Below are 57671 nucleotides of genomic sequence, written 5' to 3'. Positions count from 1 at the left end.
ACTCCCCTCCTATTCGATTGAAAAAATAGGAGCCATCTCCTTCACGAACCCCATCCATGGAGTTCTTGCTGAGAAACAATTAATCTTGAGTAAAACGGGAGATTTACGCGAAGCAGCCAAGAACTTATTCAGGCATTTGCGCGCATTAGACAACATGGAGATTGAAGCAGCAGTAGTGGAAATGGTTCCTAATGAAGGGTTGGGCAAGGCTATCAACGACCGTCTTAAGCGAGCACTTTACAAATCGAATTAATCCTCCATTTCGCGTTCCTTCTCAACGCGAGGTGTCTTGCGAAGCTCAAAGTTTTGTCCGAGGTAAACTCTTCTCACTTGTTCATCTGAAGCCAACTCTTCTGCTGAGCCAGATTTCAGAATTTTCCCCTCAAACATCAAATACGTTCTATCCGTGATTGCTAGGGTTTCCTGTACGTTGTGGTCGGTAATCAAAATCCCGATATTCTTCTTCTTCAACTGAGCAACAATGCTCTGAATATCTTCCACCGCAATGGGGTCAACCCCCGCGAAGGGCTCATCCAGGAGGATAAAATTCGGATCGGTTGCCAATGCTCTAGCAATCTCCGTTCTTCGGCGCTCTCCACCAGATAGAAGATCACCACGGTTCTTGCGAATGTGTTGCAATCCAAACTCATCGAGAAGGGATTCTAATCGCTCCAATCGTTCCGCCTTCTTATACTTCGTCATTTGAAGAACCGCCATGATGTTGTCTTCCACACTCATCTTGCGAAAGACGGAGGCCTCTTGAGCTAAGTATCCAATTCCCTTTTGAGCACGGCGGTACATCGGGTCTCGAGTGATGATTTCATCATCAATTTTAACGAGGCCTTCATCGGGCTTAACCAAGCCCACAACCATGTAAAAGGAAGTAGTTTTACCCGCCCCGTTAGGACCGAGCAATCCAACAATCTCCCCTTGATTCACTTCAAAAGAAACACCCTTAACAACGGTGCGTGAGCGGTATCGCTTAACAATGTTTTCTGCTACGAGCTTCATGCGCTTGCTTTCTTACGCTTGTTAACGCGTGAAGATAGTGATATTGATACCTCATAGAGAATCATAATCGGAACTGTAACTAAAATTTGGCTCAGAATATCAGGTGGGGTGATAATCGCAGACAAAACCAAGACCACAATAACAGCGTGCCTGCGGTACTTTCTCATCCATTCTGGCGTGAGCAATCCTATTACACTGAAAAAATAAGCCAATACGGGAAGTTCAAAGAGTAGTCCAGAAGCAAGCGTTGTACTTGTTACCATAGAGATATACGAGCTGAGTCGGATTTGATTGGCTACCGATGGATCTACCGTATACGTTCCGAAGAATTGAACGCTTAGTGGAGCAATCAAATAATAGCCAAAAAGCACGCCCATAATAAAGAGAAGCGCAGTAAAAAAGATCACCTTACTTCCATTCTTTCGCTCGTTTTCATGCAGCCCAGGTTTGACGAAACGCCACATTTCAAAGACCACATATGGGAAAGCAACTATGATTCCGGCCACAATACTCACCCACATATGGGTAGAAAACTGCCCAGACATCTCGGTATTAATCAGGATAAAAGGCATTTCATCAAAGCAAAATGTATCGCCGCCCATCATAGAGGAGAGGTTGCAAATCTGCTCATAAGTCCAGAATCCCGGAGTTTTCGGACCGAAGATTACTTCGTTGAAGATGAAGCTCTTAAAAGCGAATGCCGCAATAGCAAACACCAATATTGCGATGGCTGCGCGGACTAAGTGCCAGCGCAATTCCTCGAGGTGATCGAGGAAACTCATCTCGTTTTTATCCTGATTTGAAGTACTTGCCATAAGATTTGCAAAGCTACCTGCACAAATCATTTCCTCAAAACGTTGAAGCTGATTAAATTTGCAAGTGAGAGACACCTACCTGAACAACTTTTTTGGAATGTGAATGGATGTACGATATTCTCCGCAGAATTTTCGTACATTTTGAATGCAGTATGAATCAGCACGATTGCTAACAACTAGCCATGGCAGAAGCCCATTTGAATCCTACATCTGAACTCAAAAAGTACTTTGGTTTCAGCAAGTTCAAGGGAGAACAAGAAGACATTGTAAAGAATGTTCTGAACGGTCAAGATACCTTTGTAATTATGCCAACCGGCGGCGGTAAGTCGCTGTGCTATCAACTTCCGGCTATGATGACCGAAGGAACAGCGATTGTTGTTTCCCCGCTCATCGCGCTTATGAAGAACCAGGTAGATGCCATGCGTGGCTTCTCACAGCACGATGGCGTTGCACACGTCTTGAACTCCTCACTTACCAAGAAGGAAATTACGCAAGTCAAGGAGGATTTGTACAACGGAGTGACCCGACTTCTCTATGTAGCGCCAGAATCCTTAAACAAGGAAGAGAATATTGAAATGCTTCGCGAATTGAAGATTTCATTCTTTGCCATTGATGAGGCTCACTGTATCTCGGAATGGGGTCACGACTTCAGACCTGAATACCGAAACCTGAAACACGCCATTGAAACCATTGGAAGAAAGCCGATTATTGCGCTCACCGCAACAGCCACCCCAAAGGTTCAGAGTGATATCATGAAGACGCTCGGCGTAGAACACGCCCGAGTTTTCAAGTCGTCCTTTAACCGTGACAATCTCTACTACGAGGTGCGTCCTAAAGAGGATATTGAACGCCAAATAATTCGACTTCTCCGCGAGAACGCAGGCAAGAGCGCTATCGTTTACTGCCTGTCACGTCAAAAGGTTGAAGATTTAGCCCAACAGCTCCAAGTCAACGGAATCAAGGCCTTGCCGTATCACGCTGGTTTAGACGCTTCAACAAGAGTTCGTCACCAAGACGCATTCTTATCGGAAGACACCGATGTGATTGTCGCTACGATCGCTTTTGGAATGGGAATCGACAAGCCAGATGTACGCTATGTGATTCACCACGACATGCCCAAGAGTCTGGAATCGTACTACCAAGAAACAGGACGTGCTGGAAGAGACGGTGGCGAAGGTAATCTCATCACCTTCTATTCCTACAAAGACATCGAAAAGCTGGAGAAATTCTTGGCGAAGAAGCCCGTTGCTGAACAAGAAATTGGAAAGCAACTTTTGCAAGAGGCGATGAGCTATGCAGAAACCAGCATGTGTCGACGTCGCTATCTCCTGTACTACTTTGGCGAAGTGTACGAGCAAGAGAATTGTGGAAATTGCGACAACTGTAACAATCCACAGAAGTTGCACGATGCAAAAGATCAGCTCCTTTTAGCCCTTCAAACCGTGAAGGCCGCCAATCAAAAATTCAAAGCTCAACAGATTGTCAACATCTTGATTGGAAACCTAACGGCTCTTCTCAAGAATCACAATTCCGATACCTTACCTCAATGGGGCAAGGGAACCGACCATCCAGACCGATTCTGGCACAACTTGATTCGCCAGGCTGTTGTTCAGGGATATATCGATCGAGAAATTGAACTCTACGGCGTTCTTCGTCTGAGTGAATCTGGATTGAAGTTCATTGAAGAACCTGTGGCATTCATGCTCCCTGAAGAGCGAGAGTACGTCGACAAATCGAGTCCAAATAGTGGTCAGGTTATCGCGTTAGATGACCAACTCTTCAAAATGTTGAAAGACCTGACGCGAAAAGTAGCCAAAGAAAAAGGCGTTCCTCCTTATGCCGTGTTCATGGAACCATCCCTCAACGAAATGGCTACGCACTACCCTACCTCCATTGATGAACTCAAAAACATGAGTGGAGTCGGTGAGGGTAAAGCCATGAAGTTTGGCCAGCCTTTCGTGGATACCATCAAGAAGTATGTTGAAGAAAATGACATCAACCGACCGATGGATTTAGTGGTCAAGTCCATTGCCAACAAGAGTCAGTTGAAGGTCTACCTCATCCAAAGTACCGACCGCAAGCTTCCATTAGACGACATCGCCAGTGCAAAAGGTCTAACCATGGACGAGCTCTTGAAGGAAATGGAGATGATTGTGTTCTCTGGAACCAAGTTGAACATCGACTACTATTTGGAAGATATTCTTGACGAGGACTCCATTGAAGAAATCTACGAATACTTCATGGATGAGTCAGATGATGGAAAAATCACCGAGGCTTACGAAGAATTTGATGGAGACTACAGCGAAGAAGAATTGAGATTGATTCGCTTGAAGTTTTTAAGTGAGGTGGCTAATTAGACTTCAGACTCCAGTCTCGAACCTGAAAGCAACCACCCGCTATCTAAAACAAAAAGCCCCCAACAGAGATGTCGGGGGCTTTTTTCGTTTTGAAACCAATTAATTCAAATGGATGAACACGTCTCGCTCATCTAATTTGTCGGCGTGCAAACTCTTGCTGTACTGAAGAACGAAGTCGATGCACTTTTTAGGGGCGTTTCTCTTCTGTTCATTCGCTTTACGTTCGCTAGGAGTAATGTTATACATAGGCAATTTGTCATCGTTTAATATTCCAAGAACGCCGGAATATTCTGCCTATTGCATACGCCGAAAAATTTTAGTCAACGGTAAGACTCACTCCATTTTGTTCGATGATCTTTCTCAAGTTCATCAAAGCGTAGCGCATACGCCCTAACGCAGTATTTATGCTTACATCCGTTTGCTCGGCAATTTCTTTGAAGCTCAATCGAGAGTAAATTCTCAACTTCAAGACCTCCTTCTGTTCGTCTGGTAATTGTTCAACCAAACGAGTCAAATCACTTTCAATCTGCTCGCGAATCATCACATTCTCTATCGTAGGAGTTCCATCTTTAATGATATCAAAGATGTCGAAGTCATCTGAAGGAGATACTGTTGGTATTCTCTTCGCTCTACGGAAATGATCAATAACCAAGTTGTGTGCGATACGCATCACCCATGGTAAAAACTTTCCTTCTTCATTGTAACGTCCAGCGCGAAGTGTATTAATCACTTTGACGAAAGTGTCTTGAAACACATCGTTTGCCAAGTCTTCATCGCGAAGCTTGCTAATGATGTATGAGTAAACTCTTGACTGGTGGCGGTTGATGAGAACTTCTAAACACGCCTCACGACCATTCATGTACTCCTTCACTAGGACGGAGTCATCCAATTGCAACATATCCATAACCGTTCGATTTGGTTCCTAATTCCTGATTAAACGGGTAGAAATGTTGCTATAGAGTCGTCTTTATAAGGTTAAATGGGGCGCTTTTGAGAGAGCCTTGAACTCCAAATATAAACGATTTCAAATGAAACATGCAAATCGGAGGTAGAAATTGGTTCCTAGTGTCTGGCACGTGACTCCTGAACTCTAGCCTGTAAAGCACTAATCTCCCGTATCATTCCACATTGTGAGCCTCCCCACCTATCCCCCAACCTTCCCCCTAATAGCCAGAGGTCAATAGCTCATAGCTAGCCACTATTGATTACCTTTGCAAACCATGGAAAAAACGGCGCCACACATCACTTCCACACCCGCTGAAATGGACGAGTCTATCGTTATTTCTGGTGCGCGTGTGCACAACTTGAAGAACATTGATTTAACCATTCCCAGAAACAAACTCGTTGTGATTACGGGAGTTTCAGGAAGTGGTAAATCTTCTTTGGCCTTCGACACATTGTATGCTGAGGGTCAGCGTAGATATGTGGAAAGCCTTTCGTCTTATGCTCGGCAGTTTTTGGGCAGATTGAACAAGCCGGAAGTCGATGACATAAAAGGGTTGGCGCCTGCCATTGCCATCGAACAAAAGGTGATTTCAAGAAATCCTAGATCTACGGTCGGTACTACAACCGAGATTTACGATTATCTCAAGGTTCTATTTGCGCGTATCGGAAAGACCTACTCTCCTACTTCTGGAAAGCAAGTCATGCGTCATTCCGTATCCGACGTACTGGAGCACATTCACAGCGTAGAAGAAGGTGCTCGCCTCATGGTTACTGCTCCTGTTAAACCCAACGGTAGAACCACAGTAGAGGCCTTGAACGTCTTTCATCAACAGGGTTTTTCTCGTATCTGGTGGAATGGAACAGCCGAAGATATCAATGACCTCATCGAACAAAAGCCAAAAGATTGGCCACAAGATGCCGAATTGATCATTGATCGCGCGGTGGCGAAGAAAGACGATGAAGATAACGACAGCCGACTCGCCGATTCGATTCAAACGGCGTTCTTTGAAGGACACGGAGAATGTAGAATTCATTGGGTTCAGCAAGATGAGATTGTCACGTTCAGCAACAAATTTGAGGCAGACGGGATCACATTTGAAGAACCCTCACTTCACCTTTTCAGCTTTAACAACCCTTACGGCGCTTGTCCGAAATGCGAGGGTTTTGGCAATGTGATGGGTATTGATGAAGATTTGGTGATTCCGAATAGCGCTCTCAGTGTATATGAAGATTGTGTGGCGGCTTGGAAGGGAGATACCATGCAAGAATGGAAAAATGAGTTGGTGCGAAATGCAGATAAATTCGATTTTCCCATCCATCGCGCTTATGGTGATTTGTCGACCGAACAGCAAGAGCTGCTGTGGACAGGCAACAAGTACTTCAGAGGTATCAATGCCTTCTTCAAGCATCTTGAGTCAAAGTCGTACAAGATTCAATACCGCGTTATGCTTTCGCGTTACCGCGGCAAGACCAAATGTCCAGATTGTAAAGGAAGACGTCTGCGCATTGATGCATCGTATGTAAAAGTGGGCGACAAGAACATCATGGAGTTGGTGGATCTCAGCATGGACAAGCTCCACCAATGGTTCGCCGATCTTTCATTGTCTGAGTTCGATCACAAAGTAGCCAAACGTCTACTCATCGAAATCACCAATCGCTTGCATTACCTCCGAGAGGTGGGTTTAGGATATCTAACACTAAATCGCCTTTCAGCTACACTTTCAGGTGGAGAATCTCAACGAATCAACCTCGCTACAAGCATGGGCTCTAGCCTTGTTGGTTCTATGTATATCTTAGACGAACCTAGCATAGGCTTGCATCCGCGCGACACCGACCGCTTAGTGAAAGTGGTTCAAGACCTTCGAGACATTGGGAACACCGTTATCGTAGTAGAACACGACGAGGCCTTTATGAAGGCGGCAGATTTTATTGTGGATATTGGTCCGGGGGCGGGCTCTAATGGAGGTGAAGTTCTGTTTGATGGAACGCTTGAAAACCTTCTGAAAAAAGACACCCTCACCGCTCAATACCTGAACGGAACCAAGGAAATTGCCACCCCGAAAGAACGTCGTGAACTCAAGTACACCATTGAAGTAGCTGGAGCTCGTGAAAACAACTTGAAGAACATCGATGTGAGCTTTCCTCTCCACATGTTCACGGTAGTTACAGGAGTAAGCGGCTCAGGTAAATCCACACTCGTTCGCAGAATCCTCTACCCTATGCTTCAGAAAGCACTGGGAGGCTATGGCGAAAAAGCGGGAAAGCACAAATCGGTTGAAGGCGACATCCACCGCATCTCAGGAGTGGAATTCGTGGATCAAAATCCAATTGGTAAATCAAGCCGGAGCAACCCTGTAACTTATCTCAAAGCCTACGACGAAATTCGCGCCCTCTTTGCTTCGCAGAAGCTTTCAGAGATGAATAACCTAAAACCCAAGCACTTCTCGTTCAACACCGATGGCGGTAGATGTGACGTTTGCAAGGGTGAGGGTTCGGTTACGATCGAAATGCAGTTTATGGCGGATGTTCACCTCAAGTGTGAACAATGCGATGGCAAGCGATTCAAAGACGAAGTGCTGGCTGTACAGTTCAAAGGGAAAAACATCTACGATGTACTAGAAATGACAGTGGATGATGCCATTGATTTCTTTAAGGAACACGAGCAACCTAAAATTGTTACTCGCCTTAACCCGCTTAGGGAAGTAGGCTTGGGTTATGTACACCTCGGACAATCATCTTCTACACTTTCAGGTGGCGAAGCGCAGCGCGTAAAGCTCGCCAGCTTCCTCATCATGGGGCAATCTGAAGGAAAGAAACTCTTCATCTTTGACGAGCCAACGACGGGTCTTCACTTTGAAGACATCCACAAACTACTTCAGTCCTTTAATGCCTTGATCGAGAAGGGACACAGCATCGTAGTTATCGAGCACAACCCGGATGTAATCAAGTGTGCCGACTGGCTCATTGACCTAGGACCGGAAGGTGGCGAAAAAGGCGGTGAGCTTCTTTATCAAGGCACGCCCGAGGGTATTTTAGAACTGAAAGGAAACGCCACCGGAGAAGCGATTCGAGAGAAAATAGACTAGCGAAGCGACTTGAAGAGTTCGACCAAGCGTGCTCTTTCCTCTGCTGAAATTCGAGCCTCACTATGTGCGAGAATGTAACTTGACATTGGCATTTCGCCACTTTCAACTTCCTCCACGCACTCCTCTAGCTTGTGGTCTTTGCGATCTGCGGCATAGCTGCCCCATTTGGAAAAATTCAGATGCTTTCTAGCATCGTTCACATGATTGACAACCACATATGACGCCGGTGCTACATTGGAGTACCACGGCCATACCGTCTCATTCGAATGACAATCGTAGCACGCTTTGTGAATGATCTCCATATCCACGGCATCAATGTCGTAAACATTCGCAAAATCTTGTTCTGCTGGATCTGTTGGATTGGTCTTAGCCGGCTGAATAAATTGCATAGCGGCAAGGACGAAAATCAATCCAAGTAAAATTCTGCGGGTGTTCTTCTTTTTCATCAGAATGAGGATTTGTCACATCAAATGTAAGATACGAATTGTACGTTCGTCAACGGAAAGGTAAATAATACTACCTTGAGATTGAATATAATCCTAACACTACTCCATTGAATCCTCAAAAACGTGCCAGTGAATGGGTTGACACCTATGGAGACTTGCTTTTTCGCTTTGCTTATCAACGAACGGGAAGTAAGGAAATAGCAGAAGATCTCGTTCAGGACACCTTGCTCAGTGCCTTTAAATCTCTCGATAGTTTTGAAGAGCGCGCTTCGGATAAAACTTGGTTGATGCGCATTCTCAGAAACAAAATCATCGATCACTACCGAAAGACGCGTACTCGTCAAAGTGAGGATGATGTCTCCGTTAAAAAAGAAGTCAGTATCAGCTCCTATTTCGATGAAAGCGGCGGTTGGAACGGCGAACACATGCCCCATGAAAGTTGGGATGACCAACCCGATGGTGAATTGGAAAATTCTCAATTGAAAAGCGCACTCGAAAGGTGCATAGACAACCTGAAAGGTAAAGGGGCTTCAGCTTTCCGAATGAAGTATATAGAAGATGAAGAATCTGAGGAGATTTGTAAGGTACTTGATATCACCTCGTCCAATTATTGGGTTTTAATCCACCGCGCCAAATTGCAACTAAGAGACTGCCTTGACCAATCGTATTTCAATGAATTGAAAAAATTCGAAGCCCAATAATGGAAAACCTATTTCACAAGTTATTCTTCACCTGCGAAGAAGCGACCATGAAGGCTGAAATGAACGAACAGAAGGCCTTATCTGGATTGGATCAAATGAGACTTTGGATGCACATGCAATGGTGCGCACTTTGCACCTTATTCAGCAAACAAAATAAAAAGCTCAACTCCATTTTAAGTCACAACCACCAACATCTAAAAGAGGTTAAAGTGGACGATAAAACAAAGCTCAAGTGGAAATCCGCACTGGAAACTGCCAGTACTGATGTGCCCTCAAAAAACAATTAACTTACCTCCAAATGGAGGTTTATTGAAGAATGTAACCCCCTTCATTTGACCCTGAAATTTCGCCTAGAAGTTCAAATTGAGGCACTACCCATAGGATTTCGTGAAAATTCCATTTCGCTTCAAAAAAATTGATGTTAGGGGAATGTTATGAAAGATAAAGTTCTATATTTGACTCATCTAATGCCCAGGGATCTACCTGGGTAGCTTAGGTTTATTGGTTTGGTGTGAGGCCCGGGGGAAACCCGGGTCTTTCATTTTCTGACCATTCCTACCTCAAAAGGCATGCTTTTAGCTTCTTTGGCGAACCACTTCAAAAAGCATGATTCCCGCAGCAACACTTACGTTCAAGCTATCCACTACTCCACTCATCGGAATCTTTACCAAAGCATCTGCCACGTCGATCCAATGTTGGGAAACACCTGTATCTTCAGCTCCCATCACAATGGCAGAAGCTTCTCTAAAGTCGCATTCAAAATGTGGCACCGCACCTTCCAAATAGGTAACGAAACACGGAATGTTATGGGAAGAAAGAAAGTCACTAATTTCATCATTGCTCGCACTGACTACGGGAACATCAAAGAAGCCTCCTAGACTATTTCTAACCACATGGGGATGAAAGACATCCACCACCCCATTAGCCACTATCACAGCATCCACTTTGGCCGCGTTTGCCGTGCGAAGAATCGCCCCTAAATTTCCTGGCTTTTCTACCGATTCAACAATCAAATAGAAGGCTTTCTCCTTTGGTTCCAACTCGGCCAAACTCTTGTCAATTCGAGGATAAACCCCCACTACATTGGGCACTCCAGAGCGAAATGAAATCTTTTCAAATACGGCTTCTGAGCACTCGTGAACCAATGCGTCAGGCTCCCTGTACTCAATTAGGTCTCTCATCTTGTTTTCATTGAGAAACTCACTGGAATAAAAGAGCCACTTCGGACTCAATCCCGTTTGAATGGCACGAGCGTTTTCTCTCAATCCTTCAACAACAAAAACCGCATCCTTCTTGCGGTCGCGAGACTTTTCAATATAAGAAACAACCTTCTTAACCGTAGGATTCTGAATACTATTTAGCTCTTTCATACGGCTTGCAAGTTCGGTATTCTAGGTAACAGATGTACCTTCGCAGTATGAGTAAAAGATCAAAACGTCATACAAACGACGAAGACGGAATTGTTTATTCGACAAATCCAGGCGCAACCTTTGGCGACCTCTTTGCAGATTTGCGAGGAGAGGACAATGATAGTCAGGATTTTACCTTAGAAGTCCACATTTCCAAAAAGGGAAGAGCAGGAAAAATAGCCACGCTCGTGATGGGGCATCCCGGAACAGAAGATGAAGTAAAGTCGCTCGCTAAAGACCTTCGTTCACATTGTGGCGTGGGAGGTAGCGTAAAAGATGGAGAAATCCTCCTTCAAGGAGCTGTACGCGATAAAGTAATGGCCTATTTAGAAGACCATGGATACAAAACGAAACGCGTTGGCGGTTAAACCAACGGCGTTACGTTCTTTAATGCTCTTTCGTACAACTCTTCGTACTTCGGCGTAATGCGATCAATGCTGAAGGTCTCTGCTTGACGATACGCAGCCATGCTCATTTCCGCATGCTTGGCGTCATCCGTTAGTATTTCTGTGGCGTATTTAGCCATCGTCTTTACATCTCCTACATTGGCGGTATACCCAGTCACACCGTGCATATTCACCTCTGTGAGACCTCCGGCGTTTGACGAGATAACTGGAACTTTTGCGGCCATGGCTTCCAATGCTGCCAAACCAAAACTCTCTGTTTCTGAAGGGAGTAAGAAGAGGTCACTCATGCAAAGTATTCGCTCCACTTCATTGGTCTTACCCAAGAAGAGAACATCTTCAGAAACACCTAAATCCTTGGCCTTATCTTCGGCGCGTTCGCGCTCTGGACCGTCACCTATCATCACCAGTCGAGATGGAACCGTCTCATGCACTTTGGCAAAGATTTCCACCACATCCATGATGCGTTTCACCTTTCTAAAGTTGGATATATGGGTGATGATCTTCTGACCTTCATGTGCTAGCCCTGCTCTATTGCATCGCTTGGCGTTGTTGTACAAACTGAGATCAATGAAGTTTGGAATGACTTCAATATCCTTGCGAACCACGAAGAATTTCAAAGTTTCGCGCTTCAAGTCTTCAGACACTGAAGTCACATAATCGGAGTGATTAATGGAAAAGGTAACAGCTGGCTTGTACGATGGATTTCTTCCCACCAATGTAATATCCGTTCCGTGCAAGGTGGTAACCACTGGAATGTGGATTCCCTTATCTGCCAAAATCTTCTTTGCCATGTAGGCTGCATATGCATGTGGGATAGCATAGTGAACGTGGAGAATTTCAATCCCTTCATTCAATACGGTATCTACCATCTTGCTGGAGAGCGCAAGCTCATAAGGCTGGTATTGGAACAATGGATAATCGTGAACATTCACCTCATGATAGTAAATATTCTCCTCCAGAATGTCCAATCGAACAGGCTGATTATATGTGATGAAGTGAACCTTGTGTCCTTTCTTGGCAAGTACAGCACCTAGTTCTGTAGCCACAACACCCGATCCTCCAAAGGTTGGGTAACAAACAATCCCGATTATCATTAGTCTTTTGCTTTGTGCTCTTCTGTTCGAATGAGCTCTCCTTCTTCGCTGTAAAAGTACCAAGTTCCTACTTGCTGGTTCTCATAATACTCTCCAACTTCCTTTTTATTTCCATTAGGATAACGCGTTTCATGGAATCCGGTTCGCTTGCCAGCCACATAATCTGAAACTTGCTTCACAGTACCATCCTCGTAGTAATAAATTACCTCTCCTTCAATCTCGCCATCCACGTACATGTATCGCGCGCTCGGTCCACCTCCTGGATAGTACCAAACCGACTCTCCATTCTTTACGCCATCCTTCCAAGAAAACGACTGCTTAAGCGTGAAGTGTCCAGGATAATACTCCCACTCCACTCCATTCTTTACACCCTCCTCAAAGGTGAGTTCGCGTACGAGATTTCCCCTCTGATCGTAATAGCGTTGAAGGCCATTCAACTTGCCTTCTGAAAATAGTTCTTGCGACAACATTTGTCCTCGATCGGTGAACATAATGCGGAATCCATCAATCTTACCATCTACATATTCGGTGATGGTACTTACGCACATGTTGGAATGTAAATCTACCCATGTCCCTACGCGTTCTCCCTTCCTGTTCTCCTGATTGATGTGGTCGGGAAGCAGAAGCGTATCAGGTTGAGCGGAAAGTCCAATGGAGAGGATAAATCCGAATGCTAGTGCGAACTTCTTCATGGTAAAAGGCTATCGTAGATTATCTCTTGAATATTGGTGCGAATGTTCATGGAAATAAGTGCTCTGTTCTCAGCGTCAGGATAGACGCGATTGCTCAGGAAAATATACACTAAATCCTCGGAGGGATCCACCCATGCAATAGTTCCGGTGAATCCGGTATGACCAAACGATTTGGGACTTGCACAATCACAAGCGGGACCAGCCCCTTCCAATTGTGGTTTATCGAATCCAATACCTCTGCGATTCTTATTCTCACAAAAAGCACACTTGGTAAAGAGTTCAATAGTGCCAGGGCGAAAATATCGGTGACCGCCGTACTCTCCGTCGTTGAGGTACATCTGCATCAGCTTTGCCAAGTCGTTTGCATTGGAAAACACTCCAGCGTGTCCACCTACACCTCCCATCATGGCCGCACCTTGATCGTGCACAAAGCCTTGAATGAGCTGATACCTGAAGTAGCGATCCTCCTCTGTTGGGATGATTTTGTCCAGTGAAAAACGCTCTCGCGGATGAAAACCCATACTCCATGCACCCAATGGACGATAGAGGAACTCTTGAACCAATACGTCCAAGGGAGCGCGATAGGTCTGCTCTACGATCTTCTTCATTAAATAATACCCCAAATCAGAATACTTGTATTTACCCGGATTCTCCAAGGGCGATTTTAGTATCAAATCATAAATAGTATCGCGGTAATCATCGCGGATGTACAAATCCTTGGCCACCTGAATGGTATAGCCTTCTTTGAGAGATTTACTGTAATAGGTGTTGCTGGGTTTCTGTGCTTCAAGGGTTTCGATGTAAAATGGAATCCACGCTTGCAAACCCGCTTGATGTGTCAGAACGTCAATCACTTTCAAATGCTCCTTGTTCGTGCCGATGGTTTCGGGGAGAAATTTGCCCAACTCGTCGTTGAGTTCCAGTTTCCCTTCGTCGTACATGCGCATCACCATGGGAAGTGTCGCCGCTATTTTGGTAATCGAAGCAATGTCGTAAATATCGTCCCACTTTACCGTTTCCAAGCTCGAATACATTGGTTTCCCAAATGATCGTTCATAGACAATCACTCCTCTTCGGGCTACCACCACTTGTGCACCTGGCGTGGCTTTGGCACGAATAGCACGCTGAACTTCGGCATCTATTCTTGCGAGGGTTGTCGCATCCATCCCCACTTCTTCTGGGAACCCATAGCGAAGACGATTTAAATCCAGCGTAGGAATTCCGTGATTGGAAGGCATGAGCACACCAATACTCACCGGAAGTGTCCCAGATGCTTCGCGTGCGCCAAAGATGATCTGGGCCGCACTAAGAGCGGCATCAAACGTATTTTGATAGGTTTGAATAACGGCCTCACTTTCCAATATTTCAGGAGTAGATTTGAGTCCGTATGGATTGGCAAAGTGAACGAAGACCACTCGGTTCTGAAGCAAAAGTCGTTGAATAAACCGCTTCTCCTCTTCGTTCATCACATACCTTCTCCATGGATTGGTATTATCCGTAAAATATCCCACGATCACCAAATCACTCAGGGCCACTTTTTTAAGGACCTCAGAGGCATTAGCTCCCGTAAAATCGAAAGATTCCACCAAAGAGTAATGAGCAGCAGCATCGGCTAAGTTGTTGTTGATTCGGGAACCGATATTCACAACGGTTACCTTTTCATTCTCCAAGTTTTGAAGGGGCAAGATTCTGTCCTTATTGACCACCACTGTTGCTGCTTGGTCATAAATCTGCTTGATGAGCACTCGTGAATCGTGATCATTTAAATCCGCAATAATATTCTCTACCGCAATGGGTGAATAATTCGCCAAACCTGCACCATACTTGGCCATTAAAATTCGACGTACATGAAGGTCCAACTCCTTTTCACTCAATTTTCCAGAAGCAATGGCCGCCGTAATCTTTTGAACCGCGGCAGGAACATCTTCCGCAAATAGCAACACGTCATTTCCTGCCAAAAGGGCTCTGAGATCAACTTCACCTGGTGGATATAAATCGCTTACACCGCGCATATTTAGCGCATCTGTAAAGGCCAAACCGTCAAAGCCAAGTTCATTCCTGAGAAGAGAATCTACCACAATAGGTGAAAGTGAGGTAGGCGTTCCTGATCTGTCCAACGAAGGAACATTGAGGTGAGCGACCATTACACTTGCCAAACCATGTTTAAAATTCTCGCGGTACGGAGCCCACTCTACTTCGCTCAATCGGGGATAGGATTGGTGAACAGATGGAAGAGTTTTGTGTGAATCTTGATCGGTGTCGCCGTGTCCGGGAAAGTGCTTTCCACAAGCGAGCACGCCATGGTCTTGCATTCCCAAAGTGTAGGCAACCGACAAGCGACTGACGCGTTCCACATCTTCTCCAAATGACCGAACTCCGATGATGGGATTATCAGGATTGGTGTTGATATCAAGCACAGGCCCAAAGTTGAAGTGAACTCCCAAACGCTTGCAATGACGCGCGATTGTCTTTCCGTACTCATAAGCCAAGCTGCTATCATTGGTTGCCCCCAGTGTCATGGGCCAAGGCAATTGAGTCACGCTATCCAAACGCATGGCCAAATCCCATTCAGCATCCATTCCTATCATTAGAGGAACGTCAGACTTGGCTTGCAATCGGTTCGTCATTCTAGCCTGACGAACAGGTCCCCCTTGAAAAAAGATCAACCCTCCAATATGGTGATTCTCGATAAGGGAAGTAAGTTCGCGTTCGTGCGCCGCGTTTCTATTGGAGTAGGCAGCTACCATGAACAACTGACCAATTTTCTGTTGAATCGTCATAGATTTCATGGTACTGTCAGCCCACACTGACGCATCGTCACCTTGATAAAAGGGTTGTGAACAGAGGCCAAAAGAGGCCGTCATCATCAGAAAAAGTAGAGAAAGCTTGAAGTTCAACCGGATTGTGTGCATGTATAGCTAAATTGATCCGTCAATAATACGATATCGAGTAGGGTTCAGCAATATTCATTCCGCTTGCTGGCTCAGTTTTTGAGTAGTGAATTCGTAAATTAAAGACCGTTATGCCCCGAATACCATTTCTGAATCAACGCAAACCAAAGCCTTTTAGCTTGGGCCATCGCATTTACGATGAGCGCAAGGATCGCTTGCAGCGGATGATGGCAGCTAAAGGCCAGGAAGGGGTTACCGATGAAAACAAGGATGATTATTTGAGAAATGTTCGAGATAAAATGGAAAGATCTCGTCATAACTCTAAGCAAAATAAGGGGAGTACCATGCGTATCCTCGTTATCTTCGCACTTCTCATGCTTATCGCTTATATTTTCCTTTCGCAGTAACCCATTCGATGTCCGATATAATCTCCCTACTTCCCGATCATGTTGCTAATCAGATTGCTGCTGGTGAAGTAGTTCAAAGACCGTCATCCGTAGTAAAAGAGCTTCTTGAAAACTCAGTAGATTCTGGAGCTACGGAGATACACCTCATCATTCAAGATGCAGGCAAAACCCTTATTCAAGTTGTCGACAATGGCAAGGGAATGTCCTATGCTGATGCCCGAATGGCCTTTGAACGACACGCCACCAGTAAGATCAAACTGGCTGACGATCTATTTGATCTCCACACCATGGGCTTCCGCGGTGAAGCCTTGGCTTCCATTGCTGCCGTTGCTCAAGTGGAACTCAAAACGCGTCCTCACGATGAAGATCTCGGCACCGAGTTGCGCATTGAAGGAAGTAAAGTCATCCATCAAAAAGTTTGTCAATGCGGCGGTGGAACGAGCTTAGCCGTGAGCAACTTGTTCTTCAATATTCCAGCACGCCGGCAATTCTTGAAATCAGACAACGTAGAGAACCGTCACATCATTGACGCCTTTGAGCACGTTGCCCTGGCCAATCCAGAAATCGCATTCAAATTCACCCAAAACAATGTGGAGATTTTCCACTTGCCAGAGGGAAATTATAGGCAGAGAATCACTTCTGTTTTTGGAAAGAAATTCAACGAACGATTGGTTCCTGTTGAAGAAATCACCGATGTTGTGGCCCTGAGTGGTTTTGTACTCAAGCCGCAATATGCACGCAAAACTCGGGGGGAACAGTTCTTTTTTGTGAATGATAGATTCATCAAGAACTCCTACCTCCACCACGCTGTTAATCACGCTTTTGAACATCTGATCAAAGGCGATGAACACCCATCGTACTTCCTCTATCTTCGTATAGATCCCAAGCGAATTGACGTCAATATTCACCCGACAAAAACGGAGATCAAGTTTGATGACGAGAAGGCGATTTATGCGATTATTCGTTCGGCTGTAAAACATGCATTGGGACAATTCAACATTGCCCCAACTCTTGATTTCAATCAAAATGTAGGAGATATTCCCATCCCCGATCCAACGCGAGCGGTGATCCCTCCTACCATTCAGGTAGATCCTAACTTCAACCCATTCAACACCGAGACTCCTAAAACTCCAGCTCAGTCAAGTGGGGCTTCCTCTTCCTTCAAATCATCTTCTTTTGGCAAAACTCCTACGGACAATTGGCAAGAGTTGTACAAGGGAAGTGAAAGCACAGAGTCAGGCAACATTCAAATAAGTTCAGGTTGGGAAGATGATACGATTGAAAAAAACGCAACTCATTTCCAGCTCGACAATCGATATGTGATTACGAAGGTGAAAAGTGCTTTGATCGCCATTCATCAGCAAAGAGCGCACAGACGAATCAATTACGAGCGATTTTTACAAGTGTTGAATGGTCATCACGCCCCATCTCAACAACTCCTATTCCCCATTTCTATTCACATGAATGGCGGAGAAATGGAAGCACTCAAGAGCGTGAATGACACCCTTCATAGAATGGGTTTTGAATTGGAATTCCCCAGTGCTCAACAAGTGTTGGTACAGGGAATCCCCATGCACATCAGTGATGGTGAAACTCAAATTGTGCTCGACCAATTGGTGGAAGACGTGAAATCGGATGCCGATGTGTTCCGAAACGATCCATCACATGCCATGGCAAAAAGCTTGAGTAGCCATATTGGAATTAAAAATGGGCAAGTGCTTAACCGCGAAGAGATGCAACATCTCATTGATGAACTTTTTGCGTGTGAGATGCCTTATACCGACATATTCGGTCGTCCGATCATTGTACAAATTGGTTTGGACGAACTTGATAAAAAATTTAGATAATGCAAATAGGACCCGCTAGATATCAGGTACTTCCACCTGTCATCAAGAACTTGATCATCATTAACATCTTGTTCTTCTTTGCCACCTTTACGGTGAATAACACCTTTGGGGTAGACTTGAGTGAATACCTCGCTCTTTTCTTTCCCATGTCGGATAATTTCTATCCTTACCAGTTCGTAACGTCGATGTTCATGCATGCGAACATCTCTCACATCTTCTTCAACCTGTTCACGCTGTGGATGTTTGGATCGCCGATGGAGAACCGATGGGGTAGTAAAAAGTTCCTCATCTACTACATGATTACCGGAATTGGCGCTGGCATTCTGTATGAATTGGTCAATGTGATTGAATACTATCAATACATGGGAGAGGCCGTTAATCAGGCTGACGTCAACTACTTGAACAGTGTTTTCAACGAGTTGAGAGTGGTAGGTGCATCTGGAGCTGTTTACGGTGTCTTACTCGCTATGGGAATGACTTATCCGAACAACACGGTGTACCTCTACTTTGCCATTCCTGTTAAAATCAAGTATTTCGTACTTGTATTGGGTATTCTTGAATTCTACAACGGCTTTAACAATCCAGGTAGTTCTGTTGCACACTTTGCTCACCTAGGAGGGATGCTCTTCGGATTTTTATTGATTCGATATTGGAATAAACGGAGATACTAAATCATGTCCAATTTATACAATAACATCAAGCAAAGCTTCCTAGTAGCCAATTGGCTAAACCGATTGATTTATATCAATTTAGGGGTGTTTGTGTTGCTCATCATTTTGAGTGCAATCAGTTTCATTACTGGATTTGACATTGATGCTTTTATCAGTCTACAACTCTCCCTTCCTTCGAGCTTATACGAGTTAATGTGGCGTCCGTGGACGATTCTTACGTACATGTTCACCCATTTTGGATTCCTTCACATCTTGTTCAACATGATTGTGCTGTTCTTCTCTGGAAGGATTTTTATGGATTTCTTGGGCGACAAGCGCGTACTCCCCGTGTACATTCTAGGGGGGATTGCAGGAGCCGCCGTCTACATTTTGATGTACAATATCTCTCCTAATCTCGAACCAGGAGGTATGATGATTGGAGCATCCGCAGGTGTAATGGCTATCATGATTGCAGCGGCAACTAAGGTTCCCAACCTCCCTGTACGATTGATGCTATTGCCTTTTGAGTTCAAATTTTGGTGGATTGCTGTTGCCTACGTACTGTTAGATATATCCGGCATTTCAAGCTCAAATACGGGTGGTCACCTTGCTCACTTAGGAGGAGCCATGGTGGGATATCTTTATGTTCAAGCCTTAGACAGAAACGTCGATTGGTCGAATTCTTTCTGGGATTTCATCAGGAGAATCAGCGAACTTTTCAAGCGTAAACCAAAATTGAAAACGGTTCACAAGAGTAGATCGAGATATTCGAAGACGACACAGACAAAAGCGTCAACGACCTATCAAACTTCAGATCAAGCTAGAATGGACGAGATCTTGGATAAGATTAAAAAGAACGGCTACGACAAGCTTTCCAAAGAGGAAAAAGACTTCCTCTTTCAATTCTCCAAGAAGTGAAATCGCTAAAAATTGGCCGTCGTCTCCTACTCGTTCTTCAATCGCCCATCGCGATTGGACTTCTCATTTCTGCCTATGCCTATAGGATTAATCCAGAATCGGCACACTGGGCAGGTGTAGCTGGCTTGTCCTATCCCGTTTTTCTCATTGCCCAGTTGATCTTTACGGTCTATTGGTTGATGAAGTCGGGCAAGGTTGCTCTAGGAAGTGCTATCATTCTTATTATTGGACTTTGGCCTCATTGGAACACCGTCTTTAAATTTTCATCTTCCAGTTTACCAGAAGATGCAAAGTCTATCACAGTTCTCTCGGCGAATGTCAGAGCGTGGTCTCCATACAATAGCTTACCAGCTAGAGATGGAATAGAAACACTCGTTTCAGCCCTCAATGCGCAAGAAGCCGACATAGTTTGTCTTCAAGAATTCCGTGAGTTACGCGGCAAAGACCAACTTGAATTTCCTCATCAAGTTCAGTTCTCCAATGGCCTCAATCGCGGTTTGGGATATGTCATTTTTTCAAAATTCCCAATTGTAAACTCAGGTCAGGTTGAGTTCAGCAAACAGCGAGGCACGTATCGAACTTTCATGTGGAGCGACTTACAAATCGACTCACAGGTGGTTCGAGTGATTAATGTTCACTTGGTAAACACGGGACTAACACCAGAAGATTATCAATCCCTAGGGGGAGAATCGAAAACGGAGTTGGATTCCAAGAAACTTGAAACAGAAGGAAAGGCCATCTATAGAACCTTGGCTGAATCGTACTCCATCCGTGGAAATCAAGCGGATGAATTAAAGGCCTTTATTGAAAATTCTCCATATCCCGTGATTCTCTGCGGCGACTTTAACGACACTCCTTCCTCCTATGCTTATCATCAAGTTGCGGAGAATTTGAATGATGCATTCGCAGAATCTGGAGCGGGAACGGGTGACACCTACAACAAGATGAAGCTATTTTCACTCCGCATTGATTACATCTTTGCTCATCCATCCTTCAAAGTGGGAAATTTCAAAACACTCCCTGTAGATGTGAGTGATCACAAACCGGTCGTGTGTAAAATTCAATTATCGAACTGACTTGAACACCCGCTTAAGGTCTAGCAAATTCAAGGCATTGGGTGTCAACCCCTCCACACTGCGAGGGACAAACCTCACCACTTCATCGTAGAACAGTGGAACCACTGGAGATTCTGCCACCAAAATGCTATCCATTTTTTGGTAATACTCTATTCGCTCGCCATCCTCTGTAGAGGCTCTTACCAAGGCATAGAGACGATCGTATTCAGCATTAGAAAAGAACGTATAATTGGGTCCGTTTGGCGTGAAATTCTCTGAATAAAAGAGGGAGAGATAGTTCTCAGCATCTGGATAATCGGCAATCCAAGATGCCCGGAAAAACGCCAAAGTCCCTTCTGCTTTTCCCTCACGTAGTGTTGGTGCGGGAAGTACTTCTACCTCAACAGGAATTCCCATTTTGTTCCAGCTCGATTGAAGATACTCGCATAAATCTAAATAATTGGACGTGGTGTTTAAGGTAACCGACGGAATTGCTCCATTGTGGCGACTGCGAACCATCTCCAGAAGTACTTTTGCCGAGTCGGGTTGAAAGGAATAGCCTCCTGTTCTTGCAGGATGATATCCCTTTAGTCCCGATGGAATCATCCCGCCATCGGCAGGATGGCCAATTCCATTGCGCAGATAGCGCATCATTTTTACGCGGTCTACACTAAGGTTGAGGGCTCTTCGAAATTCCACATCAGAAATGACTTGTTCTTCTCCCCAGCTCTGATTGATTGCCAAGTACTCGGTATTGAGATAAGGCAACTTTTGAAGTTGAAAGCGTCCCTCGTATTCCTCTTTAAGTACTCCATCACTGGTCAGCAATTCATCTTTGTAACTGGCATCCAAACCTGAAAGCAAATCGATATCCCCTTTGAGAAACTCCAAGAAGGCCGCCTGCCGATCGGTGATAAAATCAATAGCAACCGCTTCTAAGTATGGTAAACGAACACCCTCTTCAAACTCAAAATAAAGCGGGTTCTTGCGGAAGACCAACTTTTCATCGGTGGACCACCATTGAAAAGAAAATGGCCCTGTACCAATGGGTTCCCTTCCAAACTGATCGCCCAAGTCTTCCACTATTTCACGAGGCACTACCGAGCAATACTTCATCGTCAGCATCCCTAAAAAAGGACTAAATGGCTCTTTCAGGTGAATCACCAAGGTGTCTTGATGAGTGGCAGATATGGATGAAACGCCTTGAAGCACCCATGCACCGGGCGAAGCCGTTTTCGGATCAGTAAGTCGATAAAAACTGTATTCAAAATCACTCGCCACCACCCTACGTGTGCTGTCCTCTCCAAAAAGGAAATGAGAATGGAAAAACACATCATCGCGCAATGCGAAAGTGTACGTTCTGCCGCTATCTGAGATCGTCCAACTCTGCGCGATACAGGGTATAACTTCAAGATCATCATTCATCTGTACCAATCCGTTAAACAATTGGTTACAGGCCCAAATGCTAGACTGTTCCCGCGCAAAAGCAGGGTCTAAAGTGGAGATACCGGTGGATTCGTTGTAGCGAAAAACCGTTTCCTCTGGCACTTCTGGAACCGTAGAGCACGAAAAAATCAACATAAATAGACATACAGCAGACCGCTGAATCCATGCAGTTTTGATCATAGGCCAAATGTAAGATTCTATCAAATGATATTTGTCTGATAGAGTGAGACAATAGCCCTTTGGTTCAGGATAGGGCTTTGTTGTACCTTTGCCGCCACTATGGACATGAACGGTAAATCAGTTGCATTTCACACACTTGGCTGCAAGTTGAACTTTGCAGAAACAAGCACCATCGCGCGTGATTTTGTGGATAAAGGCTTCGCTAAAGTTGAATTTGAGCAAGCGGCAGATGTATATGTGATCAACACGTGCTCTGTTACGCAAAATGCCGACAAAGAATGCAAGAGCATTGTGAACCGTGCCATGCGCCAGAATCCAGATGCTTTTGTGGTGATTGTTGGATGCTATGCCCAACTTCAACCCGAGGAAATTGCAGCGATTGATGGAGTTGATCTCGTACTAGGTGCCACTGAGAAATTCAAGGTTACTGATTATTTGAATGACCTGACCAAGTCGGATCACGGCGAAGTTCACTCCTGTGAAATCGACGAAGCGAATTCCTTCATCGGATCGTATTCCATTGGTGAAAGAACACGAGCCTTTTTGAAAGTTCAAGATGGTTGTGATTACAAGTGTACCTATTGTACCATTCCTCGCGCTCGTGGGATTAGTAGAAGCGACACCTTGGAGAATGTGGTTTCAAATGCGGCTGAAATTGCCGCGCAAGACATCAAGGAGATTGTTCTTACTGGAGTTAATATTGGCGACTATGGAAAAGGTGAGTTTGGCAACAAACGCCATGAGCACACTTTTCTTGAATTGGTGAGAGAACTCGACAAAGTTGAGGGAATTGATCGATTGCGAATATCTTCTATCGAGCCCAACTTACTCAAGGACGAAACAATTGATTTTGTTTCCAAGAGCTCTCGTTTTGTGCCTCATTTCCACATCCCTCTTCAAAGTGGAAGCGACGATATGCTAAAGCGCATGAAGAGAAGATACTTGAGCAATCTATACGTAGATCGAGTAACCAAAATCAAAGAGGTCATGCCTCATGCCTGTATTGGTGTGGATGTGATCGTAGGTTTCCCGGGAGAGACGGACGACCACTTCATGGAAACGTATCGTTTCTTACAAGAACTTCCCATCTCTTATTTACACGTATTCACCTACAGTGAGCGTCCAAACACCGAAGCTTGGGACATGGACGGAGTGGTTCCAAAAGACATCCGCAAGAAGCGCAATAAGATGCTTCGCGTGCTTTCCGCTAAGAAGCGAAGAGCCTTTTATGAGGACCAAATGAACACTGTTCGCCGCGTTTTATTTGAAGGTGAAAACAAGGAGGGCTGGATTCACGGTTTTACCGAGAACTACGTCAAAGTGAAAACCCATTGGGATCCCGCTCTGGTCAACTCTGTTGCTGAAGTAAAACTGACCAGCATCGATGATGACGGCCTTGTGCGTTTTGAACCCGTGGGAATTGAAGCGTAATTCGGGGAAACCTCATTCCCTATCCATCCATACCAACCACCTAAACTCTGTTCATGAAACTCGAAGCGATCTGTAAAGAAACGGTGCACCTTGCACGAGAAGTAGGTGCATATATGCGCAGAGAGCAAAGTGTGGTTACCGCTGCGGATGTAGAAACAAAGAGCTTGAATAGCTTAGTTTCCCATGTGGACAAAGAAGCGGAAAGACGCCTGGTTCTCGGTTTGAAAAACATCTACCCTGATGCTGGATTCATTGCTGAAGAAGGAACAGGTGAACCCAATAAAAATGGAGCCAACTGGATTGTTGACCCTTTGGATGGCACGACGAACTTTCTTCACGGACTTCCTGAATACGCCGTAAGCATCGCGCTGCACGACGGCGAGAAGGTTATTATGGGCGTGGTTTATGAAGTAGGACAGAATGAGTGTTACTACGCATGGAAAGGCGGAGGGGCTTTCTGTAACGACCGTCCAATTCGCGTCAGTACCAACCCTCACCTATCGGATTCCCTGCTTGCTACGGGCTTTCCGTATTACGACTTCCACAAGATGGAAGCCTACCTCAACCTACTTCGTGAGTGTTTCCAGAAAACAAGAGGCGTTCGACGTTGGGGTTCTGCGGCCGTTGACCTTGCCTATGTAGCTTGTGGAAGATTCGATGGGTTCTTCGAATACAGTCTCAATCCTTGGGATGTAGCTGCTGGAGCGCATATCGTGGAAGAAGCGGGTGGAAAGGTTCGCGCATTTACACCAACCAACGACCCCATTTTTGGCAGAGAGATCATTGCCTATTCTAGCGCAATTGAAGAAGAGCTCGTCCAGCTAGTGACCTCTCACCTCTAATCCATCCGTTAACGGCTTTACAGAGCCTCTGAGTAGAGTCTTCCCTGCACTTTCCCTATACTGGTACTCCCATCATTCTGACACAAGGGTTGGGAGCAATTCCAGCACCTTAACATTGCCTACTGGGAAAAGACGATTTACACCTCAACGGCCTCTACTAATCAATAAAAAAAGATCCCCTCGCCTTTCGACGAGGGGATCTCATATTCTAGTAAATGCTAATCAACCTATTTCAGAACGATACGTTCAATTTGAGATGCATTCTCTCCGTTGAATCGGAGAAGGTAAACACCCTTAGGTAGATTAGAAAGATCGAGTTGAACGCTGTTTCCAGCAGTACTGAACTCTACTCCTTCACGAGATAGAACTCTACCTTGAAGATCAGCCAATTCCAATGTTGCATTTCTACCTGTTACCTCATCAAACTGAACAGTGATCACACCGGTAGTTGGATTAGGGAATACGTCGAATGCATGGATGGTGTTCTCCTCAACTGAAATACCTTCAATCAACACAGTGAACGTAGTGTCATCTGTGCTACATGCTGTAATTGCAGTTGCCGTTACAGTGTAGGTATTGTTACTGGTGTACAAGTGAGTTGGTGTACTTCCGTATACAACGGCAGAACCGTCACCAAAGTCCCAAGACACGCTATCCGCAACTGTACCCGCATCAGAGAAGTCTACTGTTGCATCGGTTGCTGTGATCGCACCGATAGTGTGAGACGCGCTGATTGCAGGAACAACAGAATTCAAGGTACTGATGGTCAGTGGACCTGCCCAAGATGAAGTATCACCATTACCGCAGTTTGCACGTACGTAAACATCGTAAGATGAATTCGGCATCAAGTTATTGATAGTAGTGCTTGTGTTTGCAGTGGTTGAAGCAGTACCTGAGCCTGGAGTATATCCAGTAGCACCTACTTCTACTTGATAGTCAACAGCACCTGTAGTTGTCCAAGAAACTTGAACAGAGTTACAGTTCTGAGTACCCATCGTCAAAGCCGTTGGAACCGGACAAGGAACAACCTCTGTAATGTTCAAAGTGAACGCACCCTGACCAGTACTGAAGGCTTCAACAACTACATAAAGTGTATCTGAAATCGCACTTGGTGAAGTAGTCAAAGTCACCTCAGATTGCAACCCACAGGCGTCGTCATTGAAGCCGAGTGTATTGAATTGATCGTCTTGTACATACAAGTACGTATCGAAGGTTGAACCACAAAGTGATACGGTTACTCCAGTAGCCACTGCAGTTGGAACATAAGCGAACACAACCTCTTGAGAAGATCTCAATGAAACTTGATTAGTGTAACAGAACGCAGTATTGCCACTGTAGGTGTACGGGAAGCTAGTCGCAGGGATAGCCGACGCGTAGTCGTCACCTGGAATCACTGCCGGACAATCTGTGGCAAAGCAGAATGGTCCAGACCACGCAGAGGTATCACCTACTGAACAGATTTCACGAACGTAGTAGCAGTACTCAGTTGCAGCTGTCAATGAAGTCAATTCAAGACTATCTGCAGTTGAAGTCATTGCTGTACCTGTTCCGAACTGGAAGTTACCTGCACCATATTCGATTTGGTAGTTACCTGGAACGTTGTTACCTGTCCAAGTTAGCCAAGCTGTAGTTGTAGTCACATCACCGGTACCCAAGTTAGATGGAGCCGGACAAGTAGGAAGCGTACAGAAGTTGAAAGGTCCAACCCAGATGCTGTTTCCTGCCAAACAAGAATCCTGTACGTAGAAATCGTAACAAGTATTCTGAGTCAATGAAGCTAGGTTTACAGTGTCGTTAGTCACGTAAGTTACTGTACCCATACCTGTTTGTGGAGTGAATCCAGCAGGGCCATATTCAACATTCCACTGAGTACCTGTAGAAGTCCAGTAAATATCAGCATCATATGTACCAATATTAGTTGCTCCAAGTGATGCAGGAATAGGACAAGTCAATTCTTCAGCGAAGATATCATCCACACCAAATCCTTCACGGATAACAGATCCGTCAGAAGAGAATACGTGGCGAATCTGAACGTAAGATTGACCTGCAGAACCTGGAATTACATTCGTTCTGTAGTTCCAGTTAGCATCTGTTCCGTCCCACCATTGGTTACCAAGGTCATTGTACCATGCGGTAGCTGTACCGTTGTCTACCAATCTCATCCAGTTTGTTCCATCAAAAGAGTATTCAACATACCCTTCATCACAACACGCCTCTGTTTCATAGATCATTGTGAATGAATAGCTCAAATCATTTGTGAATGAGCTACAGTCGAAGATCACTGAACGGATATATGAATTCTCACTGTTGTTATAAGAGCCATCTAGGTTAGTAACCCAAGAGTTAGAACCTTGTCCCGCAATAGAGATGAATGTTCCCGCAGGTACACCCCATTCCCAAGAAGAGTTTGCGCCACCGGCGATCCAACCACCATTGTCAGTTTCAAAACCTTCAGAGTAAGGGAAAGTGGAAATCACTTCTTGGTTGGTAGTGAACTCAAATGGTCCAACCCAAACACCAATGTTTCCAGCACTACAGCTATCTTGAATGTAGTATTGATATGTGGTACCTGGTGTAAGAGAAGTCAGAGCAATGGTATCGTTTGCATTGGCAATGAAAGTACCTTGACCTTGAATAAATCCTTTAACTCCGTATTCAACATTAGAACCAGAAGCTGTAGAGTTATAGATGATATCTGCAGAAGTACTGGTGATGTTTGTAACTGTGTCGTTCGAAGGAACTGAACAAGTCAACACATCAATATTGAAGAAGTCAATTGCAACACCTTCATTCTGAGTAAAGGTATTTGAAGAGAACATGAAACGGAATTGAACGAAGCTCATTCCATCCAAGCTATCGAGGATGATACGCGATGTTTTCCAAGCAGAATCAACGTTATTCCACCACTGTGATGAAGTATTGTTGTACCAGTTTACACCGCTACCATTGTCAATTACCTTGTGCCAGTTTGTACCGTCTGTAGACAATTCCAACCATGCACCATCTCCTGAAGTTGCGAGATCATGCTGAATATTGAATTCAACAACGATATCTTGAGTTTCTGCAGAAAGGTCGAATCCTGGAGTGCGAATCCAAGAAGATTCACCTGGATTGTGATCACCGTCTAGGTTAGTAACCCAAGCTTTCTTACCCTTGATGGTTTCGTAAATTACAGTACCACCTGGTAGACCCCATTCCCAAGTTCCGTTGGTACCACCTGAAACCCAGCCACCAGCAGTTGCTTCGAAATTCTCTACGTATGGAAGTGTAGAAAGTGTGTCTTGTGCTGAATAGAACGTAATCGGTCCTCTCCATGGGCCAAGAGCAGCTGGACCACAGCTATCTCTAACATACGCATCATAAGCTGTACCAGGTAATAGACCCGTCATGATGGTTGGAGAAGATGTGTTGTGTGCAAATGAACCTGTACCTTGAACGAAACCAGTTTCACCCCATTCTACAATGCTAGGGTTTGAACTAGATGAAGTCCAAGAGATATCTGCTGAATTCTTACCAATATTAGAAATAGCAAGGCTATCAGGATAAGAACAAAGAAGTTCATTGATTTCGAAGTTGTCGATTGCAACACCTTCGCGAATCACACTACCGTCTGAACTAAATGCGAAACGGAACTGAACCGCACTTTGACCCGCTACAGAAGAAATCAAGATAGATCTCATTTGCCAGCCTGTGCTCGCTCCATCCCACCAATCATTTGATGTATCGTTGTACCAATTCTGCTCTGAACCATTGGCTGTTACTTTGTTCCATGTAACACCGCCATCTAGAGAAACCTCTACCCATGTTTCATCACAGCAGGCTTCAGTTTCGTATTGCATGGCGAACTTCAACTCCACTCCCATCATAACACTTGACATGTCAAAAACTGGAGAAGTCAAATACGACATTTCACTGTTGTTATAAGAACCCGCCAAGTTGGTAACCCATGCATTTGTTCCTGCGTATGCAGCATTGATTACAGTACCTGTTGGAGCTCCAAATTGCCATGAAGGGTTCGTTCCATAAGTAATAAAACCACCATTACCACCTTCGAAACCTTCAAAGTAAGGAAGAGATGTAACTGTCATTTGGTGTGTTCTGAAAGAGAACGGGCCTACCCAAACACTAGCGTTACCAACACCACAGCTATCTTGAACATAGAACTCATATTGAGTAGCCATAGTAAGACCAGAGATGGAAACGGTATCATTTGCATCATATACAAATGTTCCGGTATTGATCGCAAATCCAGCAGGACCCCAAACGAGGTTTGAGTTTGATGCAACTGTTGAATACACCAAATCTGCGCTAGTCATAGAAATATTGGTGGCAGTCAAGTTGCTAGGGTAAGAACACGGTGCTTCAGTAACCTGGAAGTCATCAATGGCAAAACCTTCGCGAACTACACTACCGTCAGAACTGAATACAAAACGGAACTGCACAGAGCTTTGACCCGCCAACGAGTCAATAGAAGCCGTAGCTGTCAACCAACCATTGTTGGTTCCATCCCACCAGTTATTTCCAAGGTCGTTGTACCAGTTGGTAGTAAGTGCATTTGGCATCACTTTGTGCCAAGTTGTGCCATCTACCGAAAGTTCAAAGTAGCCCTCATCACAACATCCTTCAGTTTCATACAAAATTGCGAAGCTGATTTGAACGGCGTTGGTGAAAGAGGTAAAATCAAAAATTGGAGTAGTTAGAGTTGAATTTTCCGAGTTGTTGTAAGAACCCGAAAGATTCGTAACCCAACAGCTGTCACCGCTATTAGCGGCTGCAATCACAGTCCCTGCTGGACCTCCCCATTGCCAAGAAGAGCTAACCCCTCCTGCCACAAAACCACCATCTCCACTTTCAAAATCTTGTAAGTAAGGGAAGGTAGTAATAGGATTTACAACACTTTTCTTTGCATTAAATGCTGGAAGTGCTGATGAAATGTGATACCCGCTCATTGGTGCGTTGCCTGAAGAGTAAATCACGTTCCCATTATCATCCAAAAGCTCAAAACTCACTTCTGATTGATACGATCCTGCATCAATATAATTCATCAATACTGCTGAAGGGTCTTCTGCAGTAATTTGTACGTCTAACTGATACCCGTCTTCGAGAGTATAAGTTGTAGAGAGTCCATCAACCTTTAGTTCGATGGAGTTGGAGTTCCAACCATCACCGTACGAGTCTAATAAGCTCAAGGTATAATTACCTGCTTGCACTCCGGGCGACAGTAAAACCGACAACATGAAGGTAGCTGTTCCAAGCCACCTCCGAAGAGTAGATTTCTTCATAGAGTTTTTTGTGTTAGGTCTACACAGCCATTCTTCAATGTATGTACAGACTTTTAAGATAAGTGTGAAATTTAAAACATTCAGGTTCATACGAATACAACACGCACTTTCTGAACTGCCCGAAAATAGTTGATGGAAACGAAGAAAAATAGTTTTCAACTGGATAACATTGAGTTTTATTCTTAACTCTATACATATTGTAAAGTTAAAATCTCAATTACTCATTGAACCACACCGTAAACTCAAAATGGTGTTTTGCACCTTACCTTTGCGTCATGGAATTGAAGTCAGTTTATCTCCAAAAAGGACGAGAAAGAGCGATGGAGCGACGCCACCCTTGGATTTTCAGTGGCGGCATTAAAAAGGAAGACCCTGTAAATGAAGGGGATATAGTTACCGTACGCGATTCTACAGGTGCATTCTTAGCTATCGGTCACTACCAAAACCCAAATGCATCCATCCGAATCAAGATCTTATCATTTGAAGATGTACTTCTAGAATACGCTTGGTGGGAAAATCGCCTACGTGAGGCATGGGACATGCGTCATTCTATCCCAGGAATGGTGAATCCTGAAACCAATGCCTTCCGATGGGTCTTTGGTGAAGGTGATGGAATCCCTGGACTCATCATCGATTGGTACAATGGTCATGTGGTAATTCAATGCCATACACTAGGTATTTACAATGCCTTGGATTCTATTCAACGTGCTATTACTTCTATTGCAGGTGAAAGACTTCAAACGATCTACGACAAGAGTGGCGATACTTTACACCACGATGCCATAGAAAGTGCTTTTCTCTTTGGAGATACACAAGAGACCACCATTCTCGAAAACGGCAATTCCTTTACGGTAAATTGGGTAGAAGGACAGAAAACCGGTTTCTTCTTAGATCAACGCGACAATCGAAAACTCGTTGGTGAAATGTCCAAGAACAAGAAAGTGTTGAATGCCTTTGCGTATTCCGGAGGATTTTCAGTGTACGCACTTAACAACGGGGCTCGTGAAGTTCACTCTGTAGATCTTTCTAAAAAGGCCTGTGAACTTGCTGATCAAAATGCAGCGCTGAATTCCAACGCCACTGCTCACCGCTCTTTTGCATCCGACGTGCAAGAGTTCTTGAAAACCATGGACAACGACTACGATGTCGTTATTCTCGATCCACCTGCCTTTGCGAAGAGAAAGAAAGCTGTGCACAAAGCGGTTCAAGCCTATAAACGACTTAACGCAACTGCTATTCAACACATGAAACCGGGGACGTTGCTCTTCACCTTCTCGTGCAGCCAAAATGTATCCACTCAAATGTTTACGGACACAATTCGCGCTGCGGCCATTGAAACCGGAAGGCCCATTCAAATTCTGAAAGAACTTCGTCAACCTGCAGATCATCCAGAAAACATTTTCTTTCCAGAAGGACATTATTTGAAGGGATTGATGCTGAGAGTGATGTAGGGGCGAGCCATGTAAAATATCCCAGAATGAGGATGGGCTCTTTAATGTGGTAAACCTATAGCTTTTCGTACCTTCGCGCTTTCAAATTAAAGTCAGCAGACATGAACGCCGCATTGCACGCGATTTCTCCGGTAGATGGACGTTATGCACGCCACAGTGCTCCCCTTTCAAAGTACTTTTCTGAGTTCGCTCTCATTCAATATAGAGTGCGTGTTGAAGTAGAATACTTTATCGCTCTAGTGGAGCTTCCAATTCCTCAATTGGCAGATTTTCCAAAAGATCAATACAACGCGCTTCGTGATCTTTATCTCGACTTTGATGAAACCTCTGCTCTGAGAGTGAAAGAAATTGAGAAGACCACCAATCACGATGTGAAAGCGGTGGAATACTTGATTAAGGAGCACATGGAGAAATTGGGCTTAACGAAGTGGAGTGAGTTTATCCACTTTGGACTAACTTCTCAAGACATCAACAACACCTCCATCCCACTTACCATTCACGAAGCGGTTCAAGAAGTGTACTTGCCTCTATTGGGTGAAGTCATCGTTTCTCTTCAAGAATTGGCGAATGAGTGGGAGGAGATTCCAATGTTGGCCAGAACTCATGGACAGCCTGCATCCCCTACTCGCTTGGGCAAGGAAATCATGGTATTCGTTGAACGTCTGGACCAACAGCTACGTCAAATTCGCCACATCCCTATGTCGGCTAAATTTGGTGGTGCTACAGGAAATTTCAACGCTCACAATGTGGCCTATCCAGATAGAGATTGGCACGCATTCGGCAATCACTTTGTGAACGAAATATTGGGATTGGAACGCTCAAATCCCACGACTCAAATTGAGCACTACGACAACATGGCTGCTCTTTTTGATTGTATGAAACGTATCAATACGATATTGATTGATTTAGACCGTGATGTATGGACCTACATCTCTATGGACTACTTCAAACAAAAAATTAAAGCGGGAGAAGTAGGGTCATCGGCTATGCCGCACAAGGTAAATCCTATCGACTTTGAGAACAGCGAGGGTAACCTGGGAATTGCCAATGCACTCTTTGAGCACCTTGCCGCTAAGTTGCCTATTTCACGTCTTCAACGCGACCTTACTGACAGTACGGTTTTGAGAAATGTGGGGGTTCCATTGGCGCACACCATCATTGCCTTCAACAACACCTTAAAAGGCCTTGGTAAGCTCATCGTTAACCGCGACGCGATTGCCGCTGATCTCGAAAAGAACTGGGCCGTTGTTGCAGAAGCGATTCAAACGATATTGAGAAGAGAAGGTTATCCAAAACCTTATGAGGCGCTGAAAGCCTTGACCCGAACCAATGAGGGTATCAATGCAAATTCTATTGCTGAATTTGTGAAGGGCTTGGATGTTACCCCTGAAGTTCGAGAAGAACTGACGGCGATCACACCGAGCAATTACACCGGTCAATAAGGTGGATAATAAGACCATGACAATAGATGGGGTTTCTGTTCCAGCCGGGACAGAAACCATCATTGAAGTTGAAATTGCTCGACTGCCTTCTGGTACGTTAATTCACATGCCAGTGCATGTTTTCCGTTCCGAAAACCCAGGTCCTGTGGTTTTACTTTCAGGAGGATTGCACGGTGATGAGATCAACGGAATTGAAATTGTTAGACAAATGGTTGCCGGTAAACTACTGCGCAACTTGAAGAAAGGAACCGTCATTGCACTTCCTATCATCAATGTTTATGGGTTCATCCACTTTTCAAGAGAAGTTCCCGACGGCAAAGATGTCAACCGAAGTTTCCCAGGATCTCCAGATGGATCACTAGCGGCCATTGTTGCCCATACCATCTCTCATAAGATCTTACCCATCATTGATTTCGGTATCGACTTTCACACTGGGGGAGCGAGTAGAACAAACTATCCTCAAATTCGATACAGTGAAAGCGATGAAGTTGGCAAGAAGATCGCTCAATCTTTCAAAGCGCCTTTCACGTTAACCAGTGGTATTATTCCTGGGTCACTAAGAGCTACAGCTCGCGACTTGGGTAAATCCATCATTGTATTTGAAGGAGGTGAATCTCTGCGTTTCGACGAAAAGGCCATTTCCAAAGCAGTGAAAGGCATCAAGCGCGTACTTTACGATTTGGGCATGACGGACAAGAAGATGAAAGACCCTGCTCGAATGATTCACTTCAATGAAGCTCAATGGGAACGAGCTGATGCAAGTGGCCTCTTCATCAGTTACAAGCAAAGTGGTCAAAAGGTGAAAAAAGGAGAGTTGATCGGTCGTATCAATAATCCCCACAACAGTTTCTCGGTGAAAGTAATCTCGCCTATTTCAGGCTACATCATTGGACACAACAATATTCCAATGGTCCACCGAGGAGATGCACTATTCCATATCGGAACCGTAGAAAAAATCCAACGGAGAGATTAATTTCTCCCCGTTGTATTCCATCTTATTATATTGTTGATGATGCATGAATCGAGTTGTCCACTTGGTGGCATCTGCTTTCTTCCATTACTTCCGGTTAAAGCATCAATCAATCCTCTGTTGTCAATTGCATTCTCCCAATCGGCCTTTGAGGTAAGTGTAAACCCTCCCGAAGGCGAACCTCCGGCATGGCAAGTTCCACCACAGTATTTGTCGGCAATGGCCACAATGTCCGTATTGTAATTCGGAACGGCCACATAATTGCATCCCGTTCTGCCGCAATCCGTTTCTTGAGCACCTTCCATAATCCATCTTTTGATAAGATCTTTTTGATCAGCGGTAAGTGCACTAGCTGGAGGTGGAGGCATCCTGTCATTAGGATCTGATTCATTAATGAGTTCCCACAAATCGCCCTCGTTCAACTCAAAAGGTTCAACTTCTTCTCGAATGGATGCGTATGATTCTACAGAGAAACCATCTTGAGCAGATCCCTGGCCATGACAACCCGACATTCCACAGTTTGCAGTTAGCAGAGGCTGAATCTCGTTTACGAAATCAACTCCTCCTTGCTCACAAACCGTTTCTGGGTCTGGTGGAAATGGATCGTGCACACAACTTGACAGCGCTACGATGCAAAGGGCGGTAAAGAAAACGAGCTTTTTCATGATTCAATCCCATTAAAAAGTTGGTGCTTCTGGTTGCTCAGGACGGCGCAATGTGAAAACACGAGAGATATTAAATCCAAAAAAGATATCTCCGTCAAACCAATTACCTGGGGTATTCATCATCCAATTCGGATCACTAATCGCCCTAGAGTTGGTCAGGTGTAGCTGAAATACGTGTCCACCGGTCTCAATATCAACTCCAATAGAGAAGGAATTGTTATAGGCCGTTTCTACTCCATTCACCAAGCGGGTGTTCTTCTGAGGCAATTGCAGCATATAATCTGCGGTAATTGCCACTCTATTCGTCAGCTTAAGACGACCACCCGCTCCTAAGCCAAAGAGCGTATTGGGCTGCTCACGGGTATCCCGCACATTAAAGTGCACAACGGTTGGTACCAACTCCATACTGAAAGATTCATTGAACTTCTTTCCGACAATTACCTGGTTCACATAGCTCACACGCTCGGAAAAGTAGTGATCGTAGTCATCATTAAATTTAGACGTGTTCACATTCACAGAGCCGTAGTACAAAAGCGAAATGGGCATGTTGCGTGCCCCTGACGATTGTCTAAGTAGCTTTGCTTTCACCCAACCATCATATACTTTGGTACCTGAAGATCTTCCCAAGCCAAAGTTGATGTAGTCATTGATGGAATAATCGAATGAAAGTCGGACGGAAGCGACATCCAATCCAAAGAAATTGTACAAAGGCTCATCGTTGATGGCGCCAAATCGGTGGAGGATGATAAATTGGCCCACACCTGCAGATGGCATCTCTGTACTTTGCAAGTTGATCACGCGTGATCCCTTGAAAGTGGCGGTGGTGTAAACCGTCGGTTCCTCTTCCTCTCCCAACATGTCGAACATATCGTCTTGCCCCAAGGAGCTAATAGAGAGGGCTGTCCCGAAAATGAAGAAAAGCGTGCGTTGCACGCTCTTCACAGTAATTAATCTTCTTAAACTCATCGTCCTGAAGCTTGGTATTTGGCCTTAACGGTTACCTTTATTTCCTTAGCAATGTTATCTCTCACTACAGAAGGGATTTCGATATCGTGGTCTTCTGGAGCAACCATAAATTCAGTTTCCAGTAACAACTCTTCCCCTTTAACGTGTAGCTGACCATTTACCGTGCGCTCCTTTTCAACACCGTGAATGGTGAGTTTTCCAGTAATGCTAACATTGTAGGCACCGTCTGTGTCAAAATCTACATCTGATAAGTTGGTAATGGTTCCCGCAAATTGAGCATTTGGAAACTTTTCAGACTCCACATAATTCTCATTGAAGTGCTCTTGCATCAGGGCCTTCTCAAAAGTGAAGCTTCTCATCAAAATGCGAAAAACCAATTGGCCATTCGATTTATCCAAAGCGGAAGTCGCTTGATTCGAAGAAGCCTCAATATCTTCCATAGGTGTAGAAGAATAGAACTGGATGTATCCTTCACGTGTCATGTAGCGTTGGCCGAAAGATTGAACGGTTGCCAATCCCAAAATAGCCAGTGTCAATAATGCCTTTTTCATGTTCAATAGGTGTGTTATTAGTTATTCGGTGTCCCTAGGTCTATCCAAACGCTAAATCCATCAATCTTGCATTGGTCTAGCGGAGATCCCCCTTGCGGCATGAGCAGTCCATCTCCTTCAGGCCTGCTTATTCTATCCAATATGCTTGCCGCTTTTGCAGCTACATTTGCATGAGTTGTTAAGTCCAATCCAGCTTGTGGAGAAACATCACCATGACAAGAAACACACTGTGCATCAATCCAAGGTTGGATATCTGCCGAGAAGCTGCTCAATGGAGTGTCACACGATTCATCGGGGAGGTATTGATACATGTCTTCGTAGTTATCATAATAACAACTGGTAGACAGTGCAAAGACCGAGAAAGATGAAAGTACTAGGACTTTCGACAGGTTCTTCATTAGATAGTGTTTTACGCGTAATGATAAATATACGTAAGAAGCTAAAATATAGTTGCCATCTAGTATACAACCATTAAAAGAAACTAGTCGTATAGATATTTCAAAGATTCTACTTAGATTTCTGTTCTAACCGATACCACCATGACTCAAAAAAAGAAAGCTGTATTACTCGTATTCATTGGCGTGATCATTATTGGAGTAGCTGTTGGCTCCATGATGTACTTCAAGCCTCACCGGGATATCCATTCAGAAGATGCCGTTTACTCAGGCTACGCTCATGATTTCTTTTCTGAGTTTGAGTCGGACTCTACCGCATTCAAGGCGAGTTACGAAGATCAACCTGTAGTCATTACGGGCGAAGTGACTTTCATGGAACAGCGAAGCTTTGAATTGGATGGAAGCATTAACTGTTACCTAGATTCTACCGTTGTTATTCCAGACTCCCTTCAAAGAGGAATGAAGGTTACTGTTAAAGCTCGTTACGTTGGATTCAAGATAGATGACCTCTTCGGGACCACTATTTTGGACATCGACCAAGCTCGTTTTCAATAAACGTACTTGCTTTTCGGAATAAAGAATAAGAAAATCAAGCTGATCACAAAGAATGCGGTGAGTGCTATCGCCGCATTCCTAAGATCGCCGGTTGTCTCACTCAAATAAGCAATAGTGCCCATCCCCAAGGTGGTAGACACCTTTTCTGCCACGTCGTAAAAGCTAAAGAAAGTCGCGTGATCTTCGGTTTCTGGCAACATTTTAGAATAGGTGCTTCTCGCTAGAGCTTGAATACCTCCCATCACTAACCCTACAGCGCCTCCTAGCACTAAAAACTGATTGGTGGTTGTGATGAAATAAGCTGCCAAACAAACCAATACCCAAACGAGAACGGCCACTGCTATTGCCTTTATATTGCCGATTAAAGCAGAAAGTTTGGCGAACAACCAGGCTCCCAGAATAGCTACAAACTGGATAATAAGTACAGTGAGAATCAAATCCCCACTTTTCATATCTAGTACTTCCGTTCCGAACAAGGTTGCCAAGAAAATGGTCGTTTGAACTCCACAAGAGAAGAAGAAAAAGGCCATGACAAACCTTCCCAACCTCGGAAGTCGTATCAATGTTAGAAAAGCACTCTTGAGTGCTTTATACGCATCTCCAATAAAACCCTCATTTGCTTGCTTGTGATATGGGTTATAGGGAAGTTTTCTGAGTGGATAAAAACTCCAAAGTAGCCACCATAAACCTACGGCCACAAAAGACCAACGGGTTGCATACGCCTTCGTTGTACCTAGCCATTCTGGATATTGAATGATGACTAACAGAACGATCAACAATAGAGAACTACCTATATATCCCAACATAAACCCTCTCGCCGAAAGTCCATCTTGCTCTTCTGGTTCTGCAATTTCAGGCAAGAATGCATTGTAAAAAACCAATGAACCAGAGAATCCAATACTGGCGAGAAATGCCGCGACCAGTCCAATCCAAATGTGATCTACTGTGAAGAAGAAAATACTCATGCAGGAGATGGATCCTAAGAACACAAATCCGCGCATAAATGCTTTTTTGCGTCCAGAGACGTCAGCCAGAGCACTCAAGTAAGGCGAGAGTGTAGCGATAAGTAAAAATGAAGCTGCAATAGTGGCTGAATACACCGCAGAGCTATTGTATGAAGATCCGAAAATCTCAAGTTGCCCATTGTTATGTGACTCTGTAATCGCGCTGTAATAGATTGGAAAAATGGCCGTAGAAATGATTAGAGAATACGATGAATTCGCCCAATCATAAAAAGCCCAGGCCCTTTGAATAGATTTCTTTTCACTTTTCATAGAGAATCCGAAGCTACGGAAAGTTTCTACCGAAGTGAAATTGTATTTTAGGTGTGAATTGACCTCTATGAAACCATACGCTACCCTTCTACTCTTCGTCAGTAGCCTGCTGTCCTACAGTCAGGATACCACTGAAATTCTTCGACAACTAGATACATGTCAGACGAATACGGCCATTAAAAACTGGGCTGTACAAAACTCTAGGGCTCACTTGTGGGAACATCCAGAATTCTCACATTTCGTTTTGGCAACAGCGCTATCACGGGTGAATCCGAAACAAGACAGTTTGATGTACAGTAAAATTATTGGGGAACACGCCATTCTTCACGCTATACGAATGGAGACAGATTCCAATTTGTACTACATCGATAAAGCCTTGGCTCATACTCCCCATAAAGACAGTACAAACATTGGGTATTTATATCGGAATAAAGGTGTAGCCTACAATCAAAAGGACCAATTCAACAGAGCCATCGAAGAACAATACAATGCATTGCGCTGGTTGCCCTACACCGACTCCGTCTATCGACCTCTCACCTACCTCGAGCTAGGCAAATTATTGTACAAAATCGACAACAACTCTCTTAGTATATCATACTGTGAAAAGGCCATTCCATATTTCGAAAAGATGGAAGACTATCACGACCTGTGTGCATGCTACAATACCATTGGCCTTGCAATGATCAACAGCTCTCCTATTGATCCAAGATGTATTCAAATGGAGCACATGAGCAGAAGGGTTGCGAAGATTGCGGGAGACACAATGAACATCAACAACAACAATATCAACTTAGGCATAGCCCATCTCCAACTCGGAAACCTTGATTCTTCAGCCTATTATCTTCACAAGGCAGAAAATACAGGGTATTACTTTAAGCACGACCGCTTTGTAGAACAACGATTAGTCATTTGGGCCAACTTGCTCGGACTGTACCTCAAAAAGGAAGACTACGAAAAAGCGGTATACTACGCGGATTTGGTTTACCCAGTGGCCAAAGAAAATGAATTCAATTTCATCCTCGAGCACGTCACGGCATCCATGGTGGATTTGTATGCAGAGCTAGGGGATATGACACGTGCTCTGAATTACTCTACGGAATATGCAACTTTGGTGAAGGAGAACATCCTTATGAGCAACACAGAGTTGTTTAACTCGATGGAGCGTGAAATTCAAGAAAGAATTTACAGAAAGGAATTAGAGATCAAAGAACGTGAAGCATCGCTTCAAAACATCAAATTAAACAATGAGCGTAACCTGCTCTACACTGGTGTGGGAATTCTAATCATCCTCCTACTTGTAATGTTCCAGTTGTACAAACTAGTGGTTAAGCAGCGCAAAGAGGCTTCTGAAAACGCCATGTACTTAAATGAGTTAAACGAATCGAAGAACAGACTTTTCTCCATCATTGGTCATGATTTACGAGGCCCCATTGGTAACTCACTATTTCTTTTAAAAGAAATTCCTCAACGAGGAGACAGTCTTACACCAGGGAGCTTAACCATTCACGAAAACATCCAACAAGGATTGACAGAAGTTCATGGCCTACTCGAGAACCTACTTCTTTGGTCGAGAGATCAGGCGAAAGATCTAAAAGTCCGCAAATCGGATGTTGATATTCATGCCATTGCTATGCAGTGTTACAACCTGATGAGTGTGCTAGAATCTGTCCGTCATATGAAGCTCTCTATGAAAGTAGATCCTCATCTATTTTGGAGACTCGATGCCCATGCGTACAGTACTATTCTACGCAATTTGATCAGCAATGCCCTGAAATACGCTCCACAAAACACCGAAGTTAATTGCACGATTTACGTAGAACAGGACTTTCTAGTGACAGAGATTTGTGATCGCGGAAAAGGGATACCGGATCATCTCCTCAAAGAGCTCAATCACAAAAGTGAAACTGGTAATGAGAAATTGGGAGGAATGGGACTCAAGCTCGTTCAGATCCTAGTACATCAACACGGTGGCACTTTGAGTTTTGAACCACTCGAGAATAGATTCTGTATAGTGTTTAAGATACCGCGGTAGGAGACTTTCTTATAGCTCTTAGCTGCTCCAAAGGAAAGATCATTGATGAAGGAGAAGTAGACTTCACCAGCATCTAGTCAGATTCGAGAAAGAGTCGCTAAACTTCAATTGCCAAAAGCAATTAGCATCCTTTTTAATATATGATGAAGTACATCGTATACGCGCTCACCTCTCATCCCTGACAGCTAGCAGGCGACCAGACATCTCTGTACCTACCCAGCACATACCATCTTGTACCTCGTATAAGGATTGAGTACTGAGTAAAAAAGTACAGCGCAAAAAAAAGCCCTGCCAGCAGAACTGACAGGGCTTGAAGGATGGCGACGACCTACTCTCCCGGGGCGAACCCAGTACCATCGGCGCTGTTAGGCTTAACGACTCTGTTCGGAATGGGAAGAGGTGATCCCTAACGCAATAGTCACCATAAATCGTCGGTCGGTTAAGACCGTATGTTTTAACATATTGATAGAGCCATACAAAAAGACTTTCGGGAAGAAAAAAGCTCACGGGTAATTAGTACTACTCGGCTATGACATTACTGCCTTTACACCTGTAGCCTATCAACGTCATCGTCTATAACGACCCTTAAGAGAAATCTCATCTCGGGATGGGCTTCGCGCTTATATGCTTTCAGCGCTTATCCCTTCCGTACATAGCTACCCTGCGGTGCAGCTGGCGCCACAACAGGTACACTAGCGGTACGTCCAACTCGGTCCTCTCGTACTAAAGTCAGATTCCCTCAAATTTCTTACGCCCACAGCAGATAGAGACCGAACTGTCTCGCGACGTTCTGAACCCAGCTCGCGTGCCACTTTAATGGGCGAACAGCCCAACCCTTGGGACCTTCTCCAGCCCCAGGATGTGACGAGCCGACATCGAGGTGCCAAACCCCCCCGTCGATGTGAGCTCTTGGGGGAGATCAGCCTGTTATCCCCGGAGTACCTTTTATCCTTTGAGCGATGGCCCTTCCATGCGGAACCACCGGATCACTATGCTCTACTTTCGTACCTGATCGACTTGTAGGTCTCACAGTCAAGCACCCTTATGCCATTGCACTCTACGCACGGTTACCAAGCGTGCTGAGGGTACCTTTAGAAGCCTCCGTTACTCTTTTGGAGGCGACCACCCCAGTCAAACTACCCGCCAAGCACTGTCCCCCGTGAGGGGTTAGGCTCCAAACAAGTAAAGGGTGGTATTTCAACGTCGACTCCACAACGCCTAGCGACGCCGCTTCATAGTCTCCCACCTATCCTACACATTACTTGTCCGAAGTCAATACTAAGCTGTAGTGAAGGTTCACGGGGTCTTTTCGTCCCGCTGCGGGTAATCGGCATCTTCACCGATACTACAATTTCACCGAGCTCGTGGCCGAGACAGTGCCCAGATCGTTACACCATTCGTGCAGGTCGGAACTTACCCGACAAGGAATTTCGCTACCTTAGGACCGTTATAGTTACGGCCGCCGTTTACTGGGGCTTCAATTCAATGCTTCTCCGAAGATAACATCTCCTCTTAACCTTCCAGCACCGGGCAGGTGTCAGACCCTATACTTCATCTTTCGATTTCGCAGAGTCCTGTGTTTTTGATAAACAGTCGCCTGGGCCTATTCACTGCGGCCCCACCGGAGTGGGGCGCCTCTTCTCCCGAAGTTACGAGGCGATTTTGCCTAGTTCCTTAGCCACGATTCACTCGAGCGCCTTAGGATTCTCTCCTTGACTACCTGTGTCGGTTTACGGTACGGGTTGTATATACCTGAAGCTTAGAGGTTTTTCTCGGAAGTACGATTACATCCACTATCTCCGCATCCGAAGACTTGGAGTACTATCACGTTCGACTAACAATGCGGATTTGCCTACATCGTCAATATCTACACGCTTTAACGATCTATTCCGTCAGATCGCGGGATTGTCACAGCTTCGTCACCCCATCGCAGTATATACAAGTACTGGAATATTAACCAGTTGTCCATCCACTACCCCCTTCGGGTTCGCGTTAGGTCCCGACTAACCCTCAGCTGATTAGCATTGCTGAGGAAACCTTAGTCTATCGGCGTGCGGGGTTCTCACCCGCATTATCGTTACTCATTCCTACATTTTCTTTTCTATCCGCTCCAGCATGCCTCGCAGCACACCTTCGGCGCAAATAGAATGCTCCCCTACCACTGTATAAATACAATCCATTGCTTCGGTAGTATGCTTATGCCCGATTATTATCCACGCCGGACCGCTCGACTAGTGAGCTGTTACGCACTCTTTAAATGAATGGCTGCTTCCAAGCCAACATCCTAGCTGTCAATGCAGTCTGACCACGTTTGATCAACTTAGCATACATTTGGGGACCTTAGCAGATGGTCTGGGTTCTTTCCCTCTCGGACATGGACCTTAGCACCCATGCCCTCACTCCCGGCAAGCATGTTATAGCATTCGGAGTTTGACAGGATTTGGTAGGCGATGAAACCCCCGCATCCAACCAGTAGCTCTACCTCTATAACACTCAATACCGAGGCTGCACCTAAATGCATTTCGGGGAGTACGAGCTATTTCCAAGTTTGATTAGCCTTTCACCCCTACCCACAGTTCATCCCAAGACTTTTCAACGTCAACGGGTTCGGTCCTCCACTCTGTGTTACCAGAGCTTCAACCTGACCATGGGTAGATCACTTGGTTTCGCGTCTGCCCCCACTGACTGCACGCCCTATTCAGACTCGCTTTCGCTTCGGCTTCGAACCTAAAATTCTTAACCTCGCCAGTGAGGAGCAACTCGTAGGATCATTATGCAAAAGGCACGCCGTCACATCTCATGGATGCTCCGACCGCTTGTAGGCACACGGTTTCAGGTACTATTTCACTCCCTTATTCAGGGTGCTTTTCACCTTTCCCTCACGGTACTTGTTCACTATCGGTCTTCTAGGAGTATTTAGCCTTACCAGATGGTTCTGGCAGATTCAGACAGGATTTCACGTGTCCCGCCCTACTCAGGATACTGCTAAAAATAACATAACGCTACGCTTACGGGACTATCACCCCCTATGGTCCTACTTTCCAGTAGGTTCAGCTTAATTATGCATCTTACGTCGCAGTCCTACAACCCCGACCTTGCCGAAACAAAATCGGTTTGGGCTATTCCCCGTTCGCTCGCCACTACTGAGGGAATCACTATTGTTTTCTCTTCCTCCGGGTACTTAGATGTTTCAGTTCCCCGGGTTAACCTCCTTTCGGATGACATGTCTTCAACATGCCGGGTTGCCCCATTCGGATATCTACGGATCAATGGTCATGTGCACCTCCCCGTAGCTTTTCGCAGCTTATCACGTCCTTCTTCGTCTCTAGAAGCCTAGGCATCCGCCGTATGCCCTTATCTACTTTCTTCTTCCGGTGTTGCAAAACACGATATACATCTTGCAACCGGAAATTCTTTTTGTTGCTCTATTCAATATGTCAAAGAACTTTTCTAACTCTCTACCCTAAACACCAATACTGCTACCGCGTTCAAAGTATTCATAAAGTCAGACTGTGGAGAATATCGGAGTCGAACCGATGACCTCCTGCTTGCAAAGCAGGCGCTCTAGCCAACTGAGCTAATCCCCCTTCTCTGGTATCTTGTAGTCCCGGGCAGACTCGAACTGCCGACCTCTACATTATCAGTGTAGCGCTCTAACCAGCTGAGCTACGGGACTGTTTTCATTGCTAAATGACATCTCCCATATCTCTACGGTAGACGCCCCTACCAGGAAAGGTCCAAGCCTTTCTCATTATCTATTACATACAAAGAAGGAAAAACCAAACTCCTCAATCCTTTCATCCCTAAAGAACCTATTCTTCAGCTCTCTTTTTTCTCTAGAAAGGAGGTGTTCCAGCCACACCTTCCGGTACGGCTACCTTGTTACGACTTAGCCCTAGTTACTGGTTTTACCCTAGGCAGCTCCTTGCGGTTACCGACTTCAGGCACCCCCAGCTTCCATGGCTTGACGGGCGGTGTGTACAAGGCCCGGGAACGTATTCACCGCGTCATGGCTGATACGCGATTACTAGCGATTCCAGCTTCACGTAGTCGAGTTGCAGACTACGATCCGAACTGAGATAGAGTTTGAAGATTCGCTTCTGCTCGCGCAGTCGCTGCCCTCTGTCTCTACCATTGTAGCACGTGTGTAGCCCAGGGTGTAAGGGCCGTGATGATTTGACGTCGTCCCCACCTTCCTCTCAGCTTGCGCTGGCAGTTCCATTAGAGTCCCCGGCCGAACCGCTGGCAACTAATGGTAGGGGTTGCGCTCGTTGCGGGACTTAACCCAACACCTCACGGCACGAGCTGACGACAACCATGCAGCACCTTGCAAAGTGTCCGAAGAAAAACCGGTTTCCCAGTCTGTCACTCTGCATTTAAACCCTGGTAAGGTTCCTCGCGTATCATCGAATTAAACCACATGCTCCACCGCTTGTGCGGGCCCCCGTCAATTCCTTTGAGTTTCACCGTTGCCGGCGTACTCCCCAGGTGGATAACTTAACGCTTTCGCTTGGCCGCCGACCGTATATCGCCGACAGCGAGTTATCATCGTTTACGGCGTGGACTACCAGGGTATCTAATCCTGTTCGCTCCCCACGCTTTCGTCCCTCAGCGTCAGTAGTGCTTTAGTAAGCTGCCTTCGCAATCGGTGTTCTAAGTCATATCTATGCATTTCACCGCTACATGACTTATTCCGCCTACTTCACGCACACTCAAGATCTCCAGTATCAAAGGCAATTCCACAGTTGAGCTGTAGGCTTTCACCTCTGACTTAAAGACCCGCCTACGGACCCTTTAAACCCAATGAATCCGGATAACGCTTGGATCCTCCGTATTACCGCGGCTGCTGGCACGGAGTTAGCCGATCCTTATTCGTATGGTACCTTCAAGCCACTACACGTAGTGGTGTTTATTCCCATACAAAAGCAGTTTACAACCCGTAGGGCCGTCATCCTGCACGCGGCATGGCTGGTTCAGACTTGCGTCCATTGACCAATATTCCTCACTGCTGCCTCCCGTAGGAGTCTGGTCCGTGTCTCAGTACCAGTGTGGGGGACCACCCTCTCAGGCCCCCTACCCATCGTTGCCTTGGTGAGCTGTTACCTCACCAACTAGCTAATGGGACGCATGCCCATCTCAAACCGATAAATCTTTAATTATTAATACATGTGTATCAATAATACTATGGGGTATTAATCCGAATTTCTCCGGGCTATCCCCCTGTTTGAGGTAGGTTGCATACGCGTTACGCACCCGTGCGCCGCTCTCATAATTAGCAAGCTAATTAATCCCGCTCGACTTGCATGTGTTAGGCCTGCCGCTAGCGTTCATCCTGAGCCAGGATCAAACTCTCCATTGTAAAGCGTTTGATGCTGTTTTGCTGTTTCCTCTAGGCTTTCGCCTCTAGGTCTCAAAGTATCTCAGGGCTTGGCTTTCCTTGTTTTCTTTGTACGCAATATGTTAAAGAACTTCTTGTCTTAATCTATTCCCCGCTTCCGTTGTTTCTGCTTGTCAACCTCGCGGCTCACAGCTTCGTTGCTGTCGGAAGGGGCGGCAAAAGTATGTCAGGTTTTTATTCTGACCAAAACTTTTTTGAAGTTTTTTTTTTCGCCGTCGCTAGTGTCAAAAAACGCGCTCATTGATGTGATCGCTTGAGCTTTTAGCGGCGGCAAAATTAAGTCAGCTTTTTATTCTGACCAAAACTTTATCCAAGTTTTTTTCGCCGTTTTTTCCTTTCAAATAACGCGCTAGTTTCGCTTGACGCTTCCTAGCAAAAGGGCTGCAAAGATAGAACGACTTTTCTTTATCATCCAAACTCTTTTCAAAGTTTTTTTTCTCTCCTTAGCTCCCGATTTTTTAACCTCCAACCATCGCTGATCTTTAGTCTTTATCTGCGCTACCTTCAATGAACGTCCTCGTTGTTGAGGGCTGCAAATGTAAGCTAGTCTTTCTTCCCCGCAAGCCTTTTGGGAAGGTTTTTTTACCCCAATTGTGCAACTTTTTCGTAACTGTTTGATAACCTATATGTTGCTTATGCATAATTTTCACGTTACATAGCAACAAAAAAGCCGCTCACCTTGCAGTGAGCGGCTCTATACCTATTATTGAAGGTTAAGCTTGTCCCGTTGGACCACCAAAATTCAATGGAATTCCTGGCTGTTCCTTCTCGGCAATCTCTCCATGCATCTGCTCATAGCGAGCTACATTTTCCGAAAGTGCCTTAGCGAGACGCTTTGCATGCTCTGGAGTAAGAATGATTCTCGACTTCACTCTTGCTTTTGGCATGCCCGGCATAATCTGAACGAAATCCACCACGAACTCAGAGTGACTGTGATTGATGATGGCCAAGTTCGAGTATGTACCATCCGCCGATTCCGGCGTCAATTCAATATTCAACGAATTCGTACCCTTAGGGTCTTTTGGATCTCCTTCCATATTATTCTGCGCTTTCTACTTCAACATCTTTATTAGCCATCATCTTATCGTAGTCCGACTTCGATCCGACGATTGACTTGTAATAGTGCTTAATACCTGTACCAGCAGGGATACGGTGACCAACAATCACATTCTCCTTCAAGCCTTCCAAAGTATCTTGCTTACCGGCTACAGCGGCCTCATTCAATACCTTGGTAGTTTCCTGGAAGGAAGCTGCCGACATGAATGACTTCGTTTGTAGGGAAGCTCTTGTGATACCTTGAAGTACTGGAACGGCTGTTGCTGGCTTTGCATCTCTAGCTACTACCAATGCTTTGTCGGCACGCTTCAAACGAGAGTTCTCATCGCGCAATTGACGTGCATTGATAATCTGTCCTGGACGCAATACATCGCTATCTCCAGCTTCTTCAACTACCTTCTTGTCGAAAATGCGATCATTTTCTTCGATGAAGTCAGTAACGTGAGCCAAGTGACCTTCCAAGAAGCTAGTGTCTCCCGGATCCTTGATGTCAACTTTACGCATCATTTGACGTACAATTACCTCAAAGTGCTTATCGTTGATCTTCACACCTTGTAGACGGTACACCTCTTGTACTTCATTCACCAAGTACTCTTGAACTCGAGTTGGACCTTGAATAGCAAGAATGTCGCTAGGAGTAATCGCTCCATCTGACAACGCCATACCCGCTCTCACGTAATCGTTCTCTTGAACAAGAATCTGCTTAGACAAGTTGATCAAGTACTTGCGTTGTTCACCTGTACGAGATTCAATAATGATCTCACGGTTACCACGCTTGATTTTACCGTAACTAACAGTACCATCAATCTCACTAACCACAGCTGGGTTAGATGGGTTACGCGCTTCGAACAATTCTGTTACACGAGGAAGACCACCGGTGATATCACCCGCTTTGGCAGACTTACGAGGAATCTTAACGAGTACTTTACCCGACTTGATTTCTTCTCCTTCGTTTACCATCAAGTGTGCACCTACTGGAAGAGTATAGTGCTTCACTTCAGCGCCCTTCTTATCCAAAATTTGGATGGTTGGGATGAGCTTCTTGTTACGTGAGTCAGAGATAACCTTATCCTGGAATCCAGTCTGTTCGTCAATCTCAACCTTATAGGTAACACCTTGTACGATATCTTGATATCCAACGGCACCCGGGTGCTCAGCAATGATCACAGCGTTGTAAGGGTCCCAAGCACAAATCTCGTCACCTTTCTTCACTTTCTGACCATCAACAACATTCAAGTGTGAACCGTAAGGAACGTTGCTGGTCATTACGGCAATACCCGTTTTCGCATCAACCACCTTCACTTCACCTGTACGACCAATTACGATCTCTACAGTGTTGCCTTCTGAATCTTCGCCCGATACAGTACGAACGTCATCAAATTCAATGATTCCATCAAACTTAGCACGCATAGTGCTTTCTTCAGCAATGTTACCTGCGGTACCCCCCACGTGGAAGGTACGTAGTGTAAGCTGTGTTCCTGGTTCACCGATCGACTGTGCTGCAATAACACCAACAGCCTCACCCATTTGAACGTCCTTAGCAGTAGCGAGGTTACGACCGTAACACTTCGCACAGATCCCTTTCTTACTTTCACAAGTAAGTGGTGAACGTACTTCTACAGATTCAAGTGGGCTTTCATCAATACGACGTGCATTCTCTTCGAAGATGATTGAACCGCCTTCCACGTAAACTTCACCTGAAAGTGGGTCGATGATATCGTTCAACGCAACACGACCAACGATTCTCTCGTAAAGAGATTCAACAACCTCTTCATTCTTCTTCAATGGAGAAACTTCAAGACCGCGGAGTGTTCCACAATCGTCCTCCATGATGATAACGTCTTGAGCAACGTCAACCAAACGACGAGTTAGGTAACCCGCATCCGCCGTTTTCAACGCCGTATCCGCAAGACCTTTACGTGCACCGTGAGTAGAGATAAAGTACTCGAGAATCGATAGACCTTCCTTAAAGTTGGAAATGATCGGGTTCTCGATAATCTCTCCACCGCTTGAACCAGATTTTTGAGGCTTGGCCATCAATCCACGCATACCAGAAAGCTGACGAATCTGCTCTTTGGAACCCCGTGCACCTGAATCAAGCATCATGTAGATCGGGTTGAAACCTTGACGGTCGCTGATCAACTCGTTCATAGCCGCTTGTGTCAAACGCGCATTGGTGTTTGTCCAAACGTCAATTACTTGGTTGTAACGCTCGTTATTGGTGATAAGACCCATGCTATAGTTAGAGAAGATGGTTTGAACCTCTCCTTCTGCTTCAGCAATGAGTTTCTCTTTTGCTTCTGGAATGATGATATCGCCAAGGGAGAAGCTCAATCCACCACGGAAGGCGTTTGAGTAACCCAAGTTCTTCATATCATCAAGGAACTTAGCAGTCGTTGGAACGTTAGAACGACGAAGAATATTCGCGATAATATCACGAAGGGCTTTCTTTGTCAATACTTCGTTCACATAACCTACACCGCGAGGTACCACTTTGTTAAAGAGAACGCGACCTACTGTAGTTTCGATCATCATTGTCTCTACCTCGTGATCCTCATTCAAGTCCTCTGTACGAACTTTAATGGTAGCGTGTAGATCAACCATACCTTCGTTGTAGGCAATCTCCACTTCCTCTGGAGAGTAGAAAATCATGCCTTCACCACGAACCTTATGGTCTTCGCTGTTCTTGCGCATCTTGGTCATGTAGTAAAGACCAAGAACCATGTCCTGAGACGGTACTGTAATTGGTGAACCGTTTGCAGGGTTAAGGATATTGTGCGAGGCCAACATCAACAACTGGGCTTCCAAAATTGCAGCAGGTCCCAATGGGAGGTGTACCGCCATTTGGTCACCGTCGAAGTCAGCGTTAAACGCCGTACAGGTCAACGGGTGAAGTTGAATTGCCTTACCTTCAATCAGCTTTGGTTGGAAAGCTTGAATACCCAAACGGTGAAGAGTCGGAGCACGGTTTAGAAGAACCGGGTGACCTTTCATTACGTTTTCGAGGATATCCCAAACTACTGGATCGCGCTTGTCGATAATCTTCTTCGCGCTCTTAACCGTCTTAACGATACCTCTCTCGATCAACTTACGAACGATAAACGGCTTGTAAAGCTCCGCTGCCATGTTCTTAGGAAGACCACATTCGTGTAGTTTCAATTCAGGTCCGATAACAATAACCGAACGAGCCGAGTAATCCACACGCTTACCGAGTAGGTTCTGACGGAAACGACCTTGCTTCCCTTTCAAGCTGTCAGAAAGTGATTTCAATGCACGGTTGGCATCGGTCTTAACAGCACTTGCTTTACGGGTGTTGTCGAACAAACTATCCACAGCCTCTTGAAGCATACGCTTCTCGTTTCTCAAGATCACTTCTGGAGCCTTGATTTCGAGTAGACGCTTCAAACGGTTGTTACGGATAATGACACGACGGTAAAGATCGTTCAAGTCGGATGTTGCAAAACGACCACCATCCAACGGAACAAGAGGGCGCAATTCAGGTGGGATAATAGGCACCACCTTCATAATCATCCACTCTGGCTTGTTCTCAATGTGGCCATTGGCATCGCGGAAAGCTTCAACAACTTGAAGACGCTTAAGAGCCTCTTGCTTACGTTGTTGTGAAGTTTCTGTATTCGCCTTGTGACGAAGAGAAAAAGACAATTCGTCCAAATCAATTCTCTGAAGCAATGAAATCAATGCTTCAGCACCCATCTTAGCGATGAACTTGTTTGGATCGTTTTCGTCCAAATATTGGTTCTCTACTGGAAGACGCTCGAGTGCATCGAGGTATTCTTCTTCCGTAAGGAACTGCATTTGTGTTAGCGGATTGCCTTCGTTATCTACTGCGTCAGCCGGTTGAATAACAACGTAACGTTCGTAGTAGATAATCATATCTAGCTTCTTGCTTGGAAGTCCGAGCAAGTAACCGATTTTGTTAGGCAATGAGCGGAAGTACCAAATGTGAGCAACCGGCACCACCAAGCTGATGTGACCGATGCGCTCACGACGTACTTTCTTTTCGGTAACCTCTACACCACAGCGGTCGCAGACGATTCCCTTATAACGGATGCGCTTGTATTTACCACATGCACATTCGTAGTCCTTCACAGGTCCGAAGATACGCTCACAGAAGAGTCCGTCTCTTTCAGGCTTGTGCGTACGGTAATTAATAGTTTCGGGTTTCAACACCTCGCCGCTTGAACGCTCGAGAATATACTCTGGCGATGCCAAGCTAATCGTAATCGTGTTGAATCCGCTATTGGTGTTCTGATCTCCTTTTCGTAGAGCCATTGTACGCTAGGATTAAAATTATTAAGGTCCCCCGGAACAGCGTCCGGGGGAGTACCTTTAGTCCAAAGTGATCTTAAGTCCGAGGCCTTGCATCTCGTGCAACAATACGTTGAACGATTCAGGGATTCCCGGTTCCGGCATGCGCTCTCCTTTAACGATAGTCTCGTACGTCTTCGCACGACCCACAACGTCATCGGATTTCACAGTCAAGATTTCACGCAAGATGTTCGATGCACCGAATGCTTCGAGTGCCCAAACCTCCATCTCACCAAAACGCTGACCACCAAACTGAGCTTTACCACCCAATGGTTGCTGTGTAATAAGTGAGTATGGTCCAATAGAACGTGCGTGCATCTTATCGTCAACCATGTGACCAAGCTTAAGCATGTAGATCACACCAACAGTTGCTTTCTGGTCGAATCTCTGTCCGGTACCACCATCGTGTAGATAAGTGTGACCAAACTCAGGAACACCTGCAGCGTCTGTTTCTTTCTTGATATCATCTAATGATGCACCGTCGAAAATAGGAGTTGCATAGTGCTTACCTAGATTCTTACCGGCCCAACCAAGAACGGTTTCGTAAATCTGACCAATGTTCATACGAGAAGGTACACCCAATGGATTCAATACGATATCTACTGGAGTTCCGTCCTCGAGGAATGGCATGTCTTCTTCACGAACGATTTTAGCAACAATACCCTTGTTACCGTGACGACCCGCCATCTTATCACCCACTTTGAGTTTACGCTTCTTAGCGATGTAAACTTTAGCGAGCTTGATGATACCTGCTGGCAATTCGTCACCTACAGAGATTTGGAACTTCTTACGACGGTAGATACCGGTAAGGTCGTTCACCTTGATCTTGTAGTTGTGTACCAAGTTGGTGATGAGTTCATTCTTGTCGGTATCTGTAGTCCAAGTACCACCCGTAATACGAGTAAAGTCCTCAATACTATTCAATACTTTTTGAGTGAACTTCGTTCCTTTCGGAATTACTTCCTCATTCAAGTCGTTGGTAACACCTTGACATGTTTTACCCGCAACGAGTTGAGATAGTTTTTCGATGAAAATACCACGAACACCTTCCAACTGACTGTTGAATTCGAGTTCAAGTACTTCCAATTCTTCTTTATCAGACTGACGTTGACGCTTATCTTTCACAGCGCGAGAGAACAATTTCTTGTTCACTACCACACCTTGAAGAGATGGAGAAGCTTTCAATGAAGCATCTTTCACATCACCTGCTTTATCACCGAAGATTGCACGGAGGAGTTTCTCTTCTGGTGAAGGGTCACTTTCTCCTTTTGGTGTAATCTTACCGATGAGGATATCACCAGGCTTCACTTCAGCACCAATGCGGATGATACCGTTTTCGTCAAGGTCCTTAGTCGCCTCTTCAGATACGTTAGGAATGTCAGAAGTCAATTCTTCCATACCCAATTTCGTATCGCGTACTTCTAGAGTATACTCGTCAATGTGGATAGAAGTAAAGATATCTTCACGAACTACCTTTTCATTGATTACAATCGCATCCTCGAAGTTGTACCCTTTCCAAGGCATGAACGCTACGAGTAGGTTACGACCCAATGCAAGGTCACCTTTCTCTGTACCGTATCCTTCACAAAGAATCTGCCCCTTCGTTACGCGCTCACCGCGAGCAACAATTGGACGAAGTGTGATGGTTGTGCTTTGGTTGGTCTTGAGGAACTTGGTGAGGTGATAAACCTTCACATCGTCGTCAAAACTTACAAGGCGATCTTCTTCCGTGCGATCGTAGCGAATGTGAATTTCACGAGCATCAACAAATTCAACCACACCGTCTCCTTCTGCCTGAGCAAGTACACGTGAATCGCGAGCCACTTGACCTTCGAGACCAGTACCAACGATAGGACGATCAGGACGCAACAAAGGCACGGCCTGACGCATCATGTTCGATCCCATCAATGCACGGTTTGCATCATCGTGCTCTAGGAATGGAATAAGTGATGCAGAGATAGACGCAATCTGGTTAGGAGCAACGTCCATGTAGTTGATCTCACTTGGTTCAAGAACAGGGAAATCACCTTCATCACGTACTTTAACGCGATTGTTCTCAAATGTTCCATCAGGATTCAGTGGAGCATTTGCCTGAGCGATTACCTTCTCTTCTTCTTCCTCAGCACTGAGGTAGTTTGGAGCTTGATCCAAGCGAACTTTACCATTCTCTACCTTGCGGTAAGGAGTTTCGATAAAGCCCATATTGTTCACTTTGGCGTACACACAGAGGGAAGAAATCAAACCAATGTTTGGACCTTCTGGTGTTTCGATCGGACAAAGACGACCGTAGTGCGTATAGTGAACGTCACGAACCTCAAAGCCCGCACGCTCACGGCTCAAACCACCAGGCCCGAGTGCAGAAAGACGACGCTTGTGCGTTATTTCTGAAAGCGGGTTAGTTTGATCCATAAACTGGCTCAACTGGTTGGTTCCGAAGAACGAGTTGATAACCGAGCTTAGAGTCTTCGCATTAATCAAATCAATTGGCGTAAACACCTCGTTATCGCGAACGTTCATACGCTCACGGATAGTGCGTGCCATACGAGCCAAACCTACGCCGAACTGGTTCGCTAACTGCTCACCTACTGTACGAACACGACGGTTTGACAAGTGGTCGATATCATCCACTTCAGCCTTGCTATTGATCAATTGGATCAAATAGCGAATGATGTGAATAATATCGTCTTTGGTAAGAACTTGAACATCGCTCTCAATTTCAAGACCGAGTTTCTTGTTCAAACGGTAACGACCTACTTCACCCAAGTTGTAGCGCTGTTCCGAGAAGAACAACTTATCGATGATACCGCGTGCGGTTTCCTCATCAGGTGGTTCAGCGTTACGAAGCTGACGGTAGATGTGCTCAACCGCTTCTTTCTCAGAGTTCGTAGGATCCTTTTGAAGGGTATTGTAGATAATGGCGTATTCGCTACTTTCTACATCTTCTTTGTGAAGAAGGATGTTTGCCACTTCTGCATCCAGGATAACATCTAGGTGATCCTTCTCAAGAAGTGTATCGCGATCCAATACCACCTCGTTACGCTCGATAGATACAACTTCACCTGTATCCTCATCTACGAAGTCTTCAATCCACGTTTTGAGAACACGAGCTGCTAGACGACGTCCAACAACGCGCTTCAATGCCGTTTTAGAAACTTTAACCTCCTCTGCTAGGTCGAAGATTTCAAGAATATCCTTATCGCGCTCATAACCGATAGAACGAAGCAAGGTAGTAACCGGAAGCTTCTTCTTACGATCAATGTACGCGTACATTACACTGTTGATGTCAGTTGCAAATTCGATCCAAGATCCCTTGAAAGGAATAATACGAGCTGAATAGAGCTTCGTACCATTCGCGTGGAATGATTGACCGAAGAATACACCTGGTGAACGGTGAAGCTGAGATACGACAATACGCTCAGCACCGTTAATGATAAATGTACCCCTTGGGGTCATGTACGGAATAGAACCGAGGAACACATCTTGAACGATGGTTTCAAAATCCTCGTGCTCAGGATCTGTACAGTAAAGTTTGAGTCTGGCCTTTAGAGGGACGCTAAACGTCAATCCTCTCTCGATACACTCAATTTCTGAGTATCTCGGTGGGTCAATGAAGTAGTCGATAAACTCCAAAACGAACTGGTTGCGTGCGTCCGTGATAGGGAAGTTTTCAGCAAAAGTTCTGTACAAACCTTCGCTATTTCGCTCTTCGGGTTTGGTTTCAATTTGGAAGAAGTCCTGAAAGGATTTCAGCTGGATGTCCAAGAAGTCCGGGTAAGCGGCTTGGGCTAGCGTTGAAGCAAAGCTGATCCTTTCCGATGTATGCGCCAGAGGATTCGCCATTATGAAGCAAAGTTAATTTATACACAAAAGGGTTTAGGCCCATCCCGACTATTACGTCGGGAAAGACCTAAACCTTACCGTTCCAGGGGGAGAGCTTACTTGAGCTCTACCTCGGCACCAGCTTCTTCAAGCTGAGCCTTCAAGGCTTCTGCCTCGTCCTTGGCAACGCCTTCCTTAATAGCAGCAGGAGCGCTGTCTACTTTCTCCTTAGCTTCTTTCAGTCCGAGACCGGTCATTTCTTTAACCAATTTCACAACTGCAAGCTTAGAAGCTCCAGCAGACTTAAGGATAACGTCGAATTCTGTTTTCTCGTCACCACCACCGGCTTCTCCACCAGCAGCTGGACCAGCAACAGCTACAGCAGCAGCTGCAGGCTCAATGCCATGCTCTTCCTTCAAGTAGGTAGCGAGTTCGTTAACTTCTTTTACAGTAAGGTTAACTAGAGCTTCGCCCAATTCTTTGATATCAGCCATTTTGACTTCTTTTTAGTGTTTAAAACTTACGCGGTATATGGAAGCTGAGTGCGTACTAAATTACTGAGCTCTTTCTTCAAGAGCCTTAACAAGACCTGCCACCTTATTTCCTGCGCTTCCTTGTAGTGCAGAAATAACGTTCTTAGCAGGCGATTGCAAGAGCATGATAACATCTCCAATGAGTTCTTCCTTGCTCTTGATGTTGCTGAGTGCATCCAACTGATCGTCTCCTACATAGATAGCCTCTTCAATGTAGGCACCCTTAAGGATAGGCTTATCGCTTTTCTTGCGGAACTCTTTGATGAGTTTAGCAGGAGCGTTACCTGTTTCAGCGATCATGATGCTGGAGTTGCCTTTCAACGTTTCGAAAAGACCATCAAATGGTTTCTCAGAACGCTCCATAGCCTTCTTCAGCAAAGTGTTCTTAACAACGCTAAGCTTGATGTCGTTCTTGAACGCTGCGCGTCTCAAGTTCGAAGTCGTCTCGGCGTCTAGACCAGCAATATCTGCGATGTACAAAATGTTCGTACCCTCGAGGATAGTTACTAGTTCTTCAATTGCATTATTTTTTTCTTCTCGTGTCATTGCACTGTCGTTTGGCAGATATTATTTACAGTGACTTAGATTCAACCGGGATACCCGGGCTCATCGTAGACGACATGTAAACGCTCTTCACATAAGTTCCCTTTGCCGCAGTTGGCTTAAGGCGCATCAATGTTTTAAGCAATTCTTCTGCGTTCTCTTTGATCTTGTCAGCGGTGAAAGACACCTTACCTACAGAAGCGTGAACGATTCCGTAACGGTCAACTTTAAAGTCGATTTTACCGGCTTTCACATCAGAGATCGCTTTTGCCACATCCATTGTTACCGTACCCGTCTTAGGGTTAGGCATCAAACCGCGTGGACCAAGAACACGTCCCAAAGGACCAATCTTACCCATTACGGCAGGCATAGTTACGATCACATCAACATCCGTCCAACCATCTTTGATCTTATTGATGTAGTCATCCAAACCAACGTAGTCAGCACCAGCGTCTTTTGCTTCTTGCTCCTTGTCTGGAGTAACGAGTGCGAGTACACGCACATCTTTACCCGTACCGTGAGGAAGAGTAACAACGCCACGTACCATTTGATTTGCCTTACGTGGGTCTACACCCAAACGTACTGCCAAATCAACAGATGCGTCGAATTTGGTTGTGTTTACTTCTTTAACGAGACTAGCTGCTTCCTCTACCGAGTACAAGCGACCTGCCTCAATCTTCTCAGCCGCAGCCTTCTGCTTTTTGGTCATTTTTCCCATCTCCAATGCTTTTATGCGTTAGAACGGCTTCGGGCCGGTTACCGTAATACCCATACTGCGTGCAGTACCAGCTACCATAGACATGGCGCTCTCAACGGTAAAGCAGTTAAGGTCTGGCATCTTGTCCTCCGCAATAGCGCGAACTTGATCCCAACTTACCTTAGCCACCTTTGTACGGTTTGACTCAGAAGATCCTTTTTTGATTTTAGCTGCTTCCATCAATTGTACGGCTGCAGGTGGAGTCTTAACGACGAAGTCGAATGACTTATCTGCGTATACCGTAATAACAACTGGCAGAAGTTTGCCTTGTTTGTCTTGGGTTCTTGCATTAAATTGCTTGCAGAATTCCATGATGTTGACACCCTTCGCACCTAGGGCAGGACCCACTGGTGGCGATGGGTTCGCAGCACCACCGCGAACTTGCAGTTTAATTAGCGCACTTACCTCTTTAGCCATTGTTGCAATTCTTTATAAAATGAGTTAGCGTGCATTGACCATTGGGTGGAAGCTTCCTCTGGTCGGCCGAGCTCACATCTCGTCTTAACTTTCTTTCTCTACCTGCATAAAGCTCAATTCCAATGGTGTTTTTCTTCCGAAAATCTTCACCATCACCTCAAGCTTACGTTTCTCTTCGTTGATCTTTTCGATAGTTCCAGAGAAATCTCGGAAAGGACCATCAATCACTTTCACAGACTCACCTACCACGTATGGAATGTTAATCTGTTCAGCGGTATCAGCAAGTTCGTCGAACTTACCAAGCATACGGTTCACCTCGCTCATTCTCAATGGCACTGGATCACCGCCTTTAGTTTCACCTAAGAAGCCAATAACACCAGGTACATTCTTAATGGTGTGAACCATTTCACCGGTGAGGACAACCTCTACCATGATGTACCCTGGATAATAATTGCGCTCTTTGTATACTTTCTTCCCGTTACGGATTTGGTAAACCTTTTCGGTTGGTACCAAAACCTGTCCCATCATATCTGTCAAGCCAGAGTGTTCAACCTCACTTTCGATATAGGTTTTCACTTTGTTTTCTTGACCGCTGATTGCGCGGAC

42 protein-coding genes, 2 tRNA genes and 3 rRNA genes (2 of these 47 running past the window's edge) are annotated in these 57671 nt (G+C 45.2%); 18 read left to right on the top strand and 29 right to left on the bottom strand.

The window, feature by feature from the left end:
- Nucleotides 1–253, top strand: partial view of an L-threonylcarbamoyladenylate synthase gene (locus F8C82_RS02255; RefSeq protein WP_151691806.1) — the 3' end only. It extends 713 nt beyond the left edge of the window; the window shows 253 of its 966 coding nt (coding positions 714–966); its start codon lies beyond the left edge, outside the window; it ends in the stop codon at nucleotides 251–253.
- On the opposite strand, the gene lptB is transcribed toward F8C82_RS02255, so the two are convergent.
- Nucleotides 250–1011 (bottom strand): LPS export ABC transporter ATP-binding protein, encoded by a 762-nt coding sequence (lptB, locus tag F8C82_RS02250; protein ID WP_151691805.1) that lies wholly within the window; start codon nucleotides 1009–1011, stop codon nucleotides 250–252. The two genes, F8C82_RS02255 and lptB, sit on opposite strands and share 4 nt — an antisense overlap.
- Nucleotides 1008–1826, bottom strand: coding sequence for a twin-arginine translocase subunit TatC (gene tatC / locus F8C82_RS02245; protein WP_151691804.1), 819 nt, complete (start codon nucleotides 1824–1826; stop codon nucleotides 1008–1010). Before tatC ends, lptB begins: the two co-directional genes overlap by 4 nt.
- Before the next feature lie 182 nt (nucleotides 1827–2008).
- On the opposite strand from tatC, the gene recQ reads away from it, so the two are divergent.
- Nucleotides 2009–4183, top strand: a complete 2175-nt coding sequence (gene recQ / locus F8C82_RS02240; RefSeq protein WP_151691803.1) for a DNA helicase RecQ — start codon at nucleotides 2009–2011, stop codon at nucleotides 4181–4183.
- A 99-nt stretch (nucleotides 4184–4282) separates the two neighbouring features.
- On the opposite strand, the gene F8C82_RS14700 is transcribed toward recQ, so the two are convergent.
- Nucleotides 4283–4429, bottom strand: coding sequence for a hypothetical protein (locus F8C82_RS14700; protein ID WP_170266123.1), 147 nt, complete (start codon nucleotides 4427–4429; stop codon nucleotides 4283–4285).
- A gap of 70 nt (nucleotides 4430–4499) precedes the next feature.
- Entirely contained in the window at nucleotides 4500–5087 is a 588-nt protein-coding gene (locus F8C82_RS02235) for an RNA polymerase sigma factor (protein WP_151691802.1), read from the bottom strand.
- 316 nt (nucleotides 5088–5403) lie between these two features.
- Here F8C82_RS02235 and uvrA point away from each other — a divergent pair, with 316 nt between their 5' ends.
- Entirely contained in the window at nucleotides 5404–8214 is a 2811-nt protein-coding gene (uvrA, locus tag F8C82_RS02230; RefSeq protein ID WP_223279412.1) for an excinuclease ABC subunit UvrA, read from the top strand.
- Here the strand turns inward: uvrA and F8C82_RS02225 are convergent.
- Complete coding sequence (locus F8C82_RS02225) at nucleotides 8211–8660, bottom strand: heme-binding domain-containing protein (RefSeq protein WP_151691801.1); 450 nt, start codon at nucleotides 8658–8660, stop codon at nucleotides 8211–8213. The two genes, uvrA and F8C82_RS02225, sit on opposite strands and share 4 nt — an antisense overlap.
- Before the next feature lie 107 nt (nucleotides 8661–8767).
- Between F8C82_RS02225 and F8C82_RS02220 the strand changes: the two genes are divergently transcribed.
- Together F8C82_RS02220 and F8C82_RS02215 are read left to right on the top strand one after the other, a co-directional pair.
- Complete coding sequence (locus F8C82_RS02220; protein ID WP_170266122.1) at nucleotides 8768–9361, top strand: sigma-70 family RNA polymerase sigma factor; 594 nt, start codon at nucleotides 8768–8770, stop codon at nucleotides 9359–9361.
- Nucleotides 9361–9648, top strand: coding sequence for a hypothetical protein (locus F8C82_RS02215; RefSeq protein ID WP_151691799.1), 288 nt, complete (start codon nucleotides 9361–9363; stop codon nucleotides 9646–9648). The genes F8C82_RS02220 and F8C82_RS02215 overlap by 1 nt, the downstream gene beginning before the upstream one ends.
- Before the next feature lie 288 nt (nucleotides 9649–9936).
- Here the strand turns inward: F8C82_RS02215 and F8C82_RS02210 are convergent, their stop codons facing one another.
- Nucleotides 9937–10731 (bottom strand): TrmH family RNA methyltransferase, encoded by a 795-nt coding sequence (locus F8C82_RS02210; RefSeq protein ID WP_151691798.1) that lies wholly within the window; start codon nucleotides 10729–10731, stop codon nucleotides 9937–9939.
- Between the two features lie 47 nt (nucleotides 10732–10778).
- Between F8C82_RS02210 and F8C82_RS02205 the strand changes: the two genes are divergently transcribed.
- Nucleotides 10779–11138, top strand: coding sequence for a translation initiation factor (locus F8C82_RS02205; protein WP_151691797.1), 360 nt, complete (start codon nucleotides 10779–10781; stop codon nucleotides 11136–11138).
- On the opposite strand, the gene bshA is transcribed toward F8C82_RS02205, so the two are convergent.
- Genes bshA through F8C82_RS02190 form a run of 3 tightly spaced genes read right to left on the bottom strand, consistent with a single transcriptional unit; the run spans nucleotide 11135 to nucleotide 15875 of the window.
- Nucleotides 11135–12271, bottom strand: coding sequence for an N-acetyl-alpha-D-glucosaminyl L-malate synthase BshA (bshA, locus tag F8C82_RS02200; protein ID WP_151691796.1), 1137 nt, complete (start codon nucleotides 12269–12271; stop codon nucleotides 11135–11137). The two genes, F8C82_RS02205 and bshA, sit on opposite strands and share 4 nt — an antisense overlap.
- Entirely contained in the window at nucleotides 12271–12963 is a 693-nt protein-coding gene (locus F8C82_RS02195; RefSeq protein WP_151691795.1) for a toxin-antitoxin system YwqK family antitoxin, read from the bottom strand. The genes bshA and F8C82_RS02195 overlap by 1 nt, the downstream gene beginning before the upstream one ends.
- Nucleotides 12960–15875, bottom strand: a complete 2916-nt coding sequence (locus tag F8C82_RS02190) for a glycoside hydrolase family 3 N-terminal domain-containing protein (protein WP_151691794.1) — start codon at nucleotides 15873–15875, stop codon at nucleotides 12960–12962. The genes F8C82_RS02195 and F8C82_RS02190 overlap by 4 nt, the downstream gene beginning before the upstream one ends.
- 110 nt (nucleotides 15876–15985) lie before the next feature.
- On the opposite strand from F8C82_RS02190, the gene F8C82_RS02185 reads away from it, so the two are divergent.
- The 5 genes from F8C82_RS02185 to F8C82_RS02165 are packed head-to-tail and all read left to right on the top strand — an operon-like array spanning nucleotide 15986 to nucleotide 20752.
- Nucleotides 15986–16261 (top strand): hypothetical protein, encoded by a 276-nt coding sequence (locus F8C82_RS02185; protein ID WP_151691793.1) that lies wholly within the window; start codon nucleotides 15986–15988, stop codon nucleotides 16259–16261.
- 8 nt (nucleotides 16262–16269) lie between these two features.
- Entirely contained in the window at nucleotides 16270–18108 is a 1839-nt protein-coding gene (mutL, locus tag F8C82_RS02180; RefSeq protein ID WP_151691792.1) for a DNA mismatch repair endonuclease MutL, read from the top strand.
- On the top strand, nucleotides 18108–18779 hold the full coding sequence (locus tag F8C82_RS02175; protein ID WP_151691791.1) for a rhomboid family intramembrane serine protease: 672 nt from the start codon (nucleotides 18108–18110) through the stop codon (nucleotides 18777–18779). The genes mutL and F8C82_RS02175 overlap by 1 nt, the downstream gene beginning before the upstream one ends.
- Before the next feature lie 3 nt (nucleotides 18780–18782).
- On the top strand, nucleotides 18783–19676 hold the full coding sequence (locus F8C82_RS02170; protein WP_151691790.1) for a rhomboid family protein: 894 nt from the start codon (nucleotides 18783–18785) through the stop codon (nucleotides 19674–19676).
- Nucleotides 19673–20752 carry an endonuclease/exonuclease/phosphatase family protein gene (locus F8C82_RS02165; RefSeq protein ID WP_151691789.1) on the top strand — a complete coding sequence of 360 codons (1080 nt, stop codon included), beginning with the start codon at nucleotides 19673–19675 and terminating at the stop codon, nucleotides 20750–20752. Before F8C82_RS02170 ends, F8C82_RS02165 begins: the two co-directional genes overlap by 4 nt.
- Here F8C82_RS02165 and F8C82_RS02160 read toward each other — a convergent pair.
- Nucleotides 20741–22357 carry an ABC transporter substrate-binding protein gene (locus F8C82_RS02160; protein ID WP_151691788.1) on the bottom strand — a complete coding sequence of 539 codons (1617 nt, stop codon included), beginning with the start codon at nucleotides 22355–22357 and terminating at the stop codon, nucleotides 20741–20743. The two genes, F8C82_RS02165 and F8C82_RS02160, sit on opposite strands and share 12 nt — an antisense overlap.
- A gap of 105 nt (nucleotides 22358–22462) precedes the next feature.
- On the opposite strand from F8C82_RS02160, the gene mtaB reads away from it, so the two are divergent.
- Both mtaB and F8C82_RS02150 read left to right on the top strand, forming a co-directional pair.
- Complete coding sequence (gene mtaB / locus F8C82_RS02155) at nucleotides 22463–23788, top strand: tRNA (N(6)-L-threonylcarbamoyladenosine(37)-C(2))-methylthiotransferase MtaB (protein ID WP_407675823.1); 1326 nt, start codon at nucleotides 22463–22465, stop codon at nucleotides 23786–23788.
- Between the two features lie 53 nt (nucleotides 23789–23841).
- Nucleotides 23842–24630: an inositol monophosphatase family protein gene (locus tag F8C82_RS02150; RefSeq protein WP_151691786.1), complete on the top strand. Its 789-nt coding sequence runs from the start codon at nucleotides 23842–23844 to the stop codon at nucleotides 24628–24630.
- Nucleotides 24631–24857: 227 nt separating this feature from the next.
- Here F8C82_RS02150 and F8C82_RS02145 read toward each other — a convergent pair whose 3' ends face one another.
- Nucleotides 24858–29912: a fibronectin type III domain-containing protein gene (locus tag F8C82_RS02145; RefSeq protein ID WP_170266121.1), complete on the bottom strand. Its 5055-nt coding sequence runs from the start codon at nucleotides 29910–29912 to the stop codon at nucleotides 24858–24860.
- 275 nt (nucleotides 29913–30187) lie between these two features.
- Here F8C82_RS02145 and F8C82_RS02140 point away from each other — a divergent pair, with 275 nt between their 5' ends.
- From F8C82_RS02140 to F8C82_RS02130, 3 genes are all read left to right on the top strand, one after another.
- Nucleotides 30188–31363 (top strand): class I SAM-dependent rRNA methyltransferase, encoded by a 1176-nt coding sequence (locus F8C82_RS02140; RefSeq protein WP_151691784.1) that lies wholly within the window; start codon nucleotides 30188–30190, stop codon nucleotides 31361–31363.
- 101 nt (nucleotides 31364–31464) lie between these two features.
- Nucleotides 31465–32805: an adenylosuccinate lyase gene (purB, locus tag F8C82_RS02135; protein ID WP_151691783.1), complete on the top strand. Its 1341-nt coding sequence runs from the start codon at nucleotides 31465–31467 to the stop codon at nucleotides 32803–32805.
- A 16-nt stretch (nucleotides 32806–32821) separates the two neighbouring features.
- On the top strand, nucleotides 32822–33778 hold the full coding sequence (locus F8C82_RS02130) for a succinylglutamate desuccinylase/aspartoacylase family protein (protein WP_151691782.1): 957 nt from the start codon (nucleotides 32822–32824) through the stop codon (nucleotides 33776–33778).
- On the opposite strand, the gene F8C82_RS02125 is transcribed toward F8C82_RS02130, so the two are convergent.
- Genes F8C82_RS02125 through F8C82_RS02110 form a run of 4 tightly spaced genes read right to left on the bottom strand, consistent with a single transcriptional unit; the run spans nucleotide 33775 to nucleotide 36355 of the window.
- Nucleotides 33775–34440 (bottom strand): c-type cytochrome domain-containing protein, encoded by a 666-nt coding sequence (locus tag F8C82_RS02125; RefSeq protein ID WP_151691781.1) that lies wholly within the window; start codon nucleotides 34438–34440, stop codon nucleotides 33775–33777. The two genes, F8C82_RS02130 and F8C82_RS02125, sit on opposite strands and share 4 nt — an antisense overlap.
- A gap of 12 nt (nucleotides 34441–34452) precedes the next feature.
- Entirely contained in the window at nucleotides 34453–35406 is a 954-nt protein-coding gene (locus F8C82_RS02120) for a DUF5777 family beta-barrel protein (RefSeq protein WP_151691780.1), read from the bottom strand.
- Nucleotides 35403–35957, bottom strand: a complete 555-nt coding sequence (locus tag F8C82_RS02115) for a YceI family protein (protein WP_151691779.1) — start codon at nucleotides 35955–35957, stop codon at nucleotides 35403–35405. The genes F8C82_RS02120 and F8C82_RS02115 overlap by 4 nt, the downstream gene beginning before the upstream one ends.
- Nucleotides 35958–35974: 17 nt before the next feature.
- Nucleotides 35975–36355, bottom strand: a complete 381-nt coding sequence (locus tag F8C82_RS02110) for a hypothetical protein (RefSeq protein ID WP_151691778.1) — start codon at nucleotides 36353–36355, stop codon at nucleotides 35975–35977.
- Nucleotides 36356–36496: 141 nt separating this feature from the next.
- Between F8C82_RS02110 and F8C82_RS02105 the strand changes: the two genes are divergently transcribed.
- Nucleotides 36497–36907, top strand: a complete 411-nt coding sequence (locus F8C82_RS02105; RefSeq protein ID WP_151691777.1) for a hypothetical protein — start codon at nucleotides 36497–36499, stop codon at nucleotides 36905–36907.
- Here F8C82_RS02105 and F8C82_RS02100 read toward each other — a convergent pair.
- On the bottom strand, nucleotides 36901–38181 hold the full coding sequence (locus F8C82_RS02100; protein ID WP_151691776.1) for an MFS transporter: 1281 nt from the start codon (nucleotides 38179–38181) through the stop codon (nucleotides 36901–36903). The genes F8C82_RS02105 and F8C82_RS02100 overlap by 7 nt on opposite strands.
- Nucleotides 38182–38248: 67 nt before the next feature.
- Between F8C82_RS02100 and F8C82_RS02095 the strand changes: the two genes are divergently transcribed.
- Entirely contained in the window at nucleotides 38249–40213 is a 1965-nt protein-coding gene (locus F8C82_RS02095) for a sensor histidine kinase (protein WP_151691775.1), read from the top strand.
- Between the two features lie 315 nt (nucleotides 40214–40528).
- Here F8C82_RS02095 and rrf read toward each other — a convergent pair.
- The 13 genes from rrf to nusG form a co-directional block, all read right to left on the bottom strand.
- Nucleotides 40529–40639: ribosomal RNA gene (gene rrf / locus F8C82_RS02090) — 5S ribosomal RNA — on the bottom strand.
- Between the two features lie 66 nt (nucleotides 40640–40705).
- A 23S ribosomal RNA gene (locus tag F8C82_RS02085) occupies nucleotides 40706–43582 on the bottom strand.
- Nucleotides 43583–43726: 144 nt separating this feature from the next.
- A tRNA-Ala gene (locus tag F8C82_RS02080) sits at nucleotides 43727–43800 on the bottom strand.
- Nucleotides 43801–43815: 15 nt separating this feature from the next.
- Nucleotides 43816–43889, bottom strand: a tRNA-Ile gene (locus tag F8C82_RS02075).
- 164 nt (nucleotides 43890–44053) lie between these two features.
- A 16S ribosomal RNA gene (locus tag F8C82_RS02070) occupies nucleotides 44054–45572 on the bottom strand.
- The 16S, 23S and 5S rRNA genes sit together here with 2 tRNA genes alongside, the layout of an rRNA operon.
- Before the next feature lie 752 nt (nucleotides 45573–46324).
- Nucleotides 46325–46648 carry a DUF3467 domain-containing protein gene (locus tag F8C82_RS02065; protein WP_151691774.1) on the bottom strand — a complete coding sequence of 108 codons (324 nt, stop codon included), beginning with the start codon at nucleotides 46646–46648 and terminating at the stop codon, nucleotides 46325–46327.
- Between the two features lies 1 nt (nucleotide 46649).
- Nucleotides 46650–50960 (bottom strand): DNA-directed RNA polymerase subunit beta', encoded by a 4311-nt coding sequence (rpoC, locus tag F8C82_RS02060; protein WP_151691773.1) that lies wholly within the window; start codon nucleotides 50958–50960, stop codon nucleotides 46650–46652.
- A 57-nt stretch (nucleotides 50961–51017) separates the two neighbouring features.
- Nucleotides 51018–54836, bottom strand: coding sequence for a DNA-directed RNA polymerase subunit beta (gene rpoB, locus F8C82_RS02055; protein WP_151691772.1), 3819 nt, complete (start codon nucleotides 54834–54836; stop codon nucleotides 51018–51020).
- A 95-nt stretch (nucleotides 54837–54931) separates the two neighbouring features.
- Complete coding sequence (gene rplL / locus F8C82_RS02050) at nucleotides 54932–55309, bottom strand: 50S ribosomal protein L7/L12 (RefSeq protein WP_151691771.1); 378 nt, start codon at nucleotides 55307–55309, stop codon at nucleotides 54932–54934.
- Between the two features lie 60 nt (nucleotides 55310–55369).
- Nucleotides 55370–55894 (bottom strand): 50S ribosomal protein L10, encoded by a 525-nt coding sequence (gene rplJ, locus F8C82_RS02045; RefSeq protein WP_151691770.1) that lies wholly within the window; start codon nucleotides 55892–55894, stop codon nucleotides 55370–55372.
- 25 nt (nucleotides 55895–55919) lie between these two features.
- Nucleotides 55920–56609 (bottom strand): 50S ribosomal protein L1, encoded by a 690-nt coding sequence (gene rplA / locus F8C82_RS02040; RefSeq protein WP_151691769.1) that lies wholly within the window; start codon nucleotides 56607–56609, stop codon nucleotides 55920–55922.
- A gap of 18 nt (nucleotides 56610–56627) precedes the next feature.
- Entirely contained in the window at nucleotides 56628–57065 is a 438-nt protein-coding gene (gene rplK, locus F8C82_RS02035) for a 50S ribosomal protein L11 (protein ID WP_151691768.1), read from the bottom strand.
- A gap of 84 nt (nucleotides 57066–57149) precedes the next feature.
- Nucleotides 57150–57671, bottom strand: partial view of a transcription termination/antitermination protein NusG gene (gene nusG / locus F8C82_RS02030; protein ID WP_151691767.1) — the 3' portion only. 27 nt of this gene lie beyond the right edge of the window; only the last 522 of its 549 coding nucleotides appear in the window; the start codon falls outside the window, past its right edge; its stop codon occupies nucleotides 57150–57152.

It is taken from the genome of Phaeocystidibacter marisrubri, assembly GCF_008933165.1.
Lineage (GTDB): Bacteria > Bacteroidota > Bacteroidia > Flavobacteriales > Schleiferiaceae > Phaeocystidibacter > Phaeocystidibacter marisrubri.
Note: the sequence above shows the minus strand (reverse complement) of the source record. Positions and strands in the feature narration are given on the sequence as shown.

What these genes read in the sequence shown, in the direction of transcription:
- lptB (WP_151691805.1), bottom strand. Translation starts at nt 1,011, where the DNA reads ATGAAGCTCGTAGCAGAAAACATTGTTAAGCGATACCGCTCACGCACC.
- tatC (WP_151691804.1), bottom strand. Translation starts at nt 1,826, where the DNA reads ATGGCAAGTACTTCAAATCAGGATAAAAACGAGATGAGTTTCCTCGAT.
- recQ (WP_151691803.1), top strand. Translation starts at nt 2,009, where the DNA reads ATGGCAGAAGCCCATTTGAATCCTACATCTGAACTCAAAAAGTACTTT.
- F8C82_RS14700 (WP_170266123.1), bottom strand. Translation starts at nt 4,429, where the DNA reads ATGTATAACATTACTCCTAGCGAACGTAAAGCGAATGAACAGAAGAGA.
- F8C82_RS02235 (WP_151691802.1), bottom strand. Translation starts at nt 5,087, where the DNA reads ATGGATATGTTGCAATTGGATGACTCCGTCCTAGTGAAGGAGTACATG.
- uvrA (WP_223279412.1), top strand. Translation starts at nt 5,404, where the DNA reads ATGGAAAAAACGGCGCCACACATCACTTCCACACCCGCTGAAATGGAC.
- F8C82_RS02225 (WP_151691801.1), bottom strand. Translation starts at nt 8,660, where the DNA reads ATGAAAAAGAAGAACACCCGCAGAATTTTACTTGGATTGATTTTCGTC.
- F8C82_RS02215 (WP_151691799.1), top strand. Translation starts at nt 9,361, where the DNA reads ATGGAAAACCTATTTCACAAGTTATTCTTCACCTGCGAAGAAGCGACC.
- F8C82_RS02210 (WP_151691798.1), bottom strand. Translation starts at nt 10,731, where the DNA reads ATGAAAGAGCTAAATAGTATTCAGAATCCTACGGTTAAGAAGGTTGTT.
- F8C82_RS02205 (WP_151691797.1), top strand. Translation starts at nt 10,779, where the DNA reads ATGAGTAAAAGATCAAAACGTCATACAAACGACGAAGACGGAATTGTT.
- bshA (WP_151691796.1), bottom strand. Translation starts at nt 12,271, where the DNA reads ATGATAATCGGGATTGTTTGTTACCCAACCTTTGGAGGATCGGGTGTT.
- F8C82_RS02195 (WP_151691795.1), bottom strand. Translation starts at nt 12,963, where the DNA reads ATGAAGAAGTTCGCACTAGCATTCGGATTTATCCTCTCCATTGGACTT.
- F8C82_RS02190 (WP_151691794.1), bottom strand. Translation starts at nt 15,875, where the DNA reads ATGCACACAATCCGGTTGAACTTCAAGCTTTCTCTACTTTTTCTGATG.
- F8C82_RS02185 (WP_151691793.1), top strand. Translation starts at nt 15,986, where the DNA reads ATGCCCCGAATACCATTTCTGAATCAACGCAAACCAAAGCCTTTTAGC.
- mutL (WP_151691792.1), top strand. Translation starts at nt 16,270, where the DNA reads ATGTCCGATATAATCTCCCTACTTCCCGATCATGTTGCTAATCAGATT.
- F8C82_RS02175 (WP_151691791.1), top strand. Translation starts at nt 18,108, where the DNA reads ATGCAAATAGGACCCGCTAGATATCAGGTACTTCCACCTGTCATCAAG.
- F8C82_RS02170 (WP_151691790.1), top strand. Translation starts at nt 18,783, where the DNA reads ATGTCCAATTTATACAATAACATCAAGCAAAGCTTCCTAGTAGCCAAT.
- F8C82_RS02160 (WP_151691788.1), bottom strand. Translation starts at nt 22,357, where the DNA reads ATGATCAAAACTGCATGGATTCAGCGGTCTGCTGTATGTCTATTTATG.
- mtaB (WP_407675823.1), top strand. Translation starts at nt 22,463, where the DNA reads ATGAACGGTAAATCAGTTGCATTTCACACACTTGGCTGCAAGTTGAAC.
- F8C82_RS02150 (WP_151691786.1), top strand. Translation starts at nt 23,842, where the DNA reads ATGAAACTCGAAGCGATCTGTAAAGAAACGGTGCACCTTGCACGAGAA.
- F8C82_RS02145 (WP_170266121.1), bottom strand. Translation starts at nt 29,912, where the DNA reads ATGAAGAAATCTACTCTTCGGAGGTGGCTTGGAACAGCTACCTTCATG.
- F8C82_RS02140 (WP_151691784.1), top strand. Translation starts at nt 30,188, where the DNA reads ATGGAATTGAAGTCAGTTTATCTCCAAAAAGGACGAGAAAGAGCGATG.
- purB (WP_151691783.1), top strand. Translation starts at nt 31,465, where the DNA reads ATGAACGCCGCATTGCACGCGATTTCTCCGGTAGATGGACGTTATGCA.
- F8C82_RS02130 (WP_151691782.1), top strand. Translation starts at nt 32,822, where the DNA reads ATGACAATAGATGGGGTTTCTGTTCCAGCCGGGACAGAAACCATCATT.
- F8C82_RS02125 (WP_151691781.1), bottom strand. Translation starts at nt 34,440, where the DNA reads ATGAAAAAGCTCGTTTTCTTTACCGCCCTTTGCATCGTAGCGCTGTCA.
- F8C82_RS02120 (WP_151691780.1), bottom strand. Translation starts at nt 35,406, where the DNA reads ATGAGTTTAAGAAGATTAATTACTGTGAAGAGCGTGCAACGCACGCTT.
- F8C82_RS02115 (WP_151691779.1), bottom strand. Translation starts at nt 35,957, where the DNA reads ATGAAAAAGGCATTATTGACACTGGCTATTTTGGGATTGGCAACCGTT.
- F8C82_RS02110 (WP_151691778.1), bottom strand. Translation starts at nt 36,355, where the DNA reads ATGAAGAACCTGTCGAAAGTCCTAGTACTTTCATCTTTCTCGGTCTTT.
- F8C82_RS02105 (WP_151691777.1), top strand. Translation starts at nt 36,497, where the DNA reads ATGACTCAAAAAAAGAAAGCTGTATTACTCGTATTCATTGGCGTGATC.
- F8C82_RS02100 (WP_151691776.1), bottom strand. Translation starts at nt 38,181, where the DNA reads ATGAAAAGTGAAAAGAAATCTATTCAAAGGGCCTGGGCTTTTTATGAT.
- F8C82_RS02095 (WP_151691775.1), top strand. Translation starts at nt 38,249, where the DNA reads ATGAAACCATACGCTACCCTTCTACTCTTCGTCAGTAGCCTGCTGTCC.
- F8C82_RS02065 (WP_151691774.1), bottom strand. Translation starts at nt 46,648, where the DNA reads ATGGAAGGAGATCCAAAAGACCCTAAGGGTACGAATTCGTTGAATATT.
- rpoC (WP_151691773.1), bottom strand. Translation starts at nt 50,960, where the DNA reads ATGGCTCTACGAAAAGGAGATCAGAACACCAATAGCGGATTCAACACG.
- rpoB (WP_151691772.1), bottom strand. Translation starts at nt 54,836, where the DNA reads ATGGCGAATCCTCTGGCGCATACATCGGAAAGGATCAGCTTTGCTTCA.
- rplL (WP_151691771.1), bottom strand. Translation starts at nt 55,309, where the DNA reads ATGGCTGATATCAAAGAATTGGGCGAAGCTCTAGTTAACCTTACTGTA.
- rplJ (WP_151691770.1), bottom strand. Translation starts at nt 55,894, where the DNA reads ATGACACGAGAAGAAAAAAATAATGCAATTGAAGAACTAGTAACTATC.
- rplA (WP_151691769.1), bottom strand. Translation starts at nt 56,609, where the DNA reads ATGGGAAAAATGACCAAAAAGCAGAAGGCTGCGGCTGAGAAGATTGAG.
- rplK (WP_151691768.1), bottom strand. Translation starts at nt 57,065, where the DNA reads ATGGCTAAAGAGGTAAGTGCGCTAATTAAACTGCAAGTTCGCGGTGGT.